This window comes from Pantoea sp. Ep11b (genome assembly GCF_040783975.1).
Classification (GTDB): domain Bacteria; phylum Pseudomonadota; class Gammaproteobacteria; order Enterobacterales; family Enterobacteriaceae; genus Pantoea.
Window position 1 is genome coordinate 3,835,472 of the sequence record NZ_CP160631.1, and the last position, 57,671, is coordinate 3,893,142.

The window sequence follows — 57,671 nt, forward strand, 5'->3', positions numbered from 1 at the left end:
CATGGAACACCACTTTGCTCTGGCCATTTCGTGCCTGATGGCAACTAATGAAACCGTCGAGTGAGAGTTGCGTGCCGACCGTTATATGTTGAGTAATCACCTGATGGGTGCTGCCGCTGATAATCACCGGCATACGACACCAGGCTTGCCGGTGAAACCCGGCCTCCTCCTGCACTGAGCGGTGCTCAAGCACAAACTGACAGTGAGGAATTCCTGACGGGCTAATTTTTCGAACCGGCGTCTTGCACACAGTGCCCGACAAGCGCAGTCGATTAACCGTCACGATGGATTACTCTTCAGAATCCCCAGCATCTGACTCATCAGCGGATTCGTTAGCAAAATCTTCGCGACGATCACGACGCTCATCTTTCGCTTTAACCATCGGTGATGCTTCAGTTACCGCGTGTTTAACGCGCATAACCATGCTACGGATAACGGCGTCGTTGAAGCGGAAGTTCGTTTCCAGCTCATCGATCGCTTCCTGCGGCGCTTCAACGTTCATCAGAACGTAATGCGCTTTGTGCAGTTTGTTGATCGGGTAAGCCAGCTGACGACGGCCCCAGTCTTCCAGGCGGTGAATCGTGCCCTGTGCACCAGTGATAGCACCAGTGTAACGCTCGATCATGCCAGGAACCTGTTCGCTCTGGTCAGGATGAACCATAAATACGATTTCGTAATGACGCATCGAAATTGCTCCTTACGGATTATTCAGCCTCCTGTCGGGGTCAGCCGCGGCCCATGGAAGCAAGGAACGTTATAGGCTGTGTCCCACAAACGTTCGCCAGGGCGAGCACTTGTGGGACACAGCCTGAGAATGCGGCTGAAAAATTGACGCGTAATCATACTGGCGACCGCGCCCGAACTCAAGCGCACATTTAAACAAATCGCAGGCGTCGTGCCACAACCTGTGGCTTTTTGTGCTAATGACGGGAATACAGCGGGTTAATCCGGGTTTGTTCAAAAAGGCTGATGATGAGGTTCAGTGGGGCACGCTGGCGATAATGTCGCCGATCGCTAAAATTAACTGAGACGCCGCAGATGCTCTGGTGGCGGCGTTCAGAGTGTGTTCCCTGAAGTGAGGAGTCGGACATGAAAAGGTTCGTCATCGCCACCCTCCTGGGTCTCTTCCTGTCTCTACCCGCTCTTGCCAGCCACGCTGACTGTGCGCAGCAGATGAGAAGTCACAGCAGCGAAGTGGCATCGGGTTATGTCTACGTCAACCGGCTCGATACGCCGGAAAGAAACCCGGTCGGCATGCCCGCCCGTGCCGCAGAAAAGGCGTCTGCGCACTGGTAAGGCCGTAACGTAACGGGCGGCAGCATGACGCGCCGCCCGTCTGTTTTACAGATGATGAGTGAAAAAACGCACCAGCGCCGTCAGGGCCGACGGAGTGATCTTGTGCCCGATGGCTTTTTCTGACAGCGCTGTCAGATGCTGCGCCAGCCCGTTGTCACGCAGCGCCTTCTCCAGCCGCACGCTTTCCGCCCAGGGCACGACCTCATCCGCCTCACCATGCCACAGCAGCAGCGGACGATCGGCCAGCGCCTCCAGCCGGTTGCAGGGATCATACTCCGCCAGCGGTGCCATGCGGGCGTCGAATGCCGCCTTTCGCGCCGGTGTGTCGGCCACCTGCGGCGGAAACAGCGACTGGCTGAGCTGCATAAAATAGCCTGACCCCATCATACAGGCGACGCTGCGGATCTGCGGATAACGCACCATTGCTCCCAGCGCCGTCATGCCACCCATCGACGCCCCCGCCACCGCAAAACGTTCCTCCGCGATCAGGTGACTGTCACGCAGCGCGGCTTCCAGCTGCGGCAGCTCATCAATGTTCTGTTTCAGGATCTCCCAGAAGCGGTCGAGGCGGGTCTCTGCGTCACCGTAATAACGCGCACCGTGCAGCTCGGCGTCCGGCATCACCGCCCGGAATCCCGCCTGCGCCAGGGCCACGGCGAAGTAGGCATAGACCTCTTTAGAGGAGGTAAACCCGTGATAAAACAGCACAGTGGGCAGGGGTTGATGGCGCTGTCCGGCGGGCGCGGCGTGCAGGCATTCGATACCGGCCAGCGTGTCGGTGGTGAGTTCGATCATGGTCTCTCCTGAAAGGGGAAAAACAGGGAGTTCAAGTGTACGTCCTGCACAGGCGTTTGCGAAATGTCCTGCGCGACGAACGCCGCAGACATCGCGCTAAACTTTTTCCGCGCGTTGCCGTTGATGGTGTACCCCTCTAACTTATTCAAAGGTAATTTATGAAGCGTCTCTCTCTCAGCGGACTGAGTCTTGGCGTTAAGCTGTCAGTTATGACGTCCCTGAGCGTAGCGCTGTTGCTGCTGGTTCTGACACTGACTCAGAGCCACAACGCCTCGCGCCAGCTGGAAAATCTCGCCATCGATGACATGCACAATCAGGTGCAGGGCATCAGTGAAATGGCCACTATGTTCAACGCCACCCTGACCGAAGAGGTCACACACTACACCAGTCTGTTTACCAGCTTCCTGCCCAGGCGTTTCAGCCTGGATGAAACCGCCAGGGTGCAGGTGGGCGACTTTTCGACGCCGGTGCTGCGCGCCGGATTAAAGACGCTGAACCTCGATCAGACCGCCGTCGACGATTTCACCGAACGCACTGCCGCCGTTGCCACCATTTTCGTGCGTGACGGCGATGATTTTATCCGTATCTCAACCTCGCTGAAAAAGCAGGATGGCAGTCGGGCGATTGGCACCCAGCTCGATCGCAGTGGCGCGGCATGGAAAAGCGTTCATCAGGGCAATGTGTATCAGGGTCTGGCGACGCTGTTTGGCCATCGCTACATCACACAATATCAGCCGGTCAAAGATGAGAGTGGCAGAGTCGTCGCGATCCTGTTTGTCGGCGTAGGAATCGATAAGCAGTATGCGCTGATGCGTGAAAAGATCCTGGCGCGTCGGCTGGGCGACAGCGGTCGCTTCTTTGTGCTTAACGGCACCCCCGGCAAGTCACAGGGCGAGTATCTGTTCGCACAGGAAAACGAAGGGAAACAGCCCGCATGGGACAGCGCCATCTTAACGCCGCTGCTGACGCAGTCGCAGGGCATGCAGCAGGTGGAGATCGAGGGTGAGCATAAAATTCTGGCATGGCAGCAGCTGCCGGGCTGGAACTGGGTCATCACCGGCGAAGTCAACCGGGCCAGCCTGCTCGCACCGATCATGCAGAGCCGCAATCTGTTCCTGATGACCGGACTGGTGCTGGTCGTCATCTTTGCGCTGGGGTTTGTCTGGTACAGCCGCCGGGCGATTACCCGTCCGCTGCAGCAGGTCATTCATCTGGCAGAGCAGTATGCCGCTGGTAATCTGCAGGTTCACATGGAGACCCCGCGCCGTGACGAAGTGGGCCAGCTGATCATCGCCATTAACGGCATTGGCGATGGCCTGGAGAAGATCGTCAGTCAGGTGCGTGGTGCCGCCCAGGAGATCAGCCAGGGCACCGACACCATCGCAGCCAGCAGTCATAACATCAGCGAGCAGATCGGCCGTCAGGCCAGCAGCGTGGAGGAGACCTCCGCCAGCATGGAGCAGTTTGGTGCCACGGTTGAGCACACTGCGGACAGCCTCCGGCAGGCGATGTCACTGGTGGCCGAAGCCAGCGAGATCGTCAGCCACGGCAGCCAGACGGTAACGCGCTCGGTCAGCACTATGTCAGCCATCAAGGTTTCCTCGCAAAGCATTGCGGACATTACTCACGTCATTGAGTCGATCGCCTTCCAGACCAATATCCTGGCGCTGAACGCCGCGGTGGAAGCCGCGCGTGCCGGTGAACAGGGGCGCGGTTTTGCGGTGGTCGCCGCCGAGGTGCGCGCGCTGGCGCAGCGTTCTGCGCAGGCCGCTAAAGAGATTGACGGGCTGATTGCCACCTCCATTGGCAACGTGGCGGAGGGTCATCAGCTGTCTGAGCAGACGCGCGAGGCGATGAGCAACATTGTGACGCACATTGAGCAGGTGCAGGCGCTGATGGGCGAAATCAACGTGGCGGCGCAGCAGCAGGCGGCGGGCATCGGTCAGGTCAATCTGGCGATGAACCAGATCAGCCAGGCCACGCACCAGAACAGCGAACTGGTGGCCCAGGCGGAGAACAGCGCACAGAGCCTGAGCGATAAAGGGCATCACCTGACGCAGCTGGTCAGCGTGTTCAGCCTGAAATCCTGACGGCGTTCAGGGCGATGACGTACACTTACTGTTTCGTCCTGAACAGGAGTATTGCTATGCGTTCCGCTTATTTACTGGTGATGAGCCTGCTGCTGGCAGGCTGTTCCGCGCTGGAGACGACGCCTAAAGCGCCGCCCGCGCCGACGTCGCAGGCGCAGGAGATCTCACGGGCACAGAGTGGCGGATTACCGAAGCTGGGCAACATTACCGTTAACGTGCACGGATCGCCGGATGACGCCCAGCGGGCCGTTGCCGCTCAGGCGAATCAGGCTGGCGCCGCTTACTATCAGATTGTGATGCTGAGCGAAACGGTTATGCCGGGCTTATGGTACGCCAGCGCAATCCTCTATGGCGCCTCACCGGCCGCAGGCGCGCGCCAGTAGTCGTTCGGTCACGACCGGATCGAGCGGACGCAGACCGCGGGGATCGAGCCACTGCTGGCACCACGCATCGGCCAGCGGTGGTTCGGCATGTTTCAGCAGCTGCGCGCCCGTCGCCAGCTGCAGCAGCGCGCAGGTCACCCCGCGCGCCTGCTCTTCGGGCACCTGACGGAGTTTCAGCCGCAGCTGACGCCAGCGGGCATCGAAGTGACGATTGCTTCCTTTCACCGCCTCAAACTCCTGATTCAGCATCGTCATCACCTCTGCATGGCGGGCGAGCACACGCAGGACATCCAGGCACATGACGTTGCCCGATCCCTCCCAGATACTGTTGACCGGCATATCGCGATAGAGACGAGGCAGTTCACTCGCTTCGCAGTAGCCGATCCCCCCCAGCACTTCCATCGACTCTGCCACAAACGGCATCCCCGCTTTGCAGATCTGATATTTCGCCGCTGGCGTCATCAGCCGGGCAAAGGTGACCTCATGCGCGTTTGCCGGTTGTGACCAGGCGCGCGCCAGCCGCATCAGCAGCGCGGTCTGCCCCTCCAGCTGCAGCGCCTGCCGGGCCAGCACCTGACGCATCAGGGGTTGTTCCAGCAGCGTCTTGCCCATCACCTGGCGCTGATGGGCATGCCAGAGCGCCACCGAGAAGGCGCGTCGCATCTGCCCATGACTGCCGAGTGCGCAGTCGAAGCGCGTCATCCCCCCCATTTTCAGGATCAGCCGCACACCTTCGCCCTCTTCCCCCAGCAGCCAGCCGGTGGCATCGCGGAACTCCACCTCGCCGCTGGCATTTGAGCGATTACCCAGTTTATCTTTGAGCTGTTCAAGCTGAATGGCGTTGCGGGTTCCGTCAGGCAGCAGACGCGGCAGGAAGAAGCAGCTTAATCCGGCAGGTGTCTGAGCCAGCACCAGATGCGCATCGCTCTGCGGCACGGAGAAGAACCATTTGTGACCGGTCAGCCGGTACGCCTCACCGGGGCCGCGCGCCGCAAGCGGTTCCGCGCGGGTGGTGCTGATGAGCAGATCGCTGCCGCCCTGCTTTTCTGTCATCCCCATCCCGATCAGCAGCCCACGCTTCTGGTCGCCGGGCTGGGCATGGGTGTCGTAACGATCGCTGAGCAGCGGATCGAGCCAGCCCTCAAACAGGGCGGGCAGCCAGCGCTGAAGCAGCGGAATCGCCGCGTGCGTCATGGTCATCGGGCAGAGGGTACCCGCCTCTACCTGGGCGTGCAGAATAAAGCGCGCCGCGCGCGCCACCCCGGCCTGCTCCCGCACCGTCGGCTGCCAGCTGAGGTTATGCAACCGACTGGCACAGACGCCCTGCATCAGCAGGTGCCAGGCAGGATGAAAACGGACCTCATCCAGACGTTCGCCACGGGTGTCGTAGCGCAGCAGTTCGGGCGGTTCCGCATTGGCCAGCCGGCCCAGCTCCAGCGACTCGGCGCTGCCCAGTTGCTGGCCCACCGACGCCAGCCACTCCCGGTCCCAGCCTGCGCCTTCGCGGGAGAGTGCCTCGCCGAGCGGCGTATCAGACAGGAAGAGGTTGCTGTTGCTCAGAGGATGGGGCTGATTAAAAACGGTGTGTGTTGTCCAGGTCATAACCACTCCTCACGGATGTCACTCAGTAATTATGCGAATGACGCGCGGTTATGCCTGGCACAGAAACTAATTTGTGGCGAGGATCACAGGGGACATCAGGCGTTGCGCTGGCGCACCGCTTCAAACAGACAGACACCGGTCGCGACCGACACATTCAGTGAAGAGACGCTGCCCGCCATCGGAATGCTGATCAGCTCATCGCAATGCTCGCGCGTCAGACGGCGCATTCCTTCGCCTTCCGCGCCCATCACCAGCGCCATCGGGCCGGTCATTTTGCTCTGGAAGACCGTATGGTCGGCCTCACCTGCGGTGCCGACCACCCAGATATTGTACTCCTGCAGCAGACGCAGCGTCCGGGCCAGGTTAGTCACGCGGATCAAGGGCACACTTTCGGCCGCACCGCTGGCCACTTTTTTAGCGGTAGCATTCAGCGGCGCAGAGCGATCTTTCGGCACGATGACCGCGTGTACGCCCGCCGCATCGGCGCTGCGCAGGCAGGCACCCAGGTTGTGCGGATCGGTGACGCCATCCAGCACCAGCAGGAACGGTTTTTCCAGGCTCTGCAGCAGGTCCGGCAGGTCGCCCTCCTGATACTGACGGCCAGGCTTCACCCGGGCGATGATGCCCTGATGAACACCGCCTTCGACCTGGCTGTCGAGCCATTTACGGTCCGCCAGCTGAATCACGATCCCCTGAGCTTCCAGCGCGGCGACCACGGGTTGCAGGCGACGATCGTCGCGGCCTTTGAGGATAAAGACTTCCTGGAAACGTTGTGGGTTACGTTCCAGCAGCGCCTGCACGGCGTGGATACCAAAAATAATTTCGCTCATCGATCTGCTCAGTGTTTGGATAGGAATGAATAACCGCCCTCTCTCCGGGAAGAGAGGGCGGATGCGCGTATCAGGTCAGGCTCAGCTCTCAGGCTCAGCCTTTTTCCTGGCGCGCTTTGCCTTGGTGGCGGCGGCGATTTTACGGGTTTTTTCCGAGACGTTTTTACTTTTTTTCCCGCCACTTCCGGCATCGGGCTTGCCCTTGTTACCGCGGAACGCAGCATCCGGCTCAAAATTGGACTTCCGGCTCACGTTACGACGACGTTTTGCGGGCGCCTGATCGTCACGCTTCGCGCGGTCACGCGCGGTTTTGCCTTCGCCACGCACCTGGCGCTGGCTGGAGATCAGGGCAAAGTCGATCTTACGTTCGTCCATATGAACCGCTTCCACTCGAACCTCGACCGCGTCACCCAGACGATAGGTGCGGCCGCCGGATTCGCCGATCAGACGCTGACCCACCGGGTCAAAACGGTAGTAGTCGTTGTCCAGCGTAGACACATGGACCAGACCATCGATAAAGAGATCGCTTAAGCGCACAAAGAAGCCAAAGCCGGTGACGCTGGAGATCACGCCGTTGAAGACGTTGCCGACCTGATCCTGCATAAAGTCACACTTAAGCCAGTCCGCGACGTCGCGCGTCGCTTCGTCGGCGCGGCGTTCGGTCAGGGAGCAGTGCAGACCCAGCTGCAGCATCTGCGGCATGTCGTAGTGATAGCCGCCGGTCGCCGTCGTCATATCACTGGCTACGCTGCGCTCTTTCGGCATGAGGTATTTGATCGCACGCTGAACCAGCCCTTTCCCCTGATCCTGCTCTTTGGCCAGCAGATATTTGATGGCGCGGTGCAGCGTCAGATCCGGGTAACGCCGAATCGGCGACGTGAAGTGAGCATACGACGAGAGCGCCAGACCGAAGTGGCCACGGTTTTCCGGGTCGTACACGGCCTGCTTCATGGAGCGCAGCAGCATGGTTTGCAGCATCTCCGCATCAGGACGGTCGGCCACCTGCTTCAGCAGGGCCGCGTAGTCAACAGGCTGCGGTTTGTTGCCGCCCGGCAGGCTCAGACCCAGCTCGTTGAGCACGGTCCGGAAGCTCTTGATGCTCTCATCCGTCGGGCGATCGTGGTCGCGGAACAGCGCAGGCTCCTGATTTTTCTCCACGAAGCGTGCCGAGGCGATGTTCGCCAGGATCATGCACTCTTCGATCAGCTTGTGTGCGTCATTGCGCGAGGCGCGTTCAACCCGCTCGATACGACGCTCGGCGTTGAAAATAAACTTCGCCTCTTCCGTTTCAAAGGAGATGCCGCCGCGCTCTTCGCGGGCCGCATCCAGCACCTGATAGAGGTTGTGCAGCTCTTCCAGGTCTTTGACCAGCGGCGCATAGTGCTGACGCAGCTCTTTGTCACCCTGCAGGATGTTCCAGACCTTGTTGTAGGTCAGACGCGCATGGGAGTTCATCACCGCTTCGTAGTGTTTGAAGCCGGTGAGTTTACCTTTGCTGGAAATGGTCATTTCACAGACCATACAGAGGCGATCGACCTGCGGGTTGAGCGAACATAAGCCGTTGGAGAGCACTTCCGGCAGCATCGGTACGACCTGCGACGGGAAGTAGACCGAGGTGCCACGCTGATGCGCTTCGTTATCCAGAGGCGTGCCAGGACGAACGTAGTAGCTGACATCGGCGATAGCGACCCAGAGACGCCATCCGCCACCGCGTTTTTTCTCGCAGTAAACGGCATCGTCGAAGTCACGGGCATCTTCACCATCGATGGTGACCAGCGGCAGCTTACGCAGGTCGACGCGACCTTTTTTCGCCTCTTCCGGGACCTCCTCTTTCAGCTGGCTGACCTGCGCTTCCACTTCCGGCGGCCAGGTGTGCGGGATCTCATGGGTGCGCAGCGCCATATCGACGGCCAGGCTGGTACCCATATCGTCGCCCAGGATCTCGGTCACTTTACCGATCGCTTTGCTGCGACGATTCGGACGCTGAACCAGCTCGACCACCACCACAGAACCCATGCGGGCGTTCATCGTCTCTTCCGGTGGAATAAGAATATCGAAACTCAGGCGGCTGTCGTCGGGCACCACGAAGCCCGCTCCGGCATCGGTAAAGTAGCGGCCAACGATCTGATTGTTGCGCGGCTCCTGCACGCGAACCACGCGCGCTTCGCGACGGCCTTTGCGATCGGCACCCAGCGGTTGCGCCAGGATCACATCCCCGTGCATACAGAATTTCATCTGTTCGGCAGAGAGGTAGAGGTCATCTTTCTGACCTTCAGCCCGCAGGAAACCATAGCCATCACGATGGCCGATCACTTTACCGCGCAGAAGATCAAGCCGTTCTGGCAGCGCATAGCACTGACGGCGGGTGAAGACCAGCTGACCATCGCGCTCCATCGCGCGAAGGCGACGACGCAGCGCCTCAAGGTGCTCTTCGTCGTGCAGATTCATCTCTTCAGCCAGCTCTTCACGGCTGGCCGGTTTTTCACGTTTCTCTAACAGCGCCAGAATAAATTCACGGCTTGGAATAGGGTTTTCGTATTTTTCAGCTTCTCTATCCTGAAAAGGATCTTTTGACATAACGGTTCCTCCGATGTCATTTAATATTTATTTCCGCTGGCGACAGGGACAGGATGATTTCATAAAGTGGTGTATTCCCTTCAACCAAATCTGCCAGCGTATAGCTATCCAGCTCCTGCAAAAATCGCTGTACTGCATCATGCAGCGCCTGCTTAAGACGGCAGGCTGGCGTAATAGCACAGGAGGCACAATCCACTAATTGTAGTGGCTCCATTTTTCGTACGACATCGCCAATCACAATCTCACGGGGCGACATCCCCAGGCGAATCCCGCCATTTTTACCGCGTGTGGCTGCGACATACCCTTCCCGGCTTAGCTGATTAATGATTTTGACCATGTGGTTACGTGACAAACCGTAGGTGTTCGTCACTTCAGTAATATTGGTCTGCTGGCCTTCGGGCAGGGAGGCCAGATAAATCAGGGCCCGCAGGCCATAATCAGTAAAACTTGTGAGCTGCACAGTAACCTCAGTGAACCTTCAGGCACGACATTGCATAAATCGCCTTAGGGTTGATATCAGGATTAAATCGGATCGCCATTCGATTAACTACGATGATAAACCAGAGTCTGATTTGACGTGCGTTTTTTTCAGCCAGCACAGGATTTGACAAGCGAAGGGAGATTAAGTGGCATCAGAGAGTGGAAAAACAAGGGCCGGACAGTGTCCGGCCTGAATGATTACGCGTCAAACGGATCGCGCAGAATCATTGTTTCACTGCGATCGGGACCGGTTGAGATGATATCAATCGGCACACCGGTCACCTCTTCCACACGCTTGATGTAATCGCGTGCAGCCTGAGGCAGGCCTTCCAGCGTCTTCACGCCAAATGTTTTCTCGCTCCAGCCTGGCAGAGTTTCGTAGACCGGCTCAATGCCTTCCCAGTTCTCTGCGGCCAGGGGTGTAGTAGTTACTTCGCGGCCATCAGGCATACGATAGGCCACGCAGATTTTCACCTCTTTCAGACCATCCAGCACGTCCAGCTTGGTCATGCAGAAACCTGACAGAGAGTTAATCTGAACAGCGCGGCGAACGGCGACCGCATCCAGCCAGCCGGTACGACGACGACGTCCGGTGGTTGCGCCAAACTCATGGCCCTGCGCACACAGGAACTCGCCGGTTTCATCAAACAGTTCGGTCGGGAATGGACCTGCACCGACGCGGGTTGAGTAAGCTTTTACGATACCCAGCACGTAATCCACATAACGCGGACCGATACCTGAACCGGTTGCCACGCCGCCTGCGGTCGTGTTGGATGACGTTACATACGGATAGGTGCCGTGATCAATATCCAGCAGCGTACCCTGTGCGCCTTCAAACATGATCAGGTCGCCACGCTTACGCGCCGTGTCCAGCAGCTCAGAGACGTCAACCACCATGCCAGTCAGGATGTCGGCGACTTCCATCACATCGCTGAGCACTTTATCGAAGTCAACGGCCGGCTCTTTGTAGTACTCGACCAGCTGGAAGTTGTAGAAATCGACGACTTCTTTCAGCTTGGCAGCAAAGGTTTCTTTGTTAAAGAGGTCGCTGACGCGCAGTGCGCGGCGCGCAACTTTATCTTCATAAGCCGGTCCGATGCCACGACCGGTGGTACCGATCGCTTTCGCACCACGCGCACGTTCACGCGCCATATCCATCGCAACGTGATATTGCAGGATCAGCGGACAGGCTTCAGAAATCAGCAGACGTTCACGTACCGGAATCCCGCGCGCTTCCAGGCCTTTCATCTCTTTCATTAAGGCTTCAGGAGAGAGCACTACGCCGTTACCAATGATGCTGGTCACGTTATCGCGCAGAATGCCAGAAGGGATCAGGTGGAGGACGGTTTTTTCACCGTTGATGACAAGCGTGTGGCCCGCATTGTGGCCGCCTTGATAACGCACAACGTAATTCGCGCGTTCAGTCAGAAGGTCTACAATCTTACCTTTACCTTCGTCACCCCATTGGGTGCCCAGTACGACGACGTTCTTACCCATTTCTCAAAATCACCGATTGCTTAAAAAAGGATTCTACCATCTGATCCCGTGGTTTTCAGCACTTTTAGCATACGATTGCGCGCTTTTTTGTCTGAGTTTTGCTCACTACAATATGTTGGGGATGCGCGCGGCAAAAGGCACAATTTAGCCGGTCTTAACCCTATGCTTACAGATTGCCGTGCAGACTGAGCATACAGTAGATGACCATCCCTGCGACCACCAGTCCGCCACCAAAGCGATGCAGCAGACGGTCGGGCAGCCGTGAGAGCGTCAGGATCCAGCGTCGCCACGCGCGCGGCATAAACATAGGCCCTAACCCTTCCAGCACCAATACCAGTGCCAGCGCCATCCAGATGCTTGTTTTCATGCTGATACCCAAAAAAAGGCCGACAACATTGTCGGCCCACAGGTTATATCAGTTCTTAACGTGTCGCGTTAGAGGGTGCCTTCATATATCGGAAGAAGTCGCTATCCGGGCTTAACACCATCACGTCCTGATTTTCGCTGAAGCTGTTTTCGTAAGCACGCAGGCTACGGATAAAGGCGTAGAAGTCAGGATCCTTGCTGAACGCATCCGCAAACAACCGGGCCGTTTCCGCATCGCCATCACCGCGGGTGATCAGCGCTTCACGCTGGGCTTCAGCCAGTGTACGGGTTACCTGGTAGTCCGCCTGGGCGCGCAGCTTTTCGGCCTCTTCCTGACCCTGCGAACGCTGGCTACGCGCGACCGCTTCACGTTCGGCACGCATACGGTTGAAGATCGCATCTGAGACTTCGGTCGGCAGATTGATCTGCTTGATACGCACATCCACCACCTGAATACCCAGCGCGGCCATGCTGTTCGGGTTTGGCGCTGGCTCGCTGCTGTTGGTTTCACGCTCGACGCGGGCCGCTGCGCTGGCAATCGCGTCATCCGCTGCTGGCGTGGCGATTTCATCATCGCTGCCCGCCGAACCGGTGTTCAGCGCATCGCGGACATCCGTCGTCAGGCGACCACGGGAGTCAGTGACGATATCTTTCACATCCAGACGGCCCATTTCAGAACGCAGGCGGTCACTGAACTTACGTTTCAGCAGCACTTCCGCCTGAGAGACATCACCGCCACCCGTTGCCAGGTAGTAGCGACTGAAATCGCTGATACGCCACTTGATGTAGGAGTCCACGATCAGATCTTTCTTCTCTTTGGTGACGAAGCGATCGGCCTGGTTGTCCATGGTCTGAATACGTGCATCCAGCGTTTTAACCGTTTCCAGGAACGGGATCTTGAAGTGCAGGCCCGGCGCAAAGACCTGCGGCTTGTTTTCGCCATCACGCAGGACTTTACCAAAGCGCAGGACGATGCCCCGCTGCCCTTCCTGTACCACAAACAGCGACGCATAGAGCGCCACCAGCACGACAATGATCAAAAATACTATTGGCTTACGCATCGATTACTCTCTCCCTTCGCGCTGGCTGTCGCTGCGCTGAGCATTGGCCCGACGCTGATCCATGATGTTGTCCGGACTATATGACGACGTGTCATTGCGGCTTGCGCTGCGGTCGGAGATGGCAGGCAGAGAAGCACCGTTCGCGCCCTTCTGACCGTTCTGGCCTGAAGAAGCCTGACCGCCACGCATCAGCTGATCCAGCGGCAGCATCATCAGGTTGTTACCCCGATCGTTAACCAGGACTTTGCGGGTATGGCTCAGCACACGCTCCATGGTTTCGATATACAGGCGCTCTTTGGTGATTTCCGGTGCGGCTTTATACTCCGGCAGGATCTTGGCAAAACGCGCCACTTCACCCTGCGCTTCCAGAACGGTCCGCTCTTTGTACGCACGCGCCTCTTCCAGAATACGTTGCGCCTGGCCATTAGCACGCGGCTGCACTTCATTCGCGTAGGCTTCGGCTTCGCGGACATACTGCTCACGGTTTTCGCGTGCAGCAATGGCGTCATCAAACGCGGACTTCACCTCTTCCGGCGGACGGGCAGCCTGGAAGTTGACGTCCAGCACCGCAATACCCATGTTATAAGGGCGGATTGTCTCGTCGATTTCACGCTGCGTATCACTACGGACGACGGTACGGCCTTCGGTCAGGATGCGATCCATAGTAGAACGCCCGATCACGCCACGCAGGGCACTGTCGGTGGCCTGGCGCAGGCTGTCATCCGCGCTGGTCACCGCATAGAGGTAGCGTTCAGGATCGGTCACGCGATACTGCACGTTCATCTCGACGCGAACCACGTTCTCGTCCGAGGTCAGCATCACGCCAGACGCCGCCAGCTCACGTACCGATTCGACGTTAACCGCACGCACCTGATCGATAAAGGTCGGCTTCCAGTTGAGGCCCGGCTCGACCAGATGGCTGAATTTACCGAAGCGCGTCACGACGCCACGCTCCGCTTCTTTAATAGTGTAGAAACCGCTGGCAGCCCAGATGACCACCGCAGCAACCGCCACGATGCCCACGATTTTGCCGCCGCTGCCAGAGCCGCGCTGACCATTGTCGCTCTGTTTGCCACCGCCCAGTCCACCAAGCTTCTTGCTCAGCTTACGGAAGATATCATCCAGATCAGGAGGCCCGGATTCCCGTCCTCCCTTATTCCCCCCAGAGTTGCCGCCTTGATTATTGCTGCTTCCCCACGGGTCGCGGTCCTGTCCGTTATTTCCGGGCTGATTCCACGCCATGTTTCTACTCCATTTATTGTAATTACGGTTTTTACCCTTCATTTTTCGGATTGCAGCAGTGTTGGCTGCCTTTGCTCACCCCGGCCACTTACCTGCGTAAGCGTCCGGCGATACACTCAGTTGCCGCCTTGCTGAAATCCGAGCTACCCGGGTAAATCCTGCGTATTCGGTCATGCAACGAAAATGCGACAATCTTCCATTTTTAAGGTAAATGCGTTTGGGCAATATCAAACAATGTAACTGGTCAGCGACGGTTCCTGTTTACATAAACGCATCCATTCAATAATGGGCATACGTATCTGCAATCCTACACTGCCGTCTTCTTCATTCCACTCTTTCTCAATCGCCTGCAGCTGATAGAAACGGCTGCGAAGTCGCCCCGCTTCCGGCGGCAGACGTAATGCGTGCTGGGCAATTTCACCCGACAGACGCTCAGACAGCGCCTGCCACAGCAACGGAATGCCTTCACCCGTCTGGGCAGACAGCCAGACGCGGACGGGCAGATTCTCTTCGTTGCGATCGATACGCGGTTCGAACCCGTCGAGCATATCGATTTTATTCATGACCAGTAACGTCGGGATTTCGTCCGCTTCAATCTCTTCCAGAACGGTATCGACGGCCGCGATATTCTCCGTGACGCGCAGGTCTGCGCCATCAATCACATGCAGTAACAGCGTCGCCTGACGGGTCTCCTGCAGCGTGGCCTTAAAAGCGGCAACCAGGTCGTGAGGAAGATGGCGGATAAAGCCGACGGTATCCGCCAGGACCACATCTCCGACATCGGCGACATTCAGACGGCGCAGCGTCGGGTCCAGCGTCGCAAACAGCTGATCTGCGGCAAAGACATTGGCCGATGTCATAGCATTAAACAGCGTCGACTTACCGGCGTTGGTATAGCCCACCAGCGACACGGTCGGGATGTCCGCTTTGGCTCGCGACTGACGTCCCTGCTCGCGCTGTTTTTCCACCCGCTCAAGACGGGACAGAATCTGGCTGATACGACCGCGCAACAGGCGGCGGTCGGTTTCTAACTGTGTTTCACCCGGACCGCGTAAGCCGATCCCGCCTTTCTGACGTTCAAGGTGAGTCCAGCCGCGCACCAGACGTGTGGCAAGATGGCGTAGCTGCGCCAGCTCAACCTGCAATTTACCTTCGTGGGTACGTGCGCGTTGGGCAAAGATATCCAGAATTAAACCGGTGCGATCAATAACCCGGCATTCGCACAGACGCTCAAGGTTTCTCTCTTGAGCGGGCGTAAGGGCATGATCGAATAATACGACCGATGCTCCAGTTGTTTTTACCGCATCGGCAATTTCAACGGCTTTTCCTTCACCGACAAAATACTTGGGGTGTGGCGCTTTACGACTGCCAGTGACCACTTGCAGCGCCTCAACGCCAGCAGAAGAGACCAGGGTTTCGAACTCCTGCAAATCTTCTACTTCTTTGTCTTGGGAGAACCAGATGTGTACCAGTACGGCCTGCTCACCGGCATCATAACGGTCAAACAAGCTATAACCTCGCTTAATAAAAGACCAGGACGGAAAACCGCTGTTCTCCGCACCTGGCTGTACGGCGACGCGTTATTCTGCGTGGTCACCGTCTTGTTGTGGCTGTGACTGTGGCTGTGCAGGTGTGTTGCTGCCACCGTGATGATAATTGTTGCTGCCGCCACCGGTATTATTGCTATGGTGAGAAACCGGGCGCGAAGGCACAACGGTAGAAATGGCGTGCTTATAAACCATCTGACTTACCGTGTTTTTCAGCAAGATGACGAACTGATCAAATGACTCAATCTGACCCTGCAACTTAATACCGTTAACCAGATAAATCGAAACCGGAACACGTTCACGACGCAGTGCGTTCAAAAACGGGTCTTGTAATGATTGCCCCTTAGCCATTCTATCTTTTCCTTATATGCTTGTTGTTTGTTGCTCGTAGAACCTATGGTTCTGAAAAAACTGCGTAAAAATTTGCGCACGATAACCCATCAATTGTACACAATCACCCATGCTTCGCACTAAGAACCTGTAACACTGTATCACGCGCCAGCCGGGGCTCGTCACTGTCAAGCCAGTGAACATTTTCCCAGCCACGTAACCATGTCATCTGTCGCTTAGCAAGCTGCCGGGTTGCGCAAATTCCCCGATAAACCATCTCGTCATAATCGATTTCGCCTGACAGATAAGACCACATCTGACGATAACCGACACACCGGATGGAAGGCATGTCCGTATGCAAATCACCTCGTGCAAACAGGGCCCGAGACTCCGCTTCAAATCCTGACGCCAACATCTGCTCAAAACGCAACGCGATGCGCTGGTGCAGCAGTTCGCGACTCGCGGGGGCGATGGCAAACTGGTACACGTCGTAGGGTAACGCTTCACCGGATGTTTTAGTCAGTTCCGTTAAAGTTTTACCCGAAATAAAAAAAACTTCCAGTGCTCGCGAAAGTCTCTGCGGATCATTCGGATGAATACGACTGCCGGCAACCGGGTCAATTTCACACAGCTGGCGGTGCAAAGCTTCCCAGCCTTTTTCACGCGCCGTTTGCTCTATCTGCTGACGCACCTCCGGATCGGCCGGGGGCAGCGGCGACAATCCTTCAAGTAACGCCTTGAAGTAGAGCATGGTTCCACCAACAAGCAGCGGTATTCGTCCGGCTGCAACGATCTCCGCCATTTCTGCTAACGCATCGCGCCGGAACTCCGCAGCCGAATAGGCCTCTGCGGGATCGCGAATGTCGAGCAGGCGATGGGGCGCCACGGCTAACTCCTCAGCCGACGGTTTCGCCGTGCCAATATCCATCTGACGATAGATTAAGGCGGAATCGACGCTGATTAGTTCCACTGGTAGCTGCTTACGCAGCTCGATGGCTAATGCCGTCTTGCCAGATGCCGTGGGTCCCATCAAAAAAATAGCCTTTGGCCGGCCAGCCTGGTTTAATTCACTCATGCTTCAACGCGTTCACCGCGCTCTCAATCTCTAGGGGCTGTAATAAGCCTGAAGGCGGCGATTTCAGTAACTGTGGGCAGAGCCGTTCAAGCTCAGCCAGCAGGTTAATCGCCTGTGAGTGATTCCAGCTGGAGGACTCTGTATCCTGCTGTCGCGCCAGCCACCGGGCCAGCTGCGTCGCAGAGTTCTCCTGCTGCCGGGCGAGATAGCCTAACAGCTCAGGAATCAAGATTTGTAAATTTTGTGTTCGTAACGGTAAAGGCACTGCGCGCAGGGTGACGTGGTCGCCATCGGCCTGAAGTTCGATGCCCATCTGATTGAGCAGGCTGCTATTTTTGCGGGCCGCCTCGCGTTCATCTTTGGCCATTTTCAGCCGCACGGGAATCAGCAGCGGCTGCGGTTTCAGCCCCTCTTCGCCCGGTTCCAGCTGCGCCTGTTTCAGCCAGCGCGCCGCCACCGGCAGCGCCATCAGCGAGAGCGTCTGATCCTGTTCCAGCAGCGCATAGTGGTGCTGCAGCACGGTCAGTACCCGGCCAAAACTCTGCGCATGGACCGCCAGCGGCGAAGCCTTTTCGGTCCGGCGCGGTTCAGGCTCACGCGCGCCCGGCGGCGGTACGCTGTCGACGGGCGTTTTCAGCAGCTGCTGGTACACCGCCCCTTCACGCTGCCGGTATAGGTTCTCTTTATTCTGCCAGGCCGGTGCCGCAGCGGGCGGCGTGTCCCGGGCGGGGGCAGACGGTTTGCGCTCCCCGGGTGACGAGGCAGGCTGGGCGAAATGGTTGCCGCCAGCCGCCTGACGGTTTTCGGGCTGCCAGCGCGGAGCGGTTTCTTCAGCCTTCAGCGCAGGCAGCGCGGGTGTCGCAATCGCCTGCAGCACGCTGACTACGCCCTGATAGATAAAATCATGCACCAGGCGCGACTGGTGGAACCGGACCTCATGCTTGGCCGGATGCACGTTGACATCCACCTGATGGGGATCGATCTCCAGATAGAGCACGTAAGCGGGCTGCTGATCATCCTGAAGCTGGGTCTGGAAGGCCTGGCGGATAGCATGGTTAATCAGCTTATCGCGCATCATCCGGCCGTTAACATAGCAGTATTGCAGCTCGGTCACCTGGCGCGACCCGGCCGGATCGGCTACCCAGCCGCGCAGCGCAAGTTCGTCGTGTTGCCAGTCGATGCGCAGCGCGTGCTGCATAAAGGTGGTGCCGCAAATTGCGGCCAGCCGCCGTTCGCGCTGACTCTCTTCGTTGACGGCGCGATACTGGCGCATCATTTTGCCGTTGTGACTCAGTGACAGGGCGACATCAAAACGTGCCAGCGCAATGCGACGGATCACTTCGTCGATATGCCCGAACTCGGTTTTCTCGGTGCGCATGAATCTGCGGCGTGCCGGCGTGTTGTAAAACAGATCCAGCACCTCCAGCGTGGTGCCACAGGGATGTGCCGCCGGTTTGACCGTCACTGCCATATCGCGCCCTTCGGCATAAGCCTGCCAGGCTTCACTCTGATCGGCAGTGCGGGAGGTGAGCGTCAGACGGGAGACCGAGCTGATACTGGCCAGAGCCTCACCCCGGAAGCCCAGGCTCATGATCGCCTCCAGGTCGTCCAGCGAGGCGATTTTACTGGTGGCGTGTCGGGCCAGCGCCATCGCCAGCTCGCTTTTCACGATGCCGCAGCCGTTGTCACGGATGCGGATCAGCTTCGCGCCGCCCTTTTCAATATCAATATCGATGCGCGTTGCGCCCGCATCCAGACTGTTCTCCACCAGCTCTTTGACAACCGAGGCAGGACGTTCAACCACTTCACCCGCCGCAATCTGGTTTGCCAGCTGAGGCGGTAAAATTTGTATCGGCATCGTGGATATCCTCTTAGCTGACAGCCCGGCGCAGCGGCCGGGCACACAATCAGGATGCAGGAATTTTCAGGTTCTGCCCCAGCATGACGTTGGTCGACTTCAGATTATTGGTCTGCATTATGGCTTTCGGGCTGACGCCGTAGTGCGCCGCAATCCCGGTCAGGGAATCGCCGACGACGACCTTATGGCGAACCATACCGCGCGGCGCGGCGCGGGTGGTCCGGCTGGCGGCCGCACTGGCCGGGACTTTCAGCCGCTGGCCGACCCACACCACATCACGCTTCAGGGTGTTCATCTCACGCAGCGTGGCCATGCTGACACCATATTTCGCGGCGATGCCGGAGAGCGTCTCCCCGCGCGTAACGGTATGGCGCTGAGTCACGCCGGTATACTGCGTCACCCCGGTCGCCGGATTACTGGCGACGCTCACCGCTGGCGACGAGCCCAGCGGCAGGTTTTCCTCCTTTGGGATGGATTGCAGCGGGTGCGCCAGGAAATAAGTGCGCAGACCTTTATAGATCGACTGCGCAATCTTATCCTGGTGTGCGCTACTGCCTAGCAGTCGCTCCTCCGAGGAATTACTGATGAAGCCGGTTTCCACCAGCAGAGAAGGAATGTCCGGCGAGCGCAGGACCCCAAGGCTGGCGTGCTCAGGCAGACGCTTGTGCAGCGAGGTAACGCCGCGCAGCTGCTGCAGGACTTTCTGCGCGATGTCATAGCCAACGCGCTGCGAGTGACCGAACTGCAGGTCAAGTACCGCCTGACTGAGATAAGGATCGGCCTGGCTGTTCGCCAGCAGGTCTCCTGCACCGCCCAGCAGCTCAGACTGCTTCTCTTTCTGCTCCAGCCAGTTAGCCATCTCGTTGTTGGCGCGACGGTTTGATAACACCCAGACTGACGCGCCGGTCGCCGCATGGCTTGGGGCCGCATCCGCATGGATCGACACCAGCACGTTGGCGTTGGCTTTACGCGCCACATCGGAACGGCCCATAACTGAGATAAAATAGTCGCCATCGCGTGTCAGCACGCCTTTGAACATCGGATCGTTATTCAGCAGCACCCGCAGTTTTCGGGCGATCGCAATCGTTACGTTCTTCTCTTTTAACCCGCGCTGGCCGATAGCACCCGGATCCTGGCCGCCATGGCCGGCATCTATCGCCACAATCACGGTGTCATTCTGGCTGACGCGACTGCCGGGGCGCACGGTGCTGGCCGTGCTGGTCACCGAGGTCACCGGATTGGCATTAAACGGATTGGCCGCGGCGGCACTCGGGGTCGGCACGCGCGTCGGGGCGATGACCGGTGCGGGCTCGCTGCGCGTCACCACCGGCGCTTTACCGGTAATGGTAAAGACCACGCTGTAGTTGTTGCCGTCGCGCTGAGTGACCGCCCGGGTTTTCCCCGCCTGGGTCAGTTCAAACACCAGCCGCACGCTCTGCTTGTCCTTTGGGGTACTGCTGCGAATGCGCCTGACGATGTTCTCACCGCTGAAGTTCAGCGGTAACCCCTGCACCACACCGCTCTGACGGACGTCGAGCACCACGCGATCGGGGTTGTGCAGCGGGAAATAGCCATAGACCGGCTGTCCGGAAAAATTCAGGGTGATGGTTGCCTGGCTGTCACCGTTGGCCACTTTGATATCTGACAGCGTGGCGGCAAACAGGGGAGCAGAAACCAGCAGCAGCAGTGACACCAGCGCGATTTTCATCCGTGACATCATGCCTGTTCCCTGCCCTGGCTGAACCGTTCAACCCACTGCTGGCCTGACGCGGATTGTGCCGTCAGCGCCGCTTCACGCGCCTCGCCCACATAGCGCAGCGTTAAGGTAAGGTCGGGCGACGGCAGGAATCCGGCCCCCTGCTGCGGCCACTCGACCAGACAGATCGCCTCACCGCTGAAATAGTCGCGGATCCCCATAAATTCCAGCTCTTCCGGATCGGCGAGGCGATAGAGGTCGAAATGGTAGAGGGTCCGGTCGGTCAGCGTGTAAGGCTCAACCAGAGTGTAGGTGGGACTTTTGACGTTGCCCTGATGGCCCAGCGCCTGCAGAAAGCCGCGGCTGAAGGTGGTTTTACCCGCCCCCAGATCGCCATAGAGATAAATGACTGCCGCGCTGCCACAGGCGCGCGCCAGCTGAGCGCCCAGACTGAGCGTAGCCGCCTCATCGGGCAAAGAGATAACACAGGTCTTCATGCTTCTTTATTCATCTCAGGATTAACAAACTGCCACAGGAGATCCAGTAAATCGGTTGCCAGCATACCGCGCGTTCCGCGTTGCGCCGCGACCGCATCGGCGGCGGCTCCGTGGGCCACACAGCCCGCGCAGGCCGCGTCAAACAGCGTCAGTTTCTGGCCTGCCAGCGAGGCGATGATCCCACTCAGGAGATCGCCCATTCCGCCAGACGCCATACCGGCATTGCCGACATCGGCAAAGGCCATTTCGCCCTGCTCGCTGGCAATCAGTGTACCGGCACCTTTCAGGACTACGACGCCACCGTAACGCTGCGCCAGTGTCTGCGCTGCATGTAAGCGGTCACTCTCAATTTCACTGGTCTCAATATTCAGCAAACGCGCCGCCTCGCCAGGATGCGGCGTAATAATGCGATTCTGACGTTTCTCCGCACTGATTGCCAGCAGGTTAAGTGCATCCGCGTCCCAAAGCATCGGCTTTTCACTGGCCGCGACCTGCTTCAGCGCCCGCTTTCCCCACTCACGCTGGCCCAGACCGGGGCCGATAGCGATGACATCGGCCCACGCCAGCGCCTCCGTCAGCCGCTCGTCGGTCAGTTCATCGACCATGACTTCGGGGCGGGCGGTAAGAATCGGGATGATATTATCTTTGTGAGTGAGTACTCGCACTAATCCACTGCCGCTGCGTAGCGCAGCTTCCGCCGTCATGCGCACCGCCCCGGCCGTACCGGCATCGCCTCCCACCACCAGCAGACGACCGTGACTGCCTTTGTGCGAGGTCGGCTTACGCGGTTTCAGCCAGCGGGAGAGTACGCTGGCGTCGTAACGGGCGATGGGGGCCGTCTCGCCCGCCAGAAACGCGGCCAGCCCCAGATCGGCAGCGAAGAGTTTGCCGACGTGGTCACGCGCCTTGCCGGTTATCTGTCCCGGCTTCAGCACGACCAGGCTCAGCGTATGGCAGGCGTCTATGACCGCGCCGGGCGCCGTGCCGTTGCGGGCCGATAAGCCGGACGGGATATCGATGGCAAGAACCGGCGCTGCATGGGCATTAACGCGTGCGATCAGCGAGGCGTAAGGTTCGTCCGGCGCACGCTGGCAGCCGGTGCCCAGCAGCGCATCGACGATCACATCGACCTGCTCTGGCCAGACCGCATCGGCCGCATGGATTGCACCGCCCGCATCCAGCCAGGCATCGCGGGCCCGCTGCGCCTCTTCCGGTAACGCCCTGTCACTTTCGCACGCCAGCAGCGTCACCGTTTTGCCTGCCGCCTGCCCCAGCCGCGCCACCACATAGCCATCCCCGCCGTTATTGCCGTGACCACACAGAATCAGCCAGTGGCTGGCCTGCGGCCAGTGCGCAGTCAGATGCGTAAAGGCCGCCTGCCCGGCGCGCAGCATCAGCTCATACAGGGTGATGCCGAGTGCGTCGGCCCCCTGTTGCTCAAGCTGCGCCACTGCCTGCGCAGGCCAGACAGAATATGGTAAACTGCGGCTGTTTTTCTTCGAATCCTGGTCACTCATGTCATACCCTCTCGATCTTCATCAACTCGCACAGCAGATTAAACAGTGGGGAGCCGAACTCGGTTTCCAGCAGGTTGGCATCACCGACACCGATCTCAGTGCCGAAGAGCCGCGTCTGCAGGCGTGGCTGGACAAGCAGTATCATGGCGAGATGGCGTGGATGGCGCGACACGGCATGATGCGGGCGCGTCCGCATGAACTGCTGCCCGGCACGCTGCGCGTGATCAGCGTTCGCATGAACTACCTTCCGGCTAAAGCCGCCTTTGCCAGCACGCTGAAAAATCCCCGTCTGGGCTATGTCAGCCGTTATGCGTTAGGCCGCGATTATCACAAAGTATTGCGCAATCGACTGAAAAAGCTCGGGGAAATGATCCAGGCGCATTGTGGCGAGCTTAATTTTCGCCCCTTTGTCGACTCCGCCCCGCTGCTGGAACGCCCGCTGGCGGCGAAAGCCGGGCTTGGCTGGACCGGTAAACATTCGCTGATTCTGAATCGCGAAGCGGGCTCGTGGTTTTTCCTCGGCGAACTGCTGATCGACATTCCGCTGCCGGTGGATACGCCGCAGCCGGAGCAGTGTGGCCGCTGTGTCGCCTGCATGACAATCTGCCCCACCGGCGCCATCACAGAACCTTACGTTGTGGATGCCCGCCGCTGTATTTCTTATCTCACCATTGAGCTGGAAGGCGCAATCCCGGAAGCGTTTCGTCCACTGATGGGCAACCGGATCTATGGCTGCGATGACTGCCAGCTCATCTGTCCGTGGAATCGCTATGGTCAGCTCAGTGACGAAAGCGACTTTTCGCCGCGCGCCGCGCTGCATGCGCCAGAGCTGATCGATCTGTTTCAGTGGGATGAAGCGAAGTTTCTGCGCATCACCGAAGGCTCGGCGATTCGGCGCATCGGACATTTACGCTGGCTGCGCAATATCGCCGTCGCGCTGGGTAACGCGCCCTGGTCGGCCGACATCATGCCGGTGCTGGAACGGCGTCTCGGCGAGAGTGAATTGCTGGATGAACATATTCAGTGGGCGATCGCGCAGCAGCAGCAGAAACGCGAACAGCTCGTTGTCGACGTGCAGCCTGCCCAGCAGAAACGGCTGGTGCGTGCCGTTGAGAAAGGTTTACCGCGTGATGCGTGAATGACCAGCCCGGCGCAGATTATCGTTTTCCACATGCTGTGAATAAAAATAAAAAGTTGTTGTCATTCAACTGCAATGACGCTGTTTTTGCTGCCAGATAACAAATTGAAATATTATCAAAAGCAAAAATATCAAAAGGTTATAAAAAAGTTGTGTTTATTTGATAATGAGACTAGCGCTTCGCTTAAAACAGAAAGCTGTGGATAACTCTGTTCAGAAATGATTTGCAGATCGCGCTAACGGGCGCTGAGAATGGGGTGTCGCGCTGTGGATAACCCTGAGGAAACCATTAAGGCGTTACGACGCAAAACAGCCGCAAGTTTTGACTGAAACAGTGTGATGTTAAATCTGGAGCGGGAAACGAGACTCGAACTCGCGACCCCGACCTTGGCAAGGTCGTGCTCTACCAACTGAGCTATTCCCGCATAAGAAGGGCACTGCTATATAAAACTGGAGCGGGAAACGAGACTCGAACTCGCGACCCCGACCTTGGCAAGGTCGTGCTCTACCAACTGAGCTATTCCCGCAAAGAGGGTACTGCTTACATCTTAAATCTGGAGCGGGAAACGAGACTCGAACTCGCGACCCCGACCTTGGCAAGGTCGTGCTCTACCAACTGAGCTATTCCCGCGCCTTGTACCGTTACAAAATTCTTCACCGGTACGGGGTGCGCATTATACGAGAAATCGTTGCTGCTGCAAGCCTCTGAAAGCAAAAATTTTCGCTTTCTGCGCGTTTGCCGATTTAATCGTCAACCTGGCGATTTCATGCGCACCCCCCGGCGATTAAAGCTGCAAAAAGTGTTCGCGGTAGTAAGCCAGCTCCGCCACGGACTCGCGGATGTCATCCAGCGCCTGATGTGTGCCGCCTTTTTTGAAGCCCGGCAGGATCTCGGGCTTCCAGCGGCGGGCCAGCTCTTTCAGCGTACTGACATCCAGATAGCGATAGTGGAAATAAGCCTCCAGCTCGGGCATATATTTAAACAGGAAGCGGCGATCCTGCCCGATACTATTGCCACAGATCGGCGAGCTATTCGCGGGCACCCACTGCTTCAGAAATTCGATGGTCGCCAGCTCCGCGGCGCGATCGTCAATTTTGCTCTCTTTAACCCGCGCCACCAGACCACTGTTGGTGTGGGTGCGGACATTCCACTCATCCATCAGCGCCAGCTGTTCATCCGACTGATGAACGGCCATAACCGGCCCTTCCGCGAGAATGTTAAGATTGGCGTCGGTCACCAGGGTCGCAATCTCAATAATGCGATCGTGCGTCGGATCGAGTCCGGTCATCTCAAGATCAATCCAGATCAGATTCTGTTCATTTCCAGTAGCCATGCTGTTTCCTGCGGTTGCTATAGTCGTCATTCACAATGAATAAGGTGTATCATAGACGTTTTGCCCAGCCGGGCGAAATCTGGCTAACGCTGTGAGGGTGAGTGAGTAAAAATAAACTGTCGAAGGGCCAACAACGCCGCGTAAGCGCAAACCACGATCGCCGTCTCAACCAGCGCAGAGAGCGTCCGGAAGCGGATGACAACCTGTTTGGTGAAGCTGCAGATGGGGTCGTTGTCAGCCGTTTTGGCATGCATGCTGACGTTGAGGATAGCGCAGGCGTCACCCACCGCTGCAATATCCGCCGTACTATCCGTTCGCTGGTCACAGGCGATCGGGTGTTGTGGCGTCCGGCAACCAGCGGCGGCAAAGGTATTGTCGAAGCGGTGCACGAGCGCACCAGCGTCTTAACCCGCCCCGACTTTTACGACGGCGTAAAGCCGATGGCGGCAAACATCGATCAGATTATTATCGTCTCCGCCATCCTGCCAGAGCTGTCGCTGAACATCATCGATCGTTACCTGGTAGCCAGCGAAACGCTGGAGATCGAACCGCTGCTGGTCCTGAACAAAACCGATCTGCTGGATGAGGCTGCGCGTCTCCGTGTTGACCAGCAGATGGATATCTATCGCCAGATTGGCTATCGCGTGGTCATGGTTTCCAGCCGGGCGAAAAATGGCCTTGACGCTCTGGAAGCGGCGCTCACCGACCGCGTCAGTATCTTTGCCGGACAGTCGGGCGTCGGCAAATCGAGCCTGCTGAATGCCCTGCTCGGCTTCGACAAAGATGAGCAGGCCGCTATCCTGACCAACGACGTGTCCGACGGTTCAGGCCTGGGCCAGCACACCACCACCGCTTCCCGGCTTTACCACTTCCCGCACGGCGGCGACGTGATCGATTCACCGGGCGTGCGTGAGTTCGGTTTATGGCATCTGGAGCCGGAACAGGTGACCCGTGGGTTTGTCGAGTTCCGCGCCTTCCTGGGCGCATGTAAATTCCGAGACTGTAAGCACGGCAGCGATCCGGGCTGCGCCATTCGCGAAGCGGTTGAAGAGGGAAAAATCAACCGCTCCCGTTTCGATAACTACCACCGTATCCTGGAGAGCATGGCACAGGTAAAAACGCGTAAAAATTTCCCTGACGGTGAGAGTTAACCGGTATAACCGCCTCTGCGCCCACCAGCCGCTGCATTTTGCGAAGTGCATTCCAGTCGTGCACACGGAACGTGCAGCGTGCCGGAAATCGGATATAGTCGCGATCTGAACGGGGCACTGCTACAATCCGCCCCCTTTTTTACAACGTCATAAATAGCCAGGAGGCTAAGGTGTTTGATCGTTTAAAACTCGGCTTGAATCATATTCTCCCGAAGAAATGGCTGACTGAACTTGCCGGTTGGGGCGCCAGTCGCCGCGGTGGTTGGTTAACCAAACTGGTCATCGACATCTTTGTCTGGTTTTACAAGGTAGACATGGCAGAGGCACGTAAGCCTGACACGGCCAGCTATCGCACCTTTAATGACTTTTTCGTGCGTCCGCTGAAAGATGACGCGCGTCCGGTCGATGCCGATGCCAGCCTGATCGCCCTGCCCGCAGATGGCGCGATCAGCCAGCTCGGTCACATTGACGGCGACCAGATTTTCCAGGCTAAAGGTCATCACTACTCCCTGGAAGCGTTGCTGGCGGGCGATGAGCGCATGGCAGCCCGCTTTGTGGAGGGCGAATTCGTCACCACCTATCTGGCACCACGCGACTATCACCGCGTCCATATGCCGTGCAACGGTATCCTGCGCGAGATGATCTATGTGCCTGGCGACCTCTATTCGGTCAACCCACTGACCGCGCGTAATATCCCGAACCTGTTTGCCCGCAATGAGCGCGTGATCTGCTACTTTGAAACCGATATCGGCCCGATGGTGCAAATCCTGGTCGGTGCCACCATCGTCGGCAGCATCGAAACCGTCTGGGCGGGCACTATCACGCCGCCGCGTGAAGGGGTGATTAAACGCTGGCACTATCCGGCAGCCGAAGATGAAGGCGCGGTGGTCCTGCTGAAAGGTCAGGAGATGGGCCGCTTTAAACTCGGCTCGACTGTAATCAACCTGTTTGCACCAGGCCGCGTCAAACTGGCGGAAAGCCTGGAAGCGGAAAGCAAAACCCGTCTCGGCCAGCCGCTGGCAATTGCGCTGCCGGTCGCCACGGACATGTCTGACGTCATCACTGACTAAATTGAGAGTCCTCTGTGCGCCCGATTCTCCTCCTGCTGCTGAGCCTCTGGCTCAGCAGCCCGGCCTCTGCGGCCAGCCTTCCTGACGCCAGCCAGCTTAAACAGCAGCTGGAAGAGATCAAATCGGCCAAAAGCTCCCCGACGCAGGCGGAGCAGATCCAGACGATCGAAGCTGCCCTGAATTTCCTCTCTGAACGCGATGAATCACTGGAGCGCGCCGCGCAATATCAGCAGGTCATTGACGATTTCCCGCGTCTGGCGCGTGAACTGCGTCAGCAGATTGCCGCATTGAGCGACAGCGGGAAAACCGTGCGCAGCAATATGAGCAGCGCCGAGCTGGATCAGGAGATCCTGCAGGTCAGCAGTCAGCTGCTGGAGGAGGGTCGTCAGGCGCGACAGGAGCAGGATCGGGCGCGGGAGATCAGTGACTCCTTATCTCAGCTGCCCCAGCAGCAGACCGACGCCCGCCGGGCGATGACAGAGAGCGAACGCCGCTTACAGGGCGTCAGCAGCAGTTCGCCTCAGGGTCAGCTGCAACTGGCGGCCCGCCAGGCTGAAAACGCCGCCAACAAAGCGCGCGTCGATGAACTCGAACTGGCGCAGCTTTCAGCCAACAACCGTCAGGAGCTGGCGCGGATGCGCGCAGAGGTCCATCAGCGTAAAGCGACGCAGCTGGATAACTATCTGCAGGCGCTGCGCAATCAGCTCAACGACCAGCGGCAGCGTGAGGCGGAAGTTGCGCTGGCGCGCACCGAACAGCTGGCCGAAAACAGTGGCGATCTGCCGCCGGCGATCAGCGATCAGTTCCGGGTCAACCGCGAACTCTCTGGTGCGCTGAATCAGCAGGCGCAGCGCATGGATCTGGTGGCGTCGCAGCAGCGCCTTGCCACCAACCAGATTATTCAGGTCCGTCAGGCGCTCTCTACCCTGCGCGAACAGTCGCAGTGGCTGGGCGCCTCGAACCTGCTGGGGGAAGCGCTGCGCGCGCAGGTTGCGCGTCTGCCGGAGATGCCGAAATCGCAGCAGATTGACAATGAGATGGCGCAGCTTCGCGTGCAGCGTCTTTACTACGAAGATCTGCTGGAGCGCCAGGAGTCCCTGCGTAAAGGACACCAGGCCGATGGTCAGGCCTACACGGCCGATCAGAAACGTATTCTTGATGCCCAGCTCCGCACCCAGCGTGAGCTGCTTAACTCTCTGATCTCCGGCTGCGACACGCTGATCCTGGAGATCACCAAACTGAAAGTCGGCAACACTCAGTTGCAGGACGCGCTGACCGAGGTCAAGGATGCAACCCACCGCTACCTGTTCTGGACCGCCGATGTCAGCCCGATCAGCCTGAGCTACCCGCTGGATCTGGCGAAAGATCTCTCCCGCCTGCTGTCGCTGGACACCCTGGGTCAGCTCGGCAAAGCGATGGCGATGATGTTTACCAGCCGCCATTCGGTGCTGCCGATTATTGGCGCGCTGCTGCTGGTCGGTTTCAGTATCAGCTCACGCCGTCACTTCAATGCATTTCTCGAACGCTCCGCCAGTAAAGTCGGTAAGGTCACGCAGGATCGCTTCCGCCTGACCATCCGTACGGTGTTCTGGTCGATTCTGGTGGCGCTGCCGCTGCCGGTGCTGTGGGGGGCGCTGGGCTATGGCCTGCAGAACGCCTGGCCCTACCCTATTGCCGTGGCGATTGGTGATGGCATTACCGCCACACTACCCCTGCTGTGGGTCTTTATGATCAGCGCCGCCTTTGCCCGGCCCAACGGCCTGTTTATCGTGCATTTCCGCTGGCCGCAGAACCGGGTGGCGCGCGCCATGCGCTACTATTCGCTGAGCATCGGCCTGATTGTGCCGCTGATCATGTTGCTGATCGCCTTAGGGAATCTGGAAGATCGCCAGTTCTCTGCATCGCTGGGCCGTCTCTGCTTTATCCTGATCTGTGGGGCAATCAGTATTGTCACCGTGAGCCTGAAGCGTTCCGGTATTCCGCTCTACCTCGATAAAGAGGGGAACGGCGAGAACATGGTCAACCGGATGCTATGGAACCTGATGATCGCCATGCCGCTGATGGCCGCCCTCGCCTCCGCCGTGGGATATCTGGCGACCGCGCAGGCGCTGCTGGCGCGTCTGGAAACCTCCGTCGCCATCTGGTTCCTGTTGCTGGTCATCTACTACATCATCCGGCGCTGGATGCTGATTCAGCGTCGCCGGCTCGGCTTTGACCGCGCCCGTCAGCGCCGCGCCGATATGCTGGCCAATCGGGCGCGCAGCGAAGAAGAGAAAGAGCAAGGCACTCAGAACACCGATGCGATTGAAATCGAAGAGCCGGTGATCGACCTGGATGCGATCAGCGCCCAGTCACTGCGGCTGGTGCGTTCTATCCTGACGCTGATTGCCCTGGTTTCCGTGATTGTGCTCTGGTCGGAAATCCACTCCGCCTTTGGCTTCCTGGAGAATATTCAATTGTGGGATGTCAGTACGTCCGTGCAGGGTGTGGAGTCGATCCAGCCAATCACCCTGGGAGCGGTGCTGATTGCCATTCTGGTGTTTATCATCACTACCCAGCTGGTGCGCAATATGCCCGCGCTGCTTGAACTGGCGCTGCTGCAGCACCTGAATCTGACACCCGGCACAGGCTACGCCATCACGACCCTGACCAAGTATCTGCTGCTGCTGGTTGGCGGGCTGATTGGGTTCTCGATGATCGGGATTGAGTGGTCGAAGCTGCAGTGGCTGGTTGCGGCACTCGGTGTGGGACTGGGATTTGGTCTGCAGGAGATTTTTGCCAACTTTATCTCTGGTCTGATTATTCTGTTTGAAAAACCGATCCGTATCGGCGACACCGTAACGATCCGTGACCTGACCGGCAGTATCACCCGGATCAATACCCGCGCGACCACCATTACCGACTGGGACCGCAAAGAGATTATCGTGCCGAACAAAGCCTTTATCACGGAGCAGTTTATCAACTGGTCGCTGTCCGATTCGGTCACGCGCGTGGTACTGACTATCCCGGCCCCGGCTAAAGTCAGCAGTGAAGAGGTCACCACCATTCTTATACAGGCGGCCGAACGCTGCAGCTATGTGCTGGACACCCCACAGCCGGAAGCCTTCCTTGTGGATCTGCAGCAGGGTATTCAGCTGTTTGAACTGCGCGTACATGCCGCAGAGATGGGACACCGGATGCCGCTGCGTCATGAACTGCATCAACTGATTCTGCGTGGGTTCGATCAGCACGGTATTGAGATGCCGTTCCCGCCCTTCCAGATGCGTATGGAAACGCTGGGTAAGAAGCTGCCTGCCAGCAACGGCACACCGGCTGCCCGCGCCTATAAATCTGGCGGTCTGTAACGCAAAACGCCCGGCTGAGCCGGGCGTTTTCACGCTGTGGAGTGCGTTACTGCTTAACGAACGCTTCACCCTGAGCAATATCTTTCTTCAGCGTCTCCAGCATGCCCGACAGCGCCTGCTGCTCATACGCGCTCAGCGTGCCAATCGGCCTGCGTTCCGCAATACCGTTTTTACCCAGCAGTAGCGGCTGTGAGAAGAAGCGTGCATATTCGCCTTCGCCTTCCACATAGGCACACTCCACCACATTCGGCTCGCCATTCAGCGCGCGTACCAGAGACAGACCGAAACGGGCAGCAGCCTGACCCATCGACAGCGTCGCTGATCCGCCACCCGCTTTGGCTTCCACCACTTCTGTTCCGGCGTTCTGGATCCGCTTAGTCAGATCGGCAACCTCCTGATCGCTGAAGCTGACGCCATTAACCTGAGACAGCAGCGGCAGGATCGTCACGCCGGAGTGCCCGCCGATAACCGGGACTTCAACCTGGTCAGGTTGCCTGCCCTTCAGCGCCGCCACAAAAGTATTGGCACGGATGATATCCAGCGTTGTGACACCGAACAGACGATTTTTGTCGTAGACGCCGTGCTTTTTCAGCACTTCTGCCGCGATAGCCACGGTGGTATTAACCGGATTGGTAATGACACCAATCAGCGCCTTCGGTGCGGTCGTGGCCACCTGTTCAATCAGGTTGCGAACGATGCCGGCATTCACATTAAACAGATCTGCGCGATCCATACCGGGCTTCCGGGCGACACCGGCGGAGATCAATACCACGTCTGCGCCCTGTAAAGCCGGTGTTGCATCTTCGCCGCTGAATCCCTGAATGGAGACGGCAGTAGGGATATGACTGAGATCAACGGCAACGCCAGGCGTAACCGGCGCGATGTCATACAGTGAGAGTTCTGAACCTGCAGGAAGCTGGGTTTTGAGCAGAAGTGCGAGCGCCTGGCCTATGCCGCCAGCGGCACCGAGAACGGCAACTTTCATTCTTAACTCCTTATTAAGGTGGGGCAGAGATGGGCCGAAATTCTATCTGTGTCAGACCTTAATCAACTGCTCAGGCGATGATAATTATCCGCTGTTAATTCTACGTGCTTTCGCACTTAATCTCCGGATTCAAAAGTTACTTATCATTACGCCTGAATGACCGACAACCTTGCCGTCGTCAGACAGAGAACGGCTGCGTGCGTTTTCTGTTACTACACCACCAATAATATAACAACTTTGCAACCTTCGCTTTCTGCGGCTGTGACGGGGGTTTTGGTCTGAGCGGATTTATTTGCTATTATCGCCGCCCGCCAGCCGCCCGAACCCCGCTCACCAATCGAACGATTGCATAAAAATGCATTTAAATGCATAATCACCACTCTGCCGCGGGCGGATGCGCGGTTATTCACTCTATATATTGGTAACCTATGCGAAACCCATCTAAACAAGACGATCTGATTAAGGCTTTCAAAGCCTTATTAAAAGAAGAAAAATTCAGTTCCCAGGGCGAGATTGTTCAGGCGCTGCAGGATGAGGGCTTTGAGAATATCAATCAGTCCAAAGTCTCACGCATGCTGACGAAGTTTGGCGCGGTGCGTACCCGCAATGCCAAGATGGAGATGGTTTACTGTCTGCCGGCAGAACTTGGCGTACCGACCACCACCAGCCCGCTGAAAAATCTGGTACTGGATATCGACTACAATGACGCCCTGGTGGTAATCCATACCAGTCCTGGTGCCGCGCAGTTGATTGCCCGCTTGCTGGATTCGCTGGGTAAATCGGAAGGGATTCTGGGAACGATTGCCGGTGATGACACGATTTTTATTACCCGTGCGCGCGACTTTACGGTGAAGCAGTTGCACAGCGCCATTCTCAACCTGTTTGAGCAGGAACTCTGATAGCAGACTGACGGCTTCCGGTACAGACCTGGCCGTCAGCTTCCCGCGCCTTACCACGGCTTTCCGGTTTGCCCGCCTGGCCCTGCACCACAGACCGCTTTAATTACGGCGCCTGTGGGCAGAAATCATCTTCTGCTTCGCCTTCTGCGCTATTTTACGCTGCCTTACAACATTAATCCGGCACCATTGCCCGGATCCAGATCAAACCCCAGCCTGAAACACCCCTGCATTTCGCACTAAAAGTTAAAGTGATCTATATCACTGTTTTTGCACTTGAAAGCGGCGAAAAGGCTATTTTTTAAACGTTTTTTATAACGTTGAGTTATTAAAAGTAGCCATAAGGATAAAGTATCACAAAAAAACATTATTAGCGGGATATTAATTTCTATCGTTATTAGTTCTATACTTCTTTTCGTGACGCAAATCACACAAACCAGAAAGATAAAAATAGACGACGAGGAAATATCTATGAACGTTAAAACTACCATCGCCACTCTGAGTATCCTTTCCGCTCTTTCATTTGGCGCTGTAGCAGCAGAATCTATCGATGCTGCCCAGGCGCAGAATCTGCAGCCTGCAGGCACCATCAGCGTCAGCGGCGTTGCCGGTTCACCAATGGATATCCGTCAGCAGCTCAGTGACAAAGCCGATCAGCAGGGCGCAAAAGCCTATCGCGTCATTGAGGCTTATAACAACGGCAACTACCACGCTACCGCCGCGCTTTATAACTAAGACGTAGCCCGATTAAGCCCGCCTCTCTTGTCAGACACGCACACTGCCGTGCCGGAGAGCGGAAGCAGAAACAGATATTGCAGGAGAGTTGATTATGAAAATGAAATTAGCTATCGCCGCCCTTGGCCTTTCCCTGATCTCAATGGGTGCAGGCGCTGCCAGCCTGGTGACTAATCAGGAAGCGCAGGGTTTGCAGTCGATGAACCAGACCATCAGCATCAGTGGCCGTAATGGCGACCAGACGCACGTCCGTCAGGTGCTGTCAGAGAAAGCGGATGCCCAGGGTGCCGGTCACTATCGGATCATTGAAAACAACCAGGATAACACCTGGCATATCACCGCTGAACTTTACAAATAACCGACCATGATGACGCCTGAACGGCGTTGAAAATATCGACGACCCGCCTTTACGATGAACCGCAGGTTGTTGAATATATTGAGGAGACGAACATGAATATCAAAACAACCATCGCTACAGTCAGCCTGCTTTCCGTTATGGCGTTCGGCGCATCTGCCGCGCAGCTGGTAACCGGCGACCAGACTCAGAATCTGCAGCCTGCGGGAACCGTGACCATCAGTGGCACAGCGGGTGCGCCAATGGATTACCGTGCTGAGCTTTCTCAGAAAGCCGATGCGCAGGGTGCCAGCGCCTACAAAGTGATTGAGGCGCGTACCGGTGACAACTACCACATCACCGCACAGCTTTATAAGTAATTCCTCGTCAGAATAATGACGAACCCTTTGGCCCCGCTCTCCGGGGCCTTTTTTTATCTGACGTTAAAGTGAAGCTGCCCTTCCAGCTCCTCTTCCGCTTCATCGAACAACAGAATCAGCGCACCATAACGCCGTCGCTGCCCCCTGCCCAGATTGATAAATTCAATCTCCAGCGGCATGGGTAACAGGTCGCCCGTCACCACATCCCATAATCCATCCAGATCGCAGATGCGGCGCTCTTCCAGCGCAAATCGCTCGCTGAACTGGCGGAAGAAATGGGCCTGATCGACAATTTCATTAAAATCAAAACGCTCGATTTTCATGCTGACCGCTCCCATGCTCCGTCTGCGGGCGACCTCTGCCGCCCGTTTCTGTCCGTTAGCCCAAACCGCCCAGATGGAGCGTTTTGACTTCCAGATACTCCTCCATCCCCAGTACCGAACCTTCACGGCCCAGCCCCGACTCTTTCACGCCGCCGAAGGGGGCCAGCTCGGTTGAAACGGCACATTCGTTAATGCCGATCATGCCGCTCTCCAGCGCCGCTGAGACGCGGAACACCCGTTGCAGATTCTGGGTATAGAAGTAGGCGGCCAGACCGAACGGCGTGGCATTGGCGCGGCGGATGACATCCTCTTCATCATCAAAACGGAAACAGGCTGCCACCGGGCCGAACGTCTCCTCCTGCGCGAGCTGCATCTCTTCGTGGGCTTCGGCGATCACCGTGGGCTGCCAGAAGTTGCCGCCCAGAGCATGGCGTTCGCCCCCCGCCAGTAATTTGCCGCCTCTGGCGACGGCGTCTTTGACGTGCTGCTCCACCTTTTCCACCGCCGGGGCGTCGATCAGGGGGCCGACGATCACGCCCTCTTCCATGCCGTTACCGACTTTCAGCTTGTTGACCTCGGCCGCCAGCTGCTGCGTGAAACGATCATAGATCGCATTGTGAATGTAAAAGCGGTTCACGCTGACGCACACCTGGCCCGCGTTACGGAATTTGTTAGCGATCGCGCCCTGTACGGCGGCATCAATGTCAGCATCCTCAAACACGATGTAGGGAGCATTACCGCCCAGTTCCATCGACACTTTTTTCATGGTTTCGGCGGCATTGCGCATCAGCAGCTTGCCCACCTGCGTCGAGCCGGTAAATGAGATTTTGCGCACTACGTGGCTGGCCATAATCGCGTCACTGATGGCGTGAGTGTCACCGGCCACCGCATTCAGCACGCCATCCGGTACGCCCGCCTGCTTCGCCAGCGCCAGCAGCGCAAAGGCGGAGAGCGGCGTGTTATTGGCAGGTTTGATGATGCCGGTGCAGCCTGCGGCCAGGGCCGGCCCCAGCTTGCGGGTCAGCATCGCCATCGGGAAGTTCCACGGCGTAATGGCCGCCACCACGCCAATCGGTTCGCGGGTGGCCAGGATACGCGAGCCTGGTTTCGCGGGCGGAATGATCTCACCGTTGGCCCGTTTTGCCTGCTCGGCGAACCACTGAATAAAGCTGGCGGCATACTCGACTTCACCTTCCGCCTCTTTCACAGGCTTGCCCTGTTCCAGGGTCATTAGCTCGCCCAGCCAGCGTTTGTTCTCAATAATCAGCTGGTACCAGCGTGTGAGGATCTCAGAGCGTGCTTTTGCGGTGAGCGCCCGCCAGGCGGGAAAGGCGCGCTCTGCGGCGGCGATAGCCTGTTCCGTTTCCGTTTTACCCGCTTTTGCCACCTGCGCAATCACCTCGCCGGTCGCCGGATTGGTGACGTCGAAGGTGGAGGCTGCCTGATGCCACTGGCCATCCGCTAAATAGCCGGTCCGGAACAGTTCGCTCTCTTGCAGTGATTTCATTGATTCGCTCCTGTCAGTTTTACGCTTCCGTCCAGAGAGTATAGTTGGCAAAAGCAGCAGGTTTTATGACGGGCGGAGATTGGACGGGCCGCTGCCGGTCGCAGCGGCCAGATTCAGATTTGGATGAGGGTGTTCTGATATTTGTCGAGCATGAGCGCCAGCCGTTTTACCGGCTCCGTAACGCTTTCAGGTGCCTCGTAATGGGCCAGCTTTTCCTGATAGACCGCCAGCTCTTTCAGCAGCCGTTCAAAGTAGTAACGCCGCTTGTCATCGCTGCTGGCGGCGATCACCCGATCTGCGGTGTAGCGCAGTTGCCGGTGATACGCTGAGAGATCGGCATTGACCGGCACTTCCGCGTCCCGCAACCGCTGATGGCCGATGATCAGCGTTAAGGCGATACGGTATTTATTGATATCGCCGGGGAACAGGTTCAGCAGCAGGAAGAGTTGCTGATAGAGCGCCGGCAGATGGTTTTCGCGCCGACGCGCCTGATTGGTCGTCATCGCCGATACGGCCGCATACATAAAGCGGTTCAGCAGTTTACGGCCGGTGCGCGCTTTCGATTTATCGCGGATCAGCAGGATCACCATCATCGCCACAAAGCAGCCGATAACCTGGCCAAGCACGTTGTCGAGAAAGACGTTGATGTGGAACTGCATCGGGTTATCGAGCACCAGCACGTTGAGCGTACCAATCAGTGCGCCGAGTGTACCGAGCTGACGCCGCTGGATAAAGATGCCGCCAATAAAACCCAGCAGCCCGATGGCGATGCAGAGTAGCAGCGCGCTCTGCTGCGTGGCGGGCAGGACATACATAAAATAGAACGCCCCCAGCGGAACCGCGACCGTCATGCCGTAGAGGAAGTCTTTCGCCATCATCAGCGGGTTTGGCATACGCATTGCCAGCGCGGTGATCACCGCCAGCATGACCATGCAGCCGCTGCCGGAGGTCCATCCCGTGTAGAGCCAGAACAGCGAACCCAGCGCGGTCGCCACAAAGGTCCGGATACCGTTGATCATCGCATGATGTGTCTCCGCAGAACGCGCCTGAATCACGACTTCGCGCTGCAGAATCGTCTCTTCCAGGGAGGTAATCCGGCTGTTGCTTTTAATGCCGTTGATCAGCAGCAGATATTCGGTGGCGGCACCGACCCAGCTGCTCAGCGTGACCGGCGTCGTTTTGTCGCTGGCGCCCATCACCCGTCGCATCACTTTCATCCGCTTGTGCACCTCTTCTACCGTGGTGGCGGGCTTCTCAACCATCAGGCGATACTGAGGCGGGATGTAGTCAGGGCGGGAGTTCTGGATCAGAAAGGTTTCGGCGGCCTGGGTAATCAGCGTCAGCGACAGCGTATTCAGCATCTGCAAACGGCGATGGCTGTTCTTCCAGCGGGAGGATTCCATCATCAGCTGGCTGCGCATGGTGTTCAGCGCCGTGGTACGCCGGACCAGCGCGCTCCAGGCTTTGTCCACCTCCTCTTTATCACCGTGGGCGACGCAGAGCTGCAGCAGGTGATAGTGCGCCACCAGCAGCGAATCGACCTCTGCATCGATCACTTTTTTGATTGAACGGGGCGAGAAGATCATATCGGCCAGGATGGCGCACAGGATGCCGAGCACAATCTCGCTGCAACGCTCGACCGCATATTGGGGCACCAGCGTCAGCCCGCCACTGGCGTTCGCCGTCACCACGATAATCAGCGCGGTGTAGCCTGCCAGTCCCAGCGCGTAGGAGTTTTCGACCTTGATCAGCGAGGAGAGCCAGACGCAGAGCCCTGCCCAGATGCAGCACAGCAGCAGCATCACGACCGGCGCCCGAACGGTGGCGATCATGATGGTCAGCGCGGCGATACAGCCGATAAAGGTCCCGATAATACGCAAAACACCGCGATAGCGCAGCGCCCCTGAATAGGGGTCACCCCCCGCAGCAAAGGCGGTGCCGCCCGCCACAATCCCGGCGGTCATCACCGCCCAGCGCGGCGTTTCGAGGTTAAGGTGGAAGCCCACCATCAGCGCTAAAACCAGCGCGAAGGTGAGTTTTACCGGGAACCGCAGGAACTCGATCATATCGCCCTCTTAACCAAACTCACGCAGGCGATTCAGCAGACGGACCAGCGGCGAAACCTGTTCAGGCTGGCGATCCCCCTGCCCGGTGATGACCACCGTCGCCGTGGTGCCCGCCGGGAAGCGATTGCCAGGCTGCTGATCCAGCCGGATACGTACCGGCACACGCTGCGCCAGTCGGACCCACTCCAGATTGGAGTCCACCGTCGCCATCCCTTTGCTGTCGACCGAGCTGCTGCTGTTGGTCACGCCGGCAGCCACGCTGTCAACCGTGCCGCGCAGTACTATGTTACTGCCGAGCGGCGTGATTTCGGCCCGGAAGCCCTTCTCCACGCCGTGCAGTTTGGTCTCTTCCAGGTAAGCGAGCACATAGAAGGAGTGCTGCTGAACCAGCGCCACCGCCACGGAGCCGCGGGTGATGAACTCGCCCTGATAGACATTCAGGTTAGTGACCCAGCCATCGGATGGCGCTTTGATGTTGGTACGCTCCAGATCGATCTCCGCCAGATCGCGTGTCGCCATCGACTTCGCCAGCTGATGTTCGCTGGTTTGCAGATCGTTGTTGGATTGTTCAATCGCTTCGCGCGACATCGCCGAGGTGCCAAGCTGATTACGACGTCCGGCTTCACGGCGTTTTTCGCTGACCAGTGCCTGGTAATATTCAACGTCCGCCTGAGCCTGCGCGAGCGCTTTCTGATAGCGCGGCCGATCCACCACAAACAGCGTATCGCCCTTCTTCACCAGCTGGTTATCATGAACCGGTACATCGGTGATCAGGCCGGTGACATCGGGCGAGATCGCCACCACGTCAGCCGCGAAACGTGCATCACGCGTCCAGGGGGATTCGGTATAGAAGACCCAGGCACGAAAGATGATAACCACTGCGATGATGACCAGCAGGAGCGTAATCGCGTAACGCGCGATTTTTCTTATGAGTGCTTTCACTTAAACCTCAGACTAATAAACGGGAGACAAGGTAAAACACACAGCAGTAAAGCGCTGTATTAAAAAGTGCCGGATGCCAGACAAGATCGTAGATGCCGCTCGGCGTCAGCACGCGTTTCACTAACCAGAACAGCATGAGTGAAATAATCAGTTCGATGAAAACGGGCGGGAAAGAGAGCCCAAACATGACAAATACCGGAAGCACACTCATCAGAAATCCTTAGTTCGACCTTGCCGGGACACGCCTTTGCCTTCTGCAGATGCCACAGCAAAACCCTCTGCCAGCGCTATCGGAACCGCAGCTGGCTTAATAATAGCGTATCATCGAGGGGTATCAGGCAATGAAGAATCACCGGGAAATACCCCGGCGCGCTTATAATAACGTGCATTACTAACCATTTTCTACAGAATGTGATCTAAATCACTTTTAAGCCAGAGTAAACAATGGAACGACTGAAAGGTATGTCCGTTTTCGCCCGGGTGGTCGAACTGGGTTCGTTCACTGCTGCGGCGCGTCAGCTTCATCTGAGCGTCTCCTCAATCAGTCAGATCGTCGCCAGACTGGAGGATGCACTGCAGGTCAAGCTGCTGAATCGCAGCACCCGCAGTATCGGGCTGACCGAGGCGGGCAAAATCTACTATCAGGGCTGCCGCCGGATGCTGGCGGAAGCGACGCAGGTGCATGAACAGCTCTATGCGTTTAACAATACGCCCATTGGCGTACTGCGGATTGGCAGCTCCTCGACCATGGCGCAAAACGTGTTAGCCGGGATGACCAGCGAAATGCTGCGGGAGTATCCGGGGCTGAGCGTGAACCTGGTCACCGGCGTACCGGCGCCGGACCTGATCGCCGACGGGCTGGACCTGGTGATCCGCGTCGGCGCGCTGAAAGATTCCAGCCTCTTTTCCCGGCGTCTTGGCGCGATGCCGATGGTGGTGTGCGCCGCAAAAAGCTATCTGGCACAGCATGGCACGCCGGAGAAGCCGGGTGATATCGATAACTTCTCCTGGCTGGAATATAGCGTGCGGCCCGACAACAATTTCGAGCTGATTGCGCCGGAAGGATTAGTGACGCGCCTGGCACCGCAGGGCCGCTTTGTCACCAACGATTCGCTGACGCTGCTGCGCTGGCTGAAGTCGGGCAATGGCATCGCCTATGTTCCGATGATGTGGGTGATCGATGAGATTACCGCGGGCGAGATCGATATTCTGTTTCCGCAGTATCAGTCTGACCCGCGTCCGGTCTATGCGCTTTACACCGAGAAGGATAAGTTACCGCTGAAGGTGCAGGTCTGTATCGATTATCTGACCGGCTATTTTGAACAGGTGGCTGAGCAGTATCAGCTGCATCGTAAAAGCTGACAGAAGGGCGTTGAAAACCTCTGCCCGCGCAGGCGTTGAAACCAATCCAGCGAAGCGCCGGAAAGCGGCAGAGGATCTTTTACTGAGATGCACGTTTCTTCCCTGCGCTTTCAGCCGGTCCATTGCCTGCCGGAAGCGTGCGGGTAACCGTTCCGCAACCCGCCGGGCGGCAGGTTGCGGAGGTCACATCAGGCAGTGCCGCCGATGGTCAGTTTATCGAGCTTCAGGGTCGGCTGACCAACGCCGACCGGCAGGCTCTGTCCCTCTTTGCCGCAGACGCCGACGCCTTTGTCCAGCGCCAGGTCATTACCCACCATCGAGATCTGCTGCATCGCTTCGATACCGGAACCAATCAGCGTGGCACCCTTAACCGGCTTAGTAATTTTGCCCTTCTCGATCAGATAGGCCTCTGAGGTAGAAAAGACAAATTTGCCGGAGGTGATGTCAACCTGACCGCCGCCAAAGTTTGGCGCATAGATGCCATAATCCACGCTTTCGATAATATCCTGCGGTGAGGATTTACCCGCCAGCATGTAGGTGTTGGTCATGCGCGGCATCGGCAGGTGCGCATAGGATTCACGACGGCCGTTGCCGGTCGGGCTGACGCCCATCAGTCGCGCATTCAGCTTGTCCTGCATGTAGCCTTTCAGCACGCCGTTCTCGATCAGCATGTTGTACTGACCCGGCACGCCCTCATCATCAATCGCCAGCGATCCACGCAGCCCTTCAAGGGTGCCATCATCGACCACCGTACAGAGTTCAGACGCAACCTGCTGACCGATTTTACCGCTGAAGACGGAGGTGCCGCGACGGTTGAAATCGCCTTCCAGACCGTGACCGACCGCTTCATGCAGCAGGACGCCAGGCCAGCCCGCACCCAGCACCACTGGCAGGGCACCGGCTGGCGCGGCGACCGCAGAGAGATTCACCAGCGCCATGCGCACCGCTTCCCGCGCCCAAGCGTCAGCGCGGACTTCACCATTCTCATCCGCCAGGAAAAACGCATAGCCGGTACGCGCACCGCCGCCGCTGGCACCGCGCTCGCGCTTGCCCTGATCTTCCACCTGAACGCTGACAGAGAGGCGCACCAGCGGTCGCACATCGGCGGCCAGCGTGCCGTCGGTGGCTGCCACCAGCACCTGTTCGTAGACGCCGGTCAGGCTGGCATTGACCTCCTGCACGCGCGGATCTTCGGCGCGGGCCACTTTATCGACGCGATGCAGCAGGGCAATTTTCTCTTCACGCGTCAGGCTGCTCAGCGGATCGACCGCCGGATAGAGTGAGCGGTTCAACACGGCAGAGAGCGTGTGGGCTTTGCCATTGCCCTGCTCGCGCACGATGCTGCGCGCCGCTTCAGACGAGAGACGCAGCGCATTCAGCGTAATCTGGTCCGCATAGGCGAAGCCGGTTTTCTCTCCGCTGACCGCGCGCACGCCCACACCCTGATCGATATGGTATGAGCCATCTTTGATGATTTTATCTTCCAGCACCCAGGATTCGTGGAAGCTGGACTGAAAATAGAGATCGGCATAATCCAGACGACGTTCTGAAAGCTGCCCTAACAGGGAAAATAGGTCCTGCTGATTAATGCCGTTAGCAGTCAGTAACTGCTCACTTACCAGGTTCAGAGTCATCGTTTCTCACTCATTATGTGCTCAGATAATCATAGCCTGCGGTAATTCCGGTACGGCGTCAAATTCACTTGTTGTCAGTTTCACGCGGTTTGCGCAGTACCTCATTGATTTCCGGTTTATCCAGCGGGCCGCCGATGTGATAACGCAGCAGTGAGATCTTATTCCACAGCGGTCCCAGCGCTTTACTGGCCGCAAAAACTGCCGCGCCAATCACCGGGTTGATGGCAAAGGCGGTTGCCACGCCGACCGACGCCGATATCTCCGGCGCGACCACCGCTTCCATATCGATCTGGCGCTTCACCAGGTCGAGTTTACCCTGCATCGCGATGTCGGCTTCCAGTCCGTCTACCAGCAGGTTGTCGGTGCGCATCACGCCGTTTTCAATCCAGGCCGTGCCGTTAATGGAGTCGAAGTAGAAGGCGTTGGTGAAGGTGTCGCTGAAGTCGAAGCGCAGCTTACGCAGCAGCGCATCGAAGCTCACCAGACGCAGGATTTTCCCCGCCGTGCCGGTGTTCACATCCGCGATCTGCCCTTTGCCGAAGTGGGTTTTCAGGGTGCCGCTCAGGGTTTCTGCAGCGGGCTGCCACGGCGCCGATTTCCAGTGCAGGTCGTAGGCGATATCGAAAGGTGCATCGCGCAGCGGGGTATTCACGCCAAACCAGTTGGTGGCGTTGTTGATATTCGCCCCTTTCAGCGTGCCTTTCAGCGAGGTGCGCGGGTCGCCCGGGCGGTTGACCCACTCGCCGTCGATTTTCAGCTGTGAACTGCCGGTATCCACCTTTCCGTTAGTAAGTGCTAACGTATCCCCGCGAGGCTGGAGCAGTGCGGATACCTGACCATATTTCTGGCCGAGCACCCAGCACTCTTTGCAGAAGAGCTGCAGCGCGGGCCACTGGCTGAAGTTAATCTTCGTGGCCTGCTGAGAAGCGCCTTTGCCGCCTTCGCTGGCCCCGTTCTCCCACTGCGGATTGTAATAGAGATAATCCAGGCTGACCTGCCACGGCGCAGCAGGCGCCATAGTCAGTCTGCCGCGCAGCTCTTTCGCATTCACGCTGACCTGACTTTTGCCACCCGCACTCTGTGCCAGGGTCGCATCGACATCATGCCATTGCTGCCCGCCCAGCGTGACCGCCGGGCTGCGCAGGGTGACATTGCCGGGCAGCGTGACGGGGCCGGTCTGGAAATCACCGCTGTCCGCTTGCCGTCCGCCTGCGGAATCCCCGGCGGCCAGCATCGCCACCCAGGCTTCGCCATCCAGCGCAGGCAGATTCAGCACCATACCCGCGCGATCGGGCAGTGCCGGCGTTTTGCGTGCATCGTTCAGCCAGATACCGCGATCCACACGCAGCGTCGGCTCCAGCAGCCAGCGGCTGTTGAAACGCTGGTTGCCGTTAACGCTGCCGCTGAGATCGAAATGGTGCAGGTCACCACTGGCCTGAATGGTAACAGGCATCGCCTCGCCAGCCTGTTTTGCAAGCGGCGCAGGTAAGCGACTACTTACTTCTTTTGCATTGCCGTTCAACGCGACGTCATAACGTGCGCCGCCCTGATGCGGTAACGTAATGCCGACCTCGCCCTGCCACGGCAGATGTCCACCCAGCTGCCTGCTGACGGCGGCCGGGATCTCACGGATTTTAGCGGGCTGCCAGTCGCCCTGAAGGCTGACGTTGACGCCGAAGTCATCCGGGTTCTCCCGGGTGCTGAAACGCACGCCCATCGGCTGACCAAACCACTCTGCACGCAGATCGTCGCTGACCAGATTGCCGTTGTCGTAGCGGAAGCGGCCTGAGAGACGGTTAATAGTGGTTTTTAGCGGTTTGATAAACAGCGCATTATCTTGCAGGTCGACGTTGCCTCTGGCATGCACCTGCTCGCCATCCAGCGGGATATCCAGGTTCAGATGCCCCCCGACCTGTCCGCTGATTTGCAGCTGCTCCAACGCGGCACCCAGAGAGGGCTTCAGCGGCGTCTGCTGGAAATAATCCGCGACCTGAGGGCCCTGCCCGCTGATATCGCCATCGATAATCAGCTTCTCTTTCAGGTAGTCAGGAATGACTGCGCTGACGTTGCGCGCCTCCACCTCGCCCAGTCTGGCCACCGGCGCGTTCATCCAGAGGCCATCATTCAGGAAGTTGAGATCGATATCGAGATTACTGATCGCAGGCCATTTTGGCTGAAACGCGTAGGTCGCCTGACGCAGCGGCACCCAGACCTGAAACATGCCGTCATTGTGCTTAAACGGGAACAGAGCCGGATTACCGGCAAACAGCAGCGTGGCATTATCGACTTTGCCACCCTTCACGGCCCCGCTCAGATAGTGTGTCAGGCCGTTGCCCATTAGCGGAACCGGGAAATAGCGCCAGGCATCACCTGCATCCGTCACCCGGATACCGGCCAGAATATCCAGACGTGGCTCGCTTCCGCTGTTCTGCTGGTAACTGAAGTCTCCACGCGCATGAAGTGAACGCGCCTGGAGATCCAGATCCTCACCCGCCAGCGTCAGTCCATGTTCATCACGCAGCCAGCGCAGCGCGCCGGTCACCTTTTTAATCTCCAGCGGGGCCTGGAACATGTCGCCATAAGGAACGGTCGCCGCGCCCATATCGACGCTGACCTGTCCATGGGTCAGGCTGCCGCGCGCCTCGCCACTGAGGTGACTGATACCCGGCAGCAGCTTCCAGTGCTGCCAGCTGAAATCGTGCCACTTCACCTGCATACGGGTGTTTTCAGGCTGCTGCAGCGGTATATCCAGCGCCAGGCCATCGACGGTGCCCTGCGGCTGCAGCGCCTGCCAGTTCTCAAACAGCGCCGGAGAGAGCGGCGCGAACAGCGGAACGATCGGCGCAATGTGTTTCAGCACCAGCTGCGTGGCGCGCACGCGGACTTCAGCCTGACTTTCGGTACCTGGCAGCTGTTTGTCTTCGGGACGCCATAACAGCGAGAAGTGGCCTGCGGGCCAGGGCTGGTTGTCGGTGCTGAGGCGGGTCTGCGGTACGTTGACTACCCAGCCATTCCGGAAGCGCGACAGGTGCGCGGTCAGCCCGTCGACCGTGATCTGGTGCCGTCCGGTTTCGCCCTGCCAGCTGGCGCCGCCCTGGCGCAACAGCAGATCGCCCGCATAGATGTCGCCATCACGCAGGCTGACCCAGGCGGCCAGGCTGAAACGGGCACTGTCCAGACGAGTGTTATCACGCATCCAGCGGCCCAGCCACGGTCGCATATCCACATCGTCGGCCTGCATCCAGATCCGGCCATCGTTCAGCAGCCCGTTGCTGTCATTGAGGTCGAGCCGCACCTGAACCACGCCATGCTGGCCGGTAAAGCTCGACAGGCTGACTTCACCCTCGGCACGGTGGCGGTTATTTTCGTTGAGCCAGGTCAGGCGGGGGATCGTCAGCTCAGCGTGCTGGCCGGAAGGGGTGCGAAAACGGATGGTGCTGTCGCGCAGATCGAAGTGGTCAAACTGACGCAGGAAAAGTTCATTGATCTGCGCCGGACGGAAACTGTTTTTCTCTTTGTCGTTATCCAGCAGTGGACGATTGCTGTCGAGGTGTAATTGCCAGAAAGTGAGATCGCGGAACTGCCAGCGCCAGTGCAGCAGGGATTGCCAGACGTCGAGCGCGAGATGGATGCGTTTGATGGTGAGCCGGCCATTGTCATGCAGATCCACGCTGAGATCGCGAACCTGCAGCGTCGGGCCGAAGTTCTCCCATTTTCCCTGAAGCTGGCTGGCCTCGACCGGCACACCGCTGCGCGCAGAGATGAATTGCAGAAGGTTACTGCGATAGCTGTCGAGATGCGGCATCACCAGACGCAATCCACTGACCAGCAGCGCAACAATCACGATGATTGCCGCGACCAGCAGTAACAAAATCCTCGGCAACTGCCTCACTCACGCCTCTCCTTGTGTTCCGTAAACAGTGGATAATGGGTCCGCATACCCGACCGTCTTCAGATAAAAGCGCCTGTACGCATTTTATCCCCAACAAGGGCGCTGAATCAGCCCGGTGACCGGGCTGGCATTACATCATAACAACGTCGAACTGCTCCTGCGTGTAGAGCGCCTCGACATGCACTTTAACCTGCTTGCCGACAAAGATTTCCACTTCGGCCAGCGCATGCGACTCATCAGTTTTCAACGCCTCGCCGACCGTCGGGGAGACATAGACCAGAAAACGGTCAGAATCGTAGGCGTGGTGTACCCTGACAATCTCACGCATGATTTCGTAGCAGACGGTTTCAACCGTTTTCAGCGTGCCGCGCCCTTTGCAGACCGGGCAATCCTGACACAGCACATGCTCGATGCTTTCACGGGTTCGCTTACGGGTCATCTCCACCAGTCCCAGCGCAGAGAAGCCGTTGATGCCGGTCTTCACCCGATCTTTGCTGAGCGCGCTCTCCAGCGAATGCAGGACCCGCCGGCGATGGTCTTCGTTGCTCATATCGATGAAGTCGATAATGATAATGCCGCCCAGATTACGCAGTCGCAGCTGGCGCGCAATCGCCTGAGTGGCTTCAACGTTGGTGTTGAATATGGTCTCATCCAGATTGCGATGACCGACAAAGGCACCGGTGTTGATATCAATGGTCGTCATCGCTTCGGTCTGATCGATAATCAGGTATCCGCCTGACTTTAGCTCAACCTTGCGATCCAGCGAGCGCTGAATCTCATTTTCGACATCAAACAGGTCGAAAATAGGTTGTTTACCGTTGTAGAGCTCCAGTTTACCGGCCATTTCCGGGATATATTCACTGGTGAACTCCACCAGCATGTCGCAGGTCAGGCGGGAGTCGACCCGGATGCGGTCCAGCGCAGCACCGGCGAAGTCGCGCAGAATACGCTGGGCCAGCGCCAGCTCGCCGTAGAGCAGACAGCGGGTCTGGTTACGCTTTTTACGCTCGCTGACTTTGGTCCAGAGACGTTTGAGGAACGCGGCATCCTGCGCCAGCTCCTCTTCACCGATCCCTTCTGCCGCCGTGCGGATAATAAAGCCGCCCAGATGATCGCAATAATCCGCCACCACCGCCTTGAGCCGGTCGCGCTCTTTTTCGCTCTCAATGCGCTGAGACACCCCAACGTGCGATGCGCCGGGCATAAAGACCAGGTAACGCGACGGCAGCGTGATGTCGGTGGTCAGACGCGCACCTTTGGTGCCGAGCGGATCCTTCACCACCTGCACCACCAGATCCTGGCCCTGACGCACCAGCTCGGCGATGTCACGAACGATAAAGTTTTTCTTTTCATCACCCGCGACGCATTCCGTGTGCGGCATGATATCCGAGGCGTGCAGGAACGCTGCTTTTTCCAGACCGATATCAACAAAGGCCGCCTGCATACCCGGCAGAACACGGCTTACCCGTCCTTTATAGATATTGCCAACGATGCCGCGCCGCGCTTCACGCTCAATGTGTATTTCCTGAAGGATGCCACCGTCGATATAGGCCACCCGCGTTTCAGAAGGCGTGACGTTAATCAGTAATTCAGCCGTCATGTTGACCCCTTACGGCACGCAGTGACTGGAAATGGCTGATCAGCTCCGCTGTTTCAACCAGGGGTAATCCCACCACTGCATGGTAACTTCCATTAATTTTGCGGACAAAGTTTCCTCCCCTGCCCTGAATACCGTACGCGCCCGCTTTATCCATCGGTTCCCCGGTCGCGATATAGTCGTCGATGTCGCTGCCGGTTAAGGTGCGGAAGGTCACATCCGTCGTCACGACGCAATCCAGCGCCTGCTGACTGTCAGCCAGCGCCACCGCGGTCATCACCTGATGCGTCTGCCCGGAGAGTTTGCGCAGCATTGCGTGTGCATCGGCGGCATCGCGCGGTTTTTCCAGCACTTCGCCATTCAGCACCACGATGGTATCCGCGCCCAGCACAGGCAGATCCTGCGCGGCCAGCCGGACGCCCGCCTGCGCTTTGTCATTAGCGAGACGGCGGACATAGATTGCTGCCGCTTCGTTGGGCTGACGCTGCTCCTCAACGTCAGTCACGATGCGTTCGAATGTCAGGCCAAGCTGAGTCAGCAGCTCACGGCGACGCGGTGAACCGGAAGCAAGATAGAGGGTTACCATAAATTTCCTTATTGAACAGCAAACTGACGACGAATTTTTCTCATTAACAAGAATAGCCAGGGCCAGAGAATACCGTCGACAACACTGCTCCAGAAAATTTCAGGTCGGAATGAAACGTTGATTACCAGGAATTCAGCCCAGAAGACGATCACATCCATCGCCAGCGACAGGACCATTACCATCAGCGCCTGCTGCCATAACGCTAAATTACGGAACAGCTGAAACTTAAAGGCAATCAGGTAGGCGATGATACTGAGCGCCAGCGCCCGCACACCGAGTGTGGAGCCCGCGATCAGATCCATGATGGCACCCAGCACGAAACCGGTGCCGACATTGACCCGATGTGGCAGGGCCAGCACCCAGTAGATCAGGATTAGCAGCAGCCATGAAGGCCGGAACATATAAATCTCATCCGGCCACGGCATGATCTGCAGGACGAGCGCCACCAGGAAAGAGAGCCAGATGACCCAACGTCCCTGGCTGCGATATCGACTCAAGGCTGGCCCCCGCGTGAACGCGAGGTGCCGCTCTGCCCGCTACTGCTGCTGCTGGTGGAAGGTGCAGGCGGTCCCATCTGCGTGGAAGGCGCAGGCGGGCCCATTTCACCTGCAGGCGGTAAAACCTGCGGCATCATCTGCATCAGACGCTCATTCGCCACGCGATGAACTTCATCCTGCGGCAGCGGCATATCGCCATTGCGATCCGCTCCCCATAACAGCAGCAGATAACGCAGACGCTGCAGCCCGGCGGTCGGATGGGCCTGAATCACCGTGTAGGCGCGCTGAGTATCCACTTTCACCGAGGAGACCACCCCGACCGGATAGCCCTCAGGGAAGCGACCACCGATGCCGGACGTGACCAGCACATCGCCGACCCGGATATCCGTATTCCCCGGCAGATGCTCAAGCTGGAGATCTTCGGTACAGCCGTTACCCGCCGCAATCACACGAATGTCATTGCGCAGAACCTGAATCGGCAGAGCATGAGAGGCATCGCAGATCAGCAGCACGCGACTGGTGAGCTGCCCGACCGCAATAACCTGACCGACCACGCCTTTATCACTGATCACCGGCTGTCCTTCATAGACGCCGTTAACGCTGCCTTTGTCGATCACCACCTGGTCCGTATAAGGATCGGTGCCGGTCGAAATGACCTGCGTCACCATCTTTTGCTCATCCTGGCGCAGCGGTGAACCCAGCAGTTCACGCAGACGTGCGTTTTCCTGCTTATATTGCCCCAGCATTAGCAGGTTACTGTTTTTCAGGAAGAGCTCACGACGTAAGGCTTTGTTTTCCTGCTCCAGCTGCTGACGGGACGCCAGCGACTCTGACACGCCATCCAGCAGCTGACGTGGCCCATTGGCCAGGAAGTAAAACGGGCTGACCGACGTATCCAGATAGTTGCGTATTTGGGTGAAAGAGCCCACACGACTGTCGGCGATGATGATGGCAATGGCCACAATAACCGCCAGAAAAAGACGCAACTGCAGGGAAGGCCCCCTGCTAAAAATCGGCTTCATATAATCTGCGTGATCCTCGACAACAGGAGAGGAAGCAGCGGCAGAATGCCGTGCTTCCCTGGGCTGAACGCAATGTACCGGTACAGACTTCGCCGGTTCACATGCCGCTCCCTTGCATGATCATCGCGTTCTCAGCCGGTTGAGGCAATTATTCTTCGCTGAACAAATCGCCGCCATGCATGTCGATCATTTCCAGCGCCTTGCCGCCACCGCGTGCCACGCAGGTCAGCGGATCTTCAGCTACCACGACCGGAATGCCCGTCTCTTCCATCAGCAGACGATCCAGGTTGCGCAGTAACGCGCCACCACCGGTCAGCACCATGCCGCGCTCTGAGATGTCAGAGGCCAGCTCAGGCGGACACTGCTCAAGGGCAACCATCACCGCACTCACGATGCCGGTTAACGGCTCCTGCAGCGCTTCCAGAATTTCGTTGGAGTTCAGCGTGAAACCACGCGGCACACCCTCGGCCAGGTTACGGCCGCGCACTTCGATTTCACGGACTTCGTCGCCCGGATAGGCAGAACCGATCTCATGCTTAATGCGTTCTGCGGTCGCTTCACCAATCAGTGAACCGTAGTTACGACGCACATAATTAATAATAGCTTCATCGAAACGATCGCCGCCAATACGGACCGAGGAGGAGTAAACCACGCCGTTCAGGGAGATCACGGCGACTTCAGTGGTACCGCCACCAATATCGACGACCATTGAACCGGTCGCTTCTGACACGGGCAGACCTGCACCGATCGCGGCAGCCATCGGCTCTTCAATCAGGAAGACTTCGCGAGCGCCTGCGCCCTGGGCGGACTCACGGATGGCGCGGCGTTCAACCTGGGTTGCTCCGACGGGGACACAGACCAGCACACGTGGGCTGGGACGCATAAAGCTGTTGCTGTGAACCTGTTTGATGAAGTGCTGCAGCATCTTTTCGGTCACGAAGAAGTCAGCGATAACACCATCTTTCATCGGACGGATAGCGGCAATATTGCCGGGCGTACGGCCAAGCATCTGTTTGGCGTCATGACCCACGGCCGCGACACTTTTCGGTGAACCGGCACGGTCCTGTCGGATAGCGACAACGGAAGGCTCGTTCAGCACGATGCCCTGTCCTTTTACATAAATCAGGGTATTCGCAGTACCCAGGTCAATGGACAGGTCGTTGGAAAACATGCCACGAAATTTTTTAAACATACTAAGGGATAATCCTGCAAGCTGGGGGCGGAAAATAAAATCCGCTTACTTTACCAACCACACGAAGCGGCCACAAGGCGCAAAAACGTTCTGCTTCGGTGAAAAAAGAGGCCTGATTGCGTTTAAGTCATCCGAACCGGCGATCTGTCATGGCAGAATGGCGACCAGAGGCCATCAGTACTGCCTTTCGCGATATCGGCCCCTTTCCTGCCCGACATAAAATCTAACATTTCCGGCAGAAAAGTCCGGGATTCAGACGCGGCTAAACATTAAAAAAAACCGCACATTGCCGTCTGCACGACGGCAATTGATTAAATACGGTAACGTTGTGAATACTTTTTCACGTTACTGTTAACCGGAAGCGAAGGGGCAAAAAGATCGCCCTGACCGCCAGCCACACCCAGCGCCGCCAGCGTCTGCCACTCGGCTTTCGTCCGGACGCCGGCAGCAAACACCCGCACACCCGTACTCTTACAGACTTCCAGCAGACTCTGCACGAACAGCTGATTTTCGGTCCGCCGCTCGATGTTGCGCACCAGACCGGCATCCAGCTTGATCACTTCCAGCGGCAGCTGCCGTATATAGGCGCTACTGACCACGGTTAAACCGGCCTGATTCACCGCAATCCGGCAGCCAAAAGCCTTCAGCGCACGGAATACCGGCGCTAACCGGTTGATGTGTTGACAAACATCTGCCTCGGCAAGTTCAAATAAAAATCGTTTTCTTTGCGATTTCGGGCACTGCAGCAGCATGTTCTGCAGCCAGAGCACGAAGGGGCGCTGCAGAAGTGAGTTAATCGTCACCGGGATCACCAGCGTCTCTTCGGGCCAGAGTTCAGAGAGCGCCGCGATGCGAGTCATCAGCTGGCGATCCCAGCTCTCCGCCATGCCGAGCTGCTGTACCAGTGGCATATACTCCGCGGCCAGTACCTCTTTATCGCCGTCGAAGATGCGGGTCAGCATGACCCGATGCTGCACCTTGCCTTCGAGGTTGACGGCGGGCTTATGGTAGAGCCGTGGCCCGCCCCGACTCAGCGTATTCTCCAGCAGCGTCCGCCAGCGTACGCTTCCCCGCCCGGCATCCTGCGGATTACCGGCGCCGTTGGTCCAGTTGTTGCCGCCCAGCAGCGTCGCGCGACGCGTCGCCATCTCAACATTTTCCATCACCTGTGGCACCGTCTGACCGCTGCACCAGGCGCTGATACCGATATGAATCAGGTCATCCCGGTTCACCAGCCGCATCGGCGGCAGAGAGTCCACCGCATTGATCAGCTGATCGGCGATCGCGTTGGCCTCTTTAAGACTGCGATGCGGCAGCAGTACGGCGAAATCGCTGCGGAAGTAGCGCGCCAGGAGTGCGCCGGGATAGCGCAGCACAAAAGTGGAAAGCATATTGACGAAGTTAAAGAGGTACTCCTCTGGCAGCCCCGGCTCCAGAGCGTCTCTCAGCGTGTCCAGATCAGGCAGACGGATCATCATCACCACGCCGTGGGTGCCGACATTTTCCTGATCCTCCAGCAGCGTCGCCAGCTGGTTATCGAAGAAGAGCCGGTTATTCAGGCCGGTGCGGCCATCCTGGGCGGCAAAGGTGCGGATCAGCGTGTCGATACGCAGACGCTGTTCGCCCGCCTCCTGCAGATCGGCCAGCAGCACATCCAGTGCGCGGCTGGCGCGGGGTGGCCACTCATCCATGGCGCGCTCCGGCATCACGCCCCGCTCTCCGCTGATAATCGCCTCGGCCCGCGCTTCAAGATGCTCCATGCCGCGCCACTGACGCGTGAGCCAGCGATGCATCATCAGCAGCGTCAGGCTCATTACCAGTATGATGGCAAACAGCAGACTCAGCGTGGAGGTGCCGGTGATCGAGCCCAGCCAGGTTCTGGCGGGATCGAGGGTGACGACCCGCAGTGCCAGTCCGGTCTGATGCATCAACGGCACATCAACCTGGATAAACCGGTTAGGCTCATCTTCCAGCATCGGGTTTTCATGTCGTGAGAGGGTGAGAAACGTCTGCCTGCCGTTGTGAAGCAGGATCTGCTCGGCATTCATGACCGGCATCATGCGCACCAGCCAGCGTTGTATCTCTGACGGCGTCTGGGTGAACATCGCCTGATCCACTTCCGTGGCCAGCGCCTGCGCCCGATGTTCAACCCGTTCATGACTGAACCAGATCACGCTGAATACGCAGCCCGCCAGCATCAGTGACATGGCCAGCAGGCTTAAAAACGTAATAATCGCCGATAATTTTGTGGTTAGTCGCATCCCTGTGCCTGTCTTACTGGGGTGATAACCGGATCACCCAACCTTGTACCGTCAGCCTGACGAAAACGCGAGCAAAAATAGCATAATTTGCCGCTGTCGACAGCGCCGGGTCGCATGAAGCCGAAGTATATCGTCGTGATAGCGAAGCTGACGTTGATCCCGACACTTTTCAGTGCAATCTCATCGCTAAGCGCAGCCAGGAAATTTCACATTTTCACGGCGAAACTGGCTGATATCAGCGATAGTCATCATGCTGGTTGATGACATCCTGTCTGGAGAAGGCCCATGAAACGCACACCCTATCTGACCGAAGGCGACGTAACGCCGGAAAGCATTTTTAATATGAAGCGCCGTCAGGTGCTGAAAACGCTGGGACTCAGCGCGGCGGCGATGGGGATGCCGGGCATGGCAAATGCCGACATTCTCAGCTGGTTTAAAGGCAACGATCGCCCGGCCGCCCCCGCAGGCCGGCCGCTGGAGTTCACCAGACCCGCGCAATATCAGGCCGACCTCACCTTAACGCCCGCAGATAAAGTTTCCGGCTATAACAACTTCTATGAGTTCGGGCTGGACAAGGCCGACCCCGCCGCCAATGCCGGAACCCTGAAAACGGAGCCATGGAAACTGACCATTGACGGGGAAGTCGCGAAGCCGGTGACGCTGGATATGGATGACATCTTTAAAAAGTTCGCCATGGAGCAGCGGATCTATCGCATGCGCTGCGTCGAAGCCTGGTCGATGGTGGTGCCCTGGATAGGCTTTGAACTGAATAAGCTGCTCTCTCTGGCGGAACCCACCAGCAAGGCGCGCTTTGTTGCTTTCCAGACCCTCTACGATCCTGAGCAGATGCCGGGCCAGAAAGATCGTTTTATCGGTGGCGGCCTCAACTATCCCTATGTCGAGGGTCTGCGTCTGGATGAGGCGATGCATCCGCTGACGATACTGACGACCGGGGTCTATGGTAAAGCGCTGCCTCCGCAGAATGGTGCGCCGATTCGGCTGACCGTGCCGTGGAAGTATGGTTTCAAGGGCATCAAGTCGATCGTCAAAATTACGCTGACCGCGACACAGCCGCCGACCACCTGGAACCAGATCGCCGCCGATGAGTATGGTTTTTATGCCAATGTGAACCCGCATGTTAACCATCCGCGCTGGTCGCAGGCGACCGAGCGTTTCATTGGTCCGGGCGGCACGCTGAAGGTTGAACGTCAACCCACCCTGCTGTTCAACGGCTATGCCGATCAGGTGGCTTCGCTCTACCGTGGCATGGATTTACGGGAGAATTACTAAGTGGTGCGCCTGACACTGAAACAGATCGTGTGGCTCAAGGTGATCCTGCATCTGGCGGCCTTTCTGCCGCTGGTCTATCTGATCCTTGCCGCGATGCAGGGTGGACTGAGCGCGGATCCGGCCAAAGATATTCAGCACTTTACCGGCCGGATGGCGCTGAAGCTGCTGCTGGGTACGCTGCTGGTTTCACCGCTGGCCCGTTACGGTAAACAGCCGCTGTTAATCCGCACCCGTCGTCTGCTGGGCGTCTGGACATTTGTCTGGGCCTCTCTCCACCTGCTGAGTTACTACCTGCTGGAACTGGGCATCGATAACCTGCGTCTGCTGGGCAGCGAGCTGATCTCCCGGCCTTATCTGACGCTGGGCATTATCAGCTGGCTGATCTTGCTGGCCCTGGCGTTGACCTCGTTTCAGCGCGCGCAGCGCAAACTCGGCAAACGCTGGCAGACCCTGCATAATCTGGTCTATCTGGTCGCTATCCTGGCGCCGATCCACTATATCTGGTCGGTAAAAATCCTCTCCCCCCAGCCACTTATCTATGCGCTGCTGGCGGCGATACTGTTAGTTTGGCGTTACAAAAAATTCCTCAAAGGGTGGCCCCGTTAGCGCTTGGCCCGTTGTTTTCCGCTGCTGTTTTCTGATAAAAGATGTGGCCTCCAGGCCACATCCGATCATCTTCGCAGATAAGACCAGTATTTTGCTGCGAAATGACACGAAACGGATATAATGCCCGGCTTTATTGCTCGTCGGGTCTTCTTTTTCATCCTGAAAGGTGACAAATGAAGATTCGCAAGGTATTTTACGCGATGCCTCAATGATTGCGGGAGATGGCAGCACGATGGCGCATAAATTACATATTCTGCTTTTGAACGGACCCAACCTTAACCTGCTGGGAACCCGCGAACCTGAGAAGTATGGTCACACCACGCTGCGTCAGATTGTTGACGATCTGACACGCCAGGCAGACCAGCTGAATGTGGAGTTGAGCCACCTGCAAAGCAATGCTGAATTTCAGCTGATTGATCGCATTCATGAGGCCAAAGGCAATGTGGATTACATCATCATTAATCCTGCCGCGTTTACCCATACCAGTGTCGCACTGCGTGATGCCTTGTTAGCGGTAGAAATACCCTTTATCGAGGTTCATCTCTCCAATGTGCATGCCCGCGAGCCCTTCCGTCATCACTCCTATCTTTCTGATGTTTCTGCTGGCGTGATCTGTGGGCTTGGCGCTGACGGCTACACATGGGCTTTACAAACGGCAGTCAAACGCCTGTCTCAAACTAATTAATCAAACTGAGTACGGAACCCCACTCATGGATATTCGTAAAATTAAAAAACTGATCGAACTGGTTGAAGAGTCTGGCATTTCTGAGCTGGAAATCTCTGAAGGTGAAGAATCCGTTCGCATCAGCCGTGCACCTGCAAATAGCGGTTACCCGATGATGCAGCAGGCTTACGCTGCCCCTGTTCAGCAGCCTGCGCTGGCGACGGCGGTTGCGCCTGTTGCGGCGGTTGCCGACGCGGCACCGGCTGAAATCAGCGGTCACATCGTGCGTTCACCGATGGTCGGTACCTTCTACCGCACGCCGAGCCCGGATGCGAAAGCCTTTGTGGAAGTCGGTCAGAAAGTGAATGCGGGCGATACCCTGTGCATCGTCGAAGCCATGAAAATGATGAACCAGATCGAAGCAGACAAATCAGGCGTGGTGAAAGCGATCCTGGTTGAGAGCGGTCAGCCGGTCGAATTTGACGAGCCACTGGTTATCATCGAGTAACGGGGCAGATCATGCTGGATAAAATTGTTATTGCTAACCGCGGTGAGATTGCGCTGCGCATTCTGCGTGCCTGTAAAGAACTGGGCATCAAGACTGTTGCGGTACACTCAAGCGCGGATCGTGACCTGAAGCATGTGCTGCTGGCAGACGAAACCGTCTGCATCGGCCCTGCGCAGTCAGTTAAAAGTTATCTCAACATCCCGGCGCTGATCTCTGCTGCAGAGATCACGGGCGCAGTCGCGATTCACCCGGGCTACGGCTTCCTGTCTGAGAATGCCGATTTTGCCGAGCAGGTTGAGCGCTCTGGTTTTATCTTCATCGGTCCGAAAGCCGAAACGATTCGTCTGATGGGCGACAAAGTTTCTGCGATCAACGCGATGAAGAAAGCTGGCGTCCCGACCGTACCGGGCTCTGACGGTTCGCTGACGGATGACATGGAAAAGAACCGTGCCTTTGCTAAGCGCATCGGCTATCCGGTCATCATCAAAGCGTCTGGCGGCGGCGGCGGTCGTGGTATGCGCGTCGTGCGCAGCGACAAAGATCTGGAACAGTCCATCAACATGACGAAAGCGGAAGCCAAAGCGGCTTTCAACAACGACATGGTGTACATGGAGAAGTATCTGGAGAATCCGCGTCATATCGAGATTCAGGTTCTGGCCGATGGTCAGGGCAACGCGATCTATCTGGGCGAGCGCGACTGCTCCATGCAGCGTCGTCACCAGAAAGTGGTCGAAGAAGCACCAGGTCCGGGCATCACGCCGGAGCTGCGCAGCTTCATCGGCAATCGCTGTGCAAAAGCCTGTATTGAGATCGGCTATCGTGGCGCAGGCACCTTCGAGTTCCTGTATGAAAACGGTGAGTTCTACTTCATTGAAATGAACACCCGTATTCAGGTGGAACATCCGGTGACAGAGATGATCACCGGTGTGGATCTGATCAAAGAGCAGCTGCGTATTGCTGCCGGTCAGCCCCTGTCGATCAAACAGGATGAAGTGGTGATTCGCGGACATGCGGTTGAGTGCCGTATCAACGCCGAAGATCCGGTGACCTTCCTGCCAAGCCCGGGTAAAATCACCCGCTTCCACGCGCCAGGCGGTTTTGGCGTGCGCTGGGAGTCGCACATTTACTCAGGCTACACCGTGCCGCCTTATTACGATTCCATGATCGGCAAGCTGATCACCTACGGCGAAACGCGTGACGTGGCCATCGCCCGCATGAAGAATGCGCTGGCGGAACTGATCATCGACGGTATCAAGACCAACGTTGATCTGCAGATGAAAATCATGTCCGATGAGAATTTCCAGCACGGTGGAACCAATATCCACTATCTGGAGAAAAAACTCGGCTTGCACGAGAAGTAATCGCAACGCTGAGTCAGTCAGAGGCCGGTTAATCCGGCCTTTTTCTTTTGCCGCTGGCGTTAAGGTTGAATCATGGATGCTCGTTTTATCCAGGCACATAAAGAGGCACGCTGGTCTCTCTATCTCACCCTGCTCTGGCTGGCTGCCTGGGGGCTTTCCGCCTGGCTGGGTGGCAGCGAAAGCGGTGTGACCGGACTGCCGCGCTGGTTCGAACTCTCCTGCCTGTTTGCTCCCCTGTTGTTCATTTTTCTGTGC

51 protein-coding genes and 3 tRNA genes (2 of these 54 running past the window's edge) are annotated in these 57,671 nt (G+C 57.7%); 18 read left to right on the top strand and 36 right to left on the bottom strand.

Annotated elements, in window-relative coordinates:
- Both priB and rpsF read right to left on the bottom strand, forming a co-directional pair.
- Positions 1 to 283, bottom strand: the 5' portion of a protein-coding gene (gene priB / locus AB1748_RS17975) for a primosomal replication protein N (protein ID WP_111139225.1). The gene continues 35 nt to the left of window position 1, outside the view; the window shows 283 of its 318 coding nt (coding positions 1-283); its start codon is at positions 281 to 283; its stop codon lies off the left edge, out of view.
- Positions 284 to 289: 6 nt separating this feature from the next.
- Positions 290 to 685, bottom strand: a complete 396-nt coding sequence (gene rpsF, locus AB1748_RS17980; protein ID WP_009087450.1) for a 30S ribosomal protein S6 — start codon at positions 683 to 685, stop codon at positions 290 to 292.
- 404 nt (positions 686 to 1,089) lie between these two features.
- Between rpsF and AB1748_RS17985 the strand changes: the two genes are divergently transcribed.
- A complete protein-coding gene (locus AB1748_RS17985) occupies positions 1,090 to 1,296 on the top strand; it encodes a hypothetical protein (RefSeq protein ID WP_111139224.1) in 207 nt (68 codons plus the stop codon).
- 45 nt (positions 1,297 to 1,341) lie between these two features.
- Here AB1748_RS17985 and yjfP read toward each other — a convergent pair whose 3' ends face one another.
- On the bottom strand, positions 1,342 to 2,091 hold the full coding sequence (gene yjfP, locus AB1748_RS17990; RefSeq protein ID WP_367395863.1) for an esterase: 750 nt from the start codon (positions 2,089 to 2,091) through the stop codon (positions 1,342 to 1,344).
- A gap of 158 nt (positions 2,092 to 2,249) precedes the next feature.
- Here yjfP and AB1748_RS17995 point away from each other — a divergent pair, with 158 nt between their 5' ends.
- The gene (locus tag AB1748_RS17995; RefSeq protein ID WP_111139222.1) at positions 2,250 to 4,181 is read left to right on the top strand and encodes a methyl-accepting chemotaxis protein; all 1,932 of its coding nucleotides are present in this window, start codon (positions 2,250 to 2,252) and stop codon (positions 4,179 to 4,181) included.
- 56 nt (positions 4,182 to 4,237) lie between these two features.
- Positions 4,238 to 4,564: a biofilm peroxide resistance protein BsmA gene (gene bsmA, locus AB1748_RS18000; RefSeq protein ID WP_111139221.1), complete on the top strand. Its 327-nt coding sequence runs from the start codon at positions 4,238 to 4,240 to the stop codon at positions 4,562 to 4,564.
- On the opposite strand, the gene AB1748_RS18005 is transcribed toward bsmA, so the two are convergent.
- The 15 genes from AB1748_RS18005 to nnr form a co-directional block, all read right to left on the bottom strand.
- Positions 4,538 to 6,166 (bottom strand): isovaleryl-CoA dehydrogenase, encoded by a 1,629-nt coding sequence (locus AB1748_RS18005; protein WP_367395864.1) that lies wholly within the window; start codon positions 6,164 to 6,166, stop codon positions 4,538 to 4,540. The genes bsmA and AB1748_RS18005 overlap by 27 nt on opposite strands.
- A 95-nt stretch (positions 6,167 to 6,261) precedes the next feature.
- A complete protein-coding gene (rlmB, locus tag AB1748_RS18010) occupies positions 6,262 to 6,996 on the bottom strand; it encodes a 23S rRNA (guanosine(2251)-2'-O)-methyltransferase RlmB (RefSeq protein ID WP_111139219.1) in 735 nt (244 codons plus the stop codon).
- A gap of 81 nt (positions 6,997 to 7,077) precedes the next feature.
- The gene (gene rnr / locus AB1748_RS18015; protein ID WP_111139218.1) at positions 7,078 to 9,573 is read right to left on the bottom strand and encodes a ribonuclease R; all 2,496 of its coding nucleotides are present in this window, start codon (positions 9,571 to 9,573) and stop codon (positions 7,078 to 7,080) included.
- Between the two features lie 16 nt (positions 9,574 to 9,589).
- Entirely contained in the window at positions 9,590 to 10,033 is a 444-nt protein-coding gene (gene nsrR / locus AB1748_RS18020) for a nitric oxide-sensing transcriptional repressor NsrR (protein ID WP_111139217.1), read from the bottom strand.
- Between the two features lie 218 nt (positions 10,034 to 10,251).
- Positions 10,252 to 11,550 carry an adenylosuccinate synthase gene (locus AB1748_RS18025; RefSeq protein WP_293774396.1) on the bottom strand — a complete coding sequence of 433 codons (1,299 nt, stop codon included), beginning with the start codon at positions 11,548 to 11,550 and terminating at the stop codon, positions 10,252 to 10,254.
- A gap of 166 nt (positions 11,551 to 11,716) precedes the next feature.
- On the bottom strand, positions 11,717 to 11,917 hold the full coding sequence (locus tag AB1748_RS18030) for a DUF2065 domain-containing protein (protein WP_111139215.1): 201 nt from the start codon (positions 11,915 to 11,917) through the stop codon (positions 11,717 to 11,719).
- A 55-nt stretch (positions 11,918 to 11,972) separates the two neighbouring features.
- Positions 11,973 to 12,977 carry a protease modulator HflC gene (gene hflC / locus AB1748_RS18035; RefSeq protein ID WP_111139214.1) on the bottom strand — a complete coding sequence of 335 codons (1,005 nt, stop codon included), beginning with the start codon at positions 12,975 to 12,977 and terminating at the stop codon, positions 11,973 to 11,975.
- Between the two features lie 3 nt (positions 12,978 to 12,980).
- Positions 12,981 to 14,219, bottom strand: coding sequence for an FtsH protease activity modulator HflK (gene hflK, locus AB1748_RS18040; protein ID WP_111139213.1), 1,239 nt, complete (start codon positions 14,217 to 14,219; stop codon positions 12,981 to 12,983).
- 227 nt (positions 14,220 to 14,446) lie between these two features.
- Complete coding sequence (gene hflX / locus AB1748_RS18045) at positions 14,447 to 15,727, bottom strand: ribosome rescue GTPase HflX (RefSeq protein ID WP_293774393.1); 1,281 nt, start codon at positions 15,725 to 15,727, stop codon at positions 14,447 to 14,449.
- Between the two features lie 72 nt (positions 15,728 to 15,799).
- Positions 15,800 to 16,117, bottom strand: coding sequence for an RNA chaperone Hfq (hfq, locus tag AB1748_RS18050; protein ID WP_111139211.1), 318 nt, complete (start codon positions 16,115 to 16,117; stop codon positions 15,800 to 15,802).
- Between the two features lie 103 nt (positions 16,118 to 16,220).
- Positions 16,221 to 17,171 (bottom strand): tRNA (adenosine(37)-N6)-dimethylallyltransferase MiaA, encoded by a 951-nt coding sequence (gene miaA / locus AB1748_RS18055; RefSeq protein ID WP_293774390.1) that lies wholly within the window; start codon positions 17,169 to 17,171, stop codon positions 16,221 to 16,223.
- Positions 17,164 to 19,029 (bottom strand): DNA mismatch repair endonuclease MutL, encoded by a 1,866-nt coding sequence (mutL, locus tag AB1748_RS18060; protein WP_367395865.1) that lies wholly within the window; start codon positions 19,027 to 19,029, stop codon positions 17,164 to 17,166. The genes miaA and mutL overlap by 8 nt, the downstream gene beginning before the upstream one ends.
- A gap of 49 nt (positions 19,030 to 19,078) precedes the next feature.
- The gene (amiB, locus tag AB1748_RS18065; RefSeq protein WP_111139654.1) at positions 19,079 to 20,749 is read right to left on the bottom strand and encodes an N-acetylmuramoyl-L-alanine amidase AmiB; all 1,671 of its coding nucleotides are present in this window, start codon (positions 20,747 to 20,749) and stop codon (positions 19,079 to 19,081) included.
- Positions 20,746 to 21,222, bottom strand: coding sequence for a tRNA (adenosine(37)-N6)-threonylcarbamoyltransferase complex ATPase subunit type 1 TsaE (gene tsaE / locus AB1748_RS18070; RefSeq protein ID WP_111139655.1), 477 nt, complete (start codon positions 21,220 to 21,222; stop codon positions 20,746 to 20,748). The genes amiB and tsaE overlap by 4 nt, the downstream gene beginning before the upstream one ends.
- A complete protein-coding gene (gene nnr / locus AB1748_RS18075; RefSeq protein WP_367395866.1) occupies positions 21,219 to 22,739 on the bottom strand; it encodes a bifunctional ADP-dependent NAD(P)H-hydrate dehydratase/NAD(P)H-hydrate epimerase in 1,521 nt (506 codons plus the stop codon). The genes tsaE and nnr overlap by 4 nt, the downstream gene beginning before the upstream one ends.
- On the opposite strand from nnr, the gene queG reads away from it, so the two are divergent.
- Positions 22,738 to 23,877, top strand: a complete 1,140-nt coding sequence (queG, locus tag AB1748_RS18080; RefSeq protein ID WP_293774380.1) for a tRNA epoxyqueuosine(34) reductase QueG — start codon at positions 22,738 to 22,740, stop codon at positions 23,875 to 23,877. The genes nnr and queG overlap by 2 nt on opposite strands.
- 349 nt (positions 23,878 to 24,226) lie before the next feature.
- On the opposite strand, the gene AB1748_RS18085 is transcribed toward queG, so the two are convergent.
- The 4 genes from AB1748_RS18085 to orn all read right to left on the bottom strand — a co-directional run bounded on the left by AB1748_RS18085 (position 24,227) and on the right by orn (position 25,211).
- A tRNA-Gly gene (locus AB1748_RS18085) sits at positions 24,227 to 24,302 on the bottom strand.
- Positions 24,303 to 24,328: 26 nt separating this feature from the next.
- Positions 24,329 to 24,404, bottom strand: a tRNA-Gly gene (locus tag AB1748_RS18090).
- Positions 24,405 to 24,432: 28 nt separating this feature from the next.
- Positions 24,433 to 24,508 (bottom strand) — tRNA-Gly (locus AB1748_RS18095).
- 154 nt (positions 24,509 to 24,662) lie between these two features.
- The gene (gene orn, locus AB1748_RS18100) at positions 24,663 to 25,211 is read right to left on the bottom strand and encodes an oligoribonuclease (protein WP_293774378.1); all 549 of its coding nucleotides are present in this window, start codon (positions 25,209 to 25,211) and stop codon (positions 24,663 to 24,665) included.
- Positions 25,212 to 25,312: 101 nt separating this feature from the next.
- Here orn and rsgA point away from each other — a divergent pair, with 101 nt between their 5' ends.
- The 3 genes from rsgA (at position 25,313) to mscM (ending at position 30,776) form a co-directional block, all read left to right on the top strand.
- Positions 25,313 to 26,362 (top strand): small ribosomal subunit biogenesis GTPase RsgA, encoded by a 1,050-nt coding sequence (gene rsgA, locus AB1748_RS18105; protein ID WP_367395867.1) that lies wholly within the window; start codon positions 25,313 to 25,315, stop codon positions 26,360 to 26,362.
- Between the two features lie 170 nt (positions 26,363 to 26,532).
- The gene (gene asd / locus AB1748_RS18110; RefSeq protein WP_111139660.1) at positions 26,533 to 27,432 is read left to right on the top strand and encodes an archaetidylserine decarboxylase; all 900 of its coding nucleotides are present in this window, start codon (positions 26,533 to 26,535) and stop codon (positions 27,430 to 27,432) included.
- Between the two features lie 14 nt (positions 27,433 to 27,446).
- Entirely contained in the window at positions 27,447 to 30,776 is a 3,330-nt protein-coding gene (gene mscM / locus AB1748_RS18115; RefSeq protein ID WP_367395868.1) for a miniconductance mechanosensitive channel MscM, read from the top strand.
- A 46-nt stretch (positions 30,777 to 30,822) separates the two neighbouring features.
- On the opposite strand, the gene mdh is transcribed toward mscM, so the two are convergent.
- Positions 30,823 to 31,761, bottom strand: coding sequence for a malate dehydrogenase (gene mdh, locus AB1748_RS18120; RefSeq protein WP_293774372.1), 939 nt, complete (start codon positions 31,759 to 31,761; stop codon positions 30,823 to 30,825).
- A 428-nt stretch (positions 31,762 to 32,189) separates the two neighbouring features.
- On the opposite strand from mdh, the gene argR reads away from it, so the two are divergent.
- The 4 genes from argR to yhcN (AB1748_RS18140) all read left to right on the top strand — a co-directional run bounded on the left by argR (position 32,190) and on the right by yhcN (AB1748_RS18140) (position 34,106).
- A complete protein-coding gene (gene argR / locus AB1748_RS18125; protein ID WP_009087485.1) occupies positions 32,190 to 32,660 on the top strand; it encodes a transcriptional regulator ArgR in 471 nt (156 codons plus the stop codon).
- A 468-nt stretch (positions 32,661 to 33,128) separates the two neighbouring features.
- Positions 33,129 to 33,392: a peroxide/acid stress response protein YhcN gene (gene yhcN / locus AB1748_RS18130; protein ID WP_111139663.1), complete on the top strand. Its 264-nt coding sequence runs from the start codon at positions 33,129 to 33,131 to the stop codon at positions 33,390 to 33,392.
- 94 nt (positions 33,393 to 33,486) lie between these two features.
- The gene (locus AB1748_RS18135; RefSeq protein WP_111139664.1) at positions 33,487 to 33,750 is read left to right on the top strand and encodes a YdgH/BhsA/McbA-like domain containing protein; all 264 of its coding nucleotides are present in this window, start codon (positions 33,487 to 33,489) and stop codon (positions 33,748 to 33,750) included.
- A 92-nt stretch (positions 33,751 to 33,842) separates the two neighbouring features.
- The gene (gene yhcN, locus AB1748_RS18140) at positions 33,843 to 34,106 is read left to right on the top strand and encodes a peroxide/acid stress response protein YhcN (RefSeq protein ID WP_111139665.1); all 264 of its coding nucleotides are present in this window, start codon (positions 33,843 to 33,845) and stop codon (positions 34,104 to 34,106) included.
- Positions 34,107 to 34,159: 53 nt separating this feature from the next.
- Here yhcN (AB1748_RS18140) and AB1748_RS18145 read toward each other — a convergent pair whose 3' ends face one another.
- The 5 genes from AB1748_RS18145 to aaeX all read right to left on the bottom strand — a co-directional run bounded on the left by AB1748_RS18145 (position 34,160) and on the right by aaeX (position 39,155).
- Positions 34,160 to 34,429, bottom strand: a complete 270-nt coding sequence (locus AB1748_RS18145; protein ID WP_111139687.1) for a hypothetical protein — start codon at positions 34,427 to 34,429, stop codon at positions 34,160 to 34,162.
- Between the two features lie 55 nt (positions 34,430 to 34,484).
- Positions 34,485 to 35,936 carry an NAD-dependent succinate-semialdehyde dehydrogenase gene (locus tag AB1748_RS18150; RefSeq protein WP_111139666.1) on the bottom strand — a complete coding sequence of 484 codons (1,452 nt, stop codon included), beginning with the start codon at positions 35,934 to 35,936 and terminating at the stop codon, positions 34,485 to 34,487.
- 113 nt (positions 35,937 to 36,049) lie between these two features.
- A complete protein-coding gene (aaeB, locus tag AB1748_RS18155; protein ID WP_293774364.1) occupies positions 36,050 to 38,002 on the bottom strand; it encodes a p-hydroxybenzoic acid efflux pump subunit AaeB in 1,953 nt (650 codons plus the stop codon).
- A gap of 9 nt (positions 38,003 to 38,011) precedes the next feature.
- Positions 38,012 to 38,944 (bottom strand): p-hydroxybenzoic acid efflux pump subunit AaeA, encoded by a 933-nt coding sequence (gene aaeA / locus AB1748_RS18160; RefSeq protein WP_367395869.1) that lies wholly within the window; start codon positions 38,942 to 38,944, stop codon positions 38,012 to 38,014.
- A 7-nt stretch (positions 38,945 to 38,951) separates the two neighbouring features.
- Positions 38,952 to 39,155 (bottom strand): p-hydroxybenzoic acid efflux pump operon protein AaeX, encoded by a 204-nt coding sequence (aaeX, locus tag AB1748_RS18165; RefSeq protein ID WP_003855277.1) that lies wholly within the window; start codon positions 39,153 to 39,155, stop codon positions 38,952 to 38,954.
- Between the two features lie 233 nt (positions 39,156 to 39,388).
- Between aaeX and aaeR the strand changes: the two genes are divergently transcribed.
- Positions 39,389 to 40,306, top strand: coding sequence for an HTH-type transcriptional activator AaeR (gene aaeR / locus AB1748_RS18170; RefSeq protein WP_111139669.1), 918 nt, complete (start codon positions 39,389 to 39,391; stop codon positions 40,304 to 40,306).
- 188 nt (positions 40,307 to 40,494) lie between these two features.
- Here aaeR and tldD read toward each other — a convergent pair whose 3' ends face one another.
- From tldD to csrD, 8 genes are all read right to left on the bottom strand, one after another.
- Positions 40,495 to 41,940, bottom strand: a complete 1,446-nt coding sequence (gene tldD, locus AB1748_RS18175; RefSeq protein ID WP_367395870.1) for a metalloprotease TldD — start codon at positions 41,938 to 41,940, stop codon at positions 40,495 to 40,497.
- 64 nt (positions 41,941 to 42,004) lie between these two features.
- Positions 42,005 to 45,832 carry an AsmA2 domain-containing protein YhdP gene (gene yhdP / locus AB1748_RS18180; protein ID WP_111139671.1) on the bottom strand — a complete coding sequence of 1,276 codons (3,828 nt, stop codon included), beginning with the start codon at positions 45,830 to 45,832 and terminating at the stop codon, positions 42,005 to 42,007.
- Between the two features lie 130 nt (positions 45,833 to 45,962).
- Positions 45,963 to 47,432 (bottom strand): ribonuclease G, encoded by a 1,470-nt coding sequence (gene rng / locus AB1748_RS18185; protein ID WP_111139672.1) that lies wholly within the window; start codon positions 47,430 to 47,432, stop codon positions 45,963 to 45,965.
- Positions 47,422 to 48,015 carry a nucleoside triphosphate pyrophosphatase gene (locus AB1748_RS18190; RefSeq protein ID WP_111139673.1) on the bottom strand — a complete coding sequence of 198 codons (594 nt, stop codon included), beginning with the start codon at positions 48,013 to 48,015 and terminating at the stop codon, positions 47,422 to 47,424. The genes rng and AB1748_RS18190 overlap by 11 nt, the downstream gene beginning before the upstream one ends.
- An 8-nt stretch (positions 48,016 to 48,023) precedes the next feature.
- On the bottom strand, positions 48,024 to 48,512 hold the full coding sequence (gene mreD, locus AB1748_RS18195) for a rod shape-determining protein MreD (RefSeq protein ID WP_111139674.1): 489 nt from the start codon (positions 48,510 to 48,512) through the stop codon (positions 48,024 to 48,026).
- On the bottom strand, positions 48,509 to 49,534 hold the full coding sequence (gene mreC / locus AB1748_RS18200) for a rod shape-determining protein MreC (protein ID WP_111139675.1): 1,026 nt from the start codon (positions 49,532 to 49,534) through the stop codon (positions 48,509 to 48,511). The genes mreD and mreC overlap by 4 nt, the downstream gene beginning before the upstream one ends.
- Positions 49,535 to 49,682: 148 nt before the next feature.
- Positions 49,683 to 50,726, bottom strand: a complete 1,044-nt coding sequence (gene mreB, locus AB1748_RS18205; protein WP_003855260.1) for a rod shape-determining protein MreB — start codon at positions 50,724 to 50,726, stop codon at positions 49,683 to 49,685.
- 311 nt (positions 50,727 to 51,037) lie between these two features.
- Positions 51,038 to 52,987: an RNase E specificity factor CsrD gene (csrD, locus tag AB1748_RS18210; RefSeq protein WP_111139676.1), complete on the bottom strand. Its 1,950-nt coding sequence runs from the start codon at positions 52,985 to 52,987 to the stop codon at positions 51,038 to 51,040.
- A 285-nt stretch (positions 52,988 to 53,272) separates the two neighbouring features.
- On the opposite strand from csrD, the gene msrP reads away from it, so the two are divergent.
- The 6 genes from msrP to AB1748_RS18240 form a co-directional block, all read left to right on the top strand.
- Positions 53,273 to 54,277: a protein-methionine-sulfoxide reductase catalytic subunit MsrP gene (gene msrP, locus AB1748_RS18215; protein ID WP_111139677.1), complete on the top strand. Its 1,005-nt coding sequence runs from the start codon at positions 53,273 to 53,275 to the stop codon at positions 54,275 to 54,277.
- 3 nt (positions 54,278 to 54,280) lie between these two features.
- Positions 54,281 to 54,883 (top strand): protein-methionine-sulfoxide reductase heme-binding subunit MsrQ, encoded by a 603-nt coding sequence (msrQ, locus tag AB1748_RS18220; protein WP_367396356.1) that lies wholly within the window; start codon positions 54,281 to 54,283, stop codon positions 54,881 to 54,883.
- A gap of 232 nt (positions 54,884 to 55,115) precedes the next feature.
- Positions 55,116 to 55,568 carry a type II 3-dehydroquinate dehydratase gene (gene aroQ, locus AB1748_RS18225; RefSeq protein WP_111139689.1) on the top strand — a complete coding sequence of 151 codons (453 nt, stop codon included), beginning with the start codon at positions 55,116 to 55,118 and terminating at the stop codon, positions 55,566 to 55,568.
- Between the two features lie 25 nt (positions 55,569 to 55,593).
- The gene (accB, locus tag AB1748_RS18230) at positions 55,594 to 56,055 is read left to right on the top strand and encodes an acetyl-CoA carboxylase biotin carboxyl carrier protein (protein ID WP_111139678.1); all 462 of its coding nucleotides are present in this window, start codon (positions 55,594 to 55,596) and stop codon (positions 56,053 to 56,055) included.
- 11 nt (positions 56,056 to 56,066) lie between these two features.
- Positions 56,067 to 57,416, top strand: a complete 1,350-nt coding sequence (gene accC / locus AB1748_RS18235; RefSeq protein ID WP_111139679.1) for an acetyl-CoA carboxylase biotin carboxylase subunit — start codon at positions 56,067 to 56,069, stop codon at positions 57,414 to 57,416.
- A gap of 72 nt (positions 57,417 to 57,488) precedes the next feature.
- Positions 57,489 to 57,671: the 5' portion of a YhdT family protein gene (locus tag AB1748_RS18240; RefSeq protein ID WP_111139680.1), read on the top strand. The gene runs 60 nt beyond the window's last position; 183 of the gene's 243 nt are visible here — the first part of the coding sequence; it begins with the start codon at positions 57,489 to 57,491; its stop codon lies beyond the right edge, outside the window.

Excerpts from the sequence above, each read along its gene's own strand:
- mutL (WP_367395865.1), bottom strand. The coding sequence starts at position 19,029 with ATGCCGATACAAATTTTACCGCCTCAGCTGGCAAACCAGATTGCGGCG.
- yhcN (WP_111139663.1), top strand. The coding sequence starts at position 33,129 with ATGAACGTTAAAACTACCATCGCCACTCTGAGTATCCTTTCCGCTCTT.
- mreC (WP_111139675.1), bottom strand. The coding sequence starts at position 49,534 with ATGAAGCCGATTTTTAGCAGGGGGCCTTCCCTGCAGTTGCGTCTTTTT.
- msrP (WP_111139677.1), top strand. The coding sequence starts at position 53,273 with ATGAAACGCACACCCTATCTGACCGAAGGCGACGTAACGCCGGAAAGC.
- AB1748_RS17985 (WP_111139224.1), top strand. The coding sequence starts at position 1,090 with ATGAAAAGGTTCGTCATCGCCACCCTCCTGGGTCTCTTCCTGTCTCTA.
- argR (WP_009087485.1), top strand. The coding sequence starts at position 32,190 with ATGCGAAACCCATCTAAACAAGACGATCTGATTAAGGCTTTCAAAGCC.
- csrD (WP_111139676.1), bottom strand. The coding sequence starts at position 52,987 with ATGCGACTAACCACAAAATTATCGGCGATTATTACGTTTTTAAGCCTG.
- yhcN (WP_111139665.1), top strand. The coding sequence starts at position 33,843 with ATGAATATCAAAACAACCATCGCTACAGTCAGCCTGCTTTCCGTTATG.
- tsaE (WP_111139655.1), bottom strand. The coding sequence starts at position 21,222 with ATGAAGACCTGTGTTATCTCTTTGCCCGATGAGGCGGCTACGCTCAGT.
- hfq (WP_111139211.1), bottom strand. The coding sequence starts at position 16,117 with ATGGCTAAGGGGCAATCATTACAAGACCCGTTTTTGAACGCACTGCGT.
- amiB (WP_111139654.1), bottom strand. The coding sequence starts at position 20,749 with ATGATGTCACGGATGAAAATCGCGCTGGTGTCACTGCTGCTGCTGGTT.
- AB1748_RS18135 (WP_111139664.1), top strand. The coding sequence starts at position 33,487 with ATGAAAATGAAATTAGCTATCGCCGCCCTTGGCCTTTCCCTGATCTCA.
- bsmA (WP_111139221.1), top strand. The coding sequence starts at position 4,238 with ATGCGTTCCGCTTATTTACTGGTGATGAGCCTGCTGCTGGCAGGCTGT.
- hflK (WP_111139213.1), bottom strand. The coding sequence starts at position 14,219 with ATGGCGTGGAATCAGCCCGGAAATAACGGACAGGACCGCGACCCGTGG.
- aaeX (WP_003855277.1), bottom strand. The coding sequence starts at position 39,155 with ATGAGTGTGCTTCCGGTATTTGTCATGTTTGGGCTCTCTTTCCCGCCC.
- AB1748_RS18190 (WP_111139673.1), bottom strand. The coding sequence starts at position 48,015 with ATGGTAACCCTCTATCTTGCTTCCGGTTCACCGCGTCGCCGTGAGCTG.
- AB1748_RS18025 (WP_293774396.1), bottom strand. The coding sequence starts at position 11,550 with ATGGGTAAGAACGTCGTCGTACTGGGCACCCAATGGGGTGACGAAGGT.
- orn (WP_293774378.1), bottom strand. The coding sequence starts at position 25,211 with ATGGCTACTGGAAATGAACAGAATCTGATCTGGATTGATCTTGAGATG.
- aroQ (WP_111139689.1), top strand. The coding sequence starts at position 55,116 with ATGGCGCATAAATTACATATTCTGCTTTTGAACGGACCCAACCTTAAC.
- mdh (WP_293774372.1), bottom strand. The coding sequence starts at position 31,761 with ATGAAAGTTGCCGTTCTCGGTGCCGCTGGCGGCATAGGCCAGGCGCTC.
- rnr (WP_111139218.1), bottom strand. The coding sequence starts at position 9,573 with ATGTCAAAAGATCCTTTTCAGGATAGAGAAGCTGAAAAATACGAAAAC.
- yjfP (WP_367395863.1), bottom strand. The coding sequence starts at position 2,091 with ATGATCGAACTCACCACCGACACGCTGGCCGGTATCGAATGCCTGCAC.
- AB1748_RS18005 (WP_367395864.1), bottom strand. The coding sequence starts at position 6,166 with ATGACCTGGACAACACACACCGTTTTTAATCAGCCCCATCCTCTGAGC.
- accC (WP_111139679.1), top strand. The coding sequence starts at position 56,067 with ATGCTGGATAAAATTGTTATTGCTAACCGCGGTGAGATTGCGCTGCGC.
- aaeR (WP_111139669.1), top strand. The coding sequence starts at position 39,389 with ATGGAACGACTGAAAGGTATGTCCGTTTTCGCCCGGGTGGTCGAACTG.
- rlmB (WP_111139219.1), bottom strand. The coding sequence starts at position 6,996 with ATGAGCGAAATTATTTTTGGTATCCACGCCGTGCAGGCGCTGCTGGAA.
- queG (WP_293774380.1), top strand. The coding sequence starts at position 22,738 with ATGTCATACCCTCTCGATCTTCATCAACTCGCACAGCAGATTAAACAG.
- accB (WP_111139678.1), top strand. The coding sequence starts at position 55,594 with ATGGATATTCGTAAAATTAAAAAACTGATCGAACTGGTTGAAGAGTCT.
- tldD (WP_367395870.1), bottom strand. The coding sequence starts at position 41,940 with ATGACTCTGAACCTGGTAAGTGAGCAGTTACTGACTGCTAACGGCATT.
- hflC (WP_111139214.1), bottom strand. The coding sequence starts at position 12,977 with ATGCGTAAGCCAATAGTATTTTTGATCATTGTCGTGCTGGTGGCGCTC.
- aaeB (WP_293774364.1), bottom strand. The coding sequence starts at position 38,002 with ATGATCGAGTTCCTGCGGTTCCCGGTAAAACTCACCTTCGCGCTGGTT.
- mreB (WP_003855260.1), bottom strand. The coding sequence starts at position 50,726 with ATGTTTAAAAAATTTCGTGGCATGTTTTCCAACGACCTGTCCATTGAC.
- rpsF (WP_009087450.1), bottom strand. The coding sequence starts at position 685 with ATGCGTCATTACGAAATCGTATTTATGGTTCATCCTGACCAGAGCGAA.
- AB1748_RS17995 (WP_111139222.1), top strand. The coding sequence starts at position 2,250 with ATGAAGCGTCTCTCTCTCAGCGGACTGAGTCTTGGCGTTAAGCTGTCA.
- miaA (WP_293774390.1), bottom strand. The coding sequence starts at position 17,171 with ATGAGTGAATTAAACCAGGCTGGCCGGCCAAAGGCTATTTTTTTGATG.
- AB1748_RS18030 (WP_111139215.1), bottom strand. The coding sequence starts at position 11,917 with ATGAAAACAAGCATCTGGATGGCGCTGGCACTGGTATTGGTGCTGGAA.
- nnr (WP_367395866.1), bottom strand. The coding sequence starts at position 22,739 with ATGAGTGACCAGGATTCGAAGAAAAACAGCCGCAGTTTACCATATTCT.
- AB1748_RS18150 (WP_111139666.1), bottom strand. The coding sequence starts at position 35,936 with ATGAAATCACTGCAAGAGAGCGAACTGTTCCGGACCGGCTATTTAGCG.
- rng (WP_111139672.1), bottom strand. The coding sequence starts at position 47,432 with ATGACGGCTGAATTACTGATTAACGTCACGCCTTCTGAAACGCGGGTG.
- AB1748_RS18145 (WP_111139687.1), bottom strand. The coding sequence starts at position 34,429 with ATGAAAATCGAGCGTTTTGATTTTAATGAAATTGTCGATCAGGCCCAT.